The 57,184-nt window shown below is 73.3% G+C and carries 45 protein-coding genes and 2 pseudogenes (2 of these 47 cut by a window edge); 29 read left to right on the top strand and 18 right to left on the bottom strand.

Annotated features, from left to right (window positions below):
- A protein-coding gene (locus ACGFMK_RS20980; RefSeq protein ID WP_392765497.1) for a chitinase crosses the window boundary here: on the bottom strand, positions 1–481 show its 5' portion. 479 nt of this gene lie to the left of the window's left edge; the window shows 481 of its 960 coding nt (coding positions 1–481); its start codon is at positions 479–481; its stop codon lies beyond the left edge, outside the window.
- A gap of 238 nt (positions 482–719) precedes the next feature.
- Here ACGFMK_RS20980 and ACGFMK_RS20975 point away from each other — a divergent pair, with 238 nt between their 5' ends.
- Positions 720–1,994: a diguanylate cyclase gene (locus ACGFMK_RS20975; RefSeq protein ID WP_392765495.1), complete on the top strand. Its 1,275-nt coding sequence runs from the start codon at positions 720–722 to the stop codon at positions 1,992–1,994.
- Positions 1,995–2,207: 213 nt separating this feature from the next.
- On the opposite strand, the gene ACGFMK_RS20970 is transcribed toward ACGFMK_RS20975, so the two are convergent.
- On the bottom strand, positions 2,208–3,170 hold the full coding sequence (locus ACGFMK_RS20970; protein WP_392765493.1) for an isopenicillin N synthase family dioxygenase: 963 nt from the start codon (positions 3,168–3,170) through the stop codon (positions 2,208–2,210).
- A gap of 41 nt (positions 3,171–3,211) precedes the next feature.
- Positions 3,212–3,670: a nucleoside deaminase gene (locus tag ACGFMK_RS20965; RefSeq protein WP_392765490.1), complete on the bottom strand. Its 459-nt coding sequence runs from the start codon at positions 3,668–3,670 to the stop codon at positions 3,212–3,214.
- Positions 3,671–3,781: 111 nt separating this feature from the next.
- Here ACGFMK_RS20965 and ACGFMK_RS20960 point away from each other — a divergent pair, with 111 nt between their 5' ends.
- Positions 3,782–4,738, top strand: coding sequence for a helix-turn-helix transcriptional regulator (locus ACGFMK_RS20960; protein ID WP_392765489.1), 957 nt, complete (start codon positions 3,782–3,784; stop codon positions 4,736–4,738).
- A gap of 68 nt (positions 4,739–4,806) precedes the next feature.
- Complete coding sequence (locus ACGFMK_RS20955) at positions 4,807–5,148, top strand: UBP-type zinc finger domain-containing protein (RefSeq protein WP_392765485.1); 342 nt, start codon at positions 4,807–4,809, stop codon at positions 5,146–5,148.
- 43 nt (positions 5,149–5,191) lie between these two features.
- Here ACGFMK_RS20955 and ACGFMK_RS20950 read toward each other — a convergent pair whose 3' ends face one another.
- Both ACGFMK_RS20950 and ACGFMK_RS20945 read right to left on the bottom strand, forming a co-directional pair.
- Positions 5,192–5,806 (bottom strand): TetR/AcrR family transcriptional regulator, encoded by a 615-nt coding sequence (locus ACGFMK_RS20950; protein WP_392765482.1) that lies wholly within the window; start codon positions 5,804–5,806, stop codon positions 5,192–5,194.
- A 157-nt stretch (positions 5,807–5,963) separates the two neighbouring features.
- Positions 5,964–7,964: an APC family permease gene (locus ACGFMK_RS20945; protein ID WP_392765480.1), complete on the bottom strand. Its 2,001-nt coding sequence runs from the start codon at positions 7,962–7,964 to the stop codon at positions 5,964–5,966.
- A 176-nt stretch (positions 7,965–8,140) separates the two neighbouring features.
- Between ACGFMK_RS20945 and ACGFMK_RS20940 the strand changes: the two genes are divergently transcribed.
- The 3 genes and pseudogenes from ACGFMK_RS20940 (at position 8,141) to ACGFMK_RS20930 (ending at position 9,864) form a co-directional block, all read left to right on the top strand.
- Complete coding sequence (locus tag ACGFMK_RS20940; protein WP_392765478.1) at positions 8,141–8,446, top strand: hypothetical protein; 306 nt, start codon at positions 8,141–8,143, stop codon at positions 8,444–8,446.
- A gap of 24 nt (positions 8,447–8,470) precedes the next feature.
- Positions 8,471–9,235 (top strand): annotated as a pseudogene (locus ACGFMK_RS20935) (sensor histidine kinase); the annotation flags it as partial.
- Positions 9,232–9,864 carry a winged helix-turn-helix domain-containing protein gene (locus ACGFMK_RS20930; protein WP_392765475.1) on the top strand — a complete coding sequence of 211 codons (633 nt, stop codon included), beginning with the start codon at positions 9,232–9,234 and terminating at the stop codon, positions 9,862–9,864. The pseudogene ACGFMK_RS20935 and the gene ACGFMK_RS20930, both read left to right, overlap by 4 nt.
- A gap of 10 nt (positions 9,865–9,874) precedes the next feature.
- Here ACGFMK_RS20930 and ACGFMK_RS20925 read toward each other — a convergent pair whose 3' ends face one another.
- Positions 9,875–10,006: a hypothetical protein gene (locus ACGFMK_RS20925; protein WP_392765471.1), complete on the bottom strand. Its 132-nt coding sequence runs from the start codon at positions 10,004–10,006 to the stop codon at positions 9,875–9,877.
- Positions 10,007–10,179: 173 nt separating this feature from the next.
- On the opposite strand from ACGFMK_RS20925, the gene ACGFMK_RS20920 reads away from it, so the two are divergent.
- Both ACGFMK_RS20920 and ACGFMK_RS20915 read left to right on the top strand, forming a co-directional pair.
- Positions 10,180–10,506, top strand: coding sequence for a hypothetical protein (locus tag ACGFMK_RS20920; RefSeq protein WP_392765469.1), 327 nt, complete (start codon positions 10,180–10,182; stop codon positions 10,504–10,506).
- A 53-nt stretch (positions 10,507–10,559) separates the two neighbouring features.
- Positions 10,560–10,712, top strand: a complete 153-nt coding sequence (locus ACGFMK_RS20915; RefSeq protein WP_392765467.1) for a hypothetical protein — start codon at positions 10,560–10,562, stop codon at positions 10,710–10,712.
- Between the two features lie 244 nt (positions 10,713–10,956).
- On the opposite strand, the gene ACGFMK_RS20910 is transcribed toward ACGFMK_RS20915, so the two are convergent.
- Both ACGFMK_RS20910 and ACGFMK_RS20905 read right to left on the bottom strand, forming a co-directional pair.
- Positions 10,957–11,586: a response regulator gene (locus ACGFMK_RS20910; RefSeq protein WP_392765464.1), complete on the bottom strand. Its 630-nt coding sequence runs from the start codon at positions 11,584–11,586 to the stop codon at positions 10,957–10,959.
- Positions 11,583–12,764: a sensor histidine kinase gene (locus ACGFMK_RS20905; RefSeq protein ID WP_392765461.1), complete on the bottom strand. Its 1,182-nt coding sequence runs from the start codon at positions 12,762–12,764 to the stop codon at positions 11,583–11,585. Before ACGFMK_RS20905 ends, ACGFMK_RS20910 begins: the two co-directional genes overlap by 4 nt.
- Before the next feature lie 210 nt (positions 12,765–12,974).
- Between ACGFMK_RS20905 and ACGFMK_RS20900 the strand changes: the two genes are divergently transcribed.
- The 3 genes from ACGFMK_RS20900 (at position 12,975) to ACGFMK_RS20890 (ending at position 17,785) form a co-directional block, all read left to right on the top strand.
- Positions 12,975–16,313 (top strand): hypothetical protein, encoded by a 3,339-nt coding sequence (locus ACGFMK_RS20900; protein ID WP_392765459.1) that lies wholly within the window; start codon positions 12,975–12,977, stop codon positions 16,311–16,313.
- A gap of 126 nt (positions 16,314–16,439) precedes the next feature.
- Positions 16,440–16,916, top strand: coding sequence for a hypothetical protein (locus ACGFMK_RS20895; protein WP_392765456.1), 477 nt, complete (start codon positions 16,440–16,442; stop codon positions 16,914–16,916).
- Between the two features lie 119 nt (positions 16,917–17,035).
- Positions 17,036–17,785 (top strand): hypothetical protein, encoded by a 750-nt coding sequence (locus ACGFMK_RS20890; protein WP_392765453.1) that lies wholly within the window; start codon positions 17,036–17,038, stop codon positions 17,783–17,785.
- On the opposite strand, the gene ACGFMK_RS20885 is transcribed toward ACGFMK_RS20890, so the two are convergent.
- Positions 17,706–19,421, bottom strand: a complete 1,716-nt coding sequence (locus ACGFMK_RS20885; protein ID WP_392765551.1) for a GNAT family N-acetyltransferase — start codon at positions 19,419–19,421, stop codon at positions 17,706–17,708. The two genes, ACGFMK_RS20890 and ACGFMK_RS20885, sit on opposite strands and share 80 nt — an antisense overlap.
- 270 nt (positions 19,422–19,691) lie before the next feature.
- Here ACGFMK_RS20885 and ACGFMK_RS20880 point away from each other — a divergent pair, with 270 nt between their 5' ends.
- From ACGFMK_RS20880 to ACGFMK_RS20870, 3 genes are read left to right on the top strand one after another with little or no spacing between them, the layout of a single operon-like run.
- A complete protein-coding gene (locus ACGFMK_RS20880) occupies positions 19,692–22,787 on the top strand; it encodes an amino acid adenylation domain-containing protein (protein ID WP_392765451.1) in 3,096 nt (1,031 codons plus the stop codon).
- Positions 22,784–25,912 (top strand): amino acid adenylation domain-containing protein, encoded by a 3,129-nt coding sequence (locus ACGFMK_RS20875; RefSeq protein ID WP_392765450.1) that lies wholly within the window; start codon positions 22,784–22,786, stop codon positions 25,910–25,912. Before ACGFMK_RS20880 ends, ACGFMK_RS20875 begins: the two co-directional genes overlap by 4 nt.
- Entirely contained in the window at positions 25,909–26,091 is a 183-nt protein-coding gene (locus ACGFMK_RS20870; protein WP_392765447.1) for an MbtH family protein, read from the top strand. The genes ACGFMK_RS20875 and ACGFMK_RS20870 overlap by 4 nt, the downstream gene beginning before the upstream one ends.
- A gap of 33 nt (positions 26,092–26,124) precedes the next feature.
- Here ACGFMK_RS20870 and ACGFMK_RS20865 read toward each other — a convergent pair whose 3' ends face one another.
- Together ACGFMK_RS20865 and ACGFMK_RS20860 are read right to left on the bottom strand one after the other, a co-directional pair.
- Positions 26,125–27,642 (bottom strand): BTAD domain-containing putative transcriptional regulator, encoded by a 1,518-nt coding sequence (locus tag ACGFMK_RS20865; RefSeq protein ID WP_392765444.1) that lies wholly within the window; start codon positions 27,640–27,642, stop codon positions 26,125–26,127.
- A 122-nt stretch (positions 27,643–27,764) separates the two neighbouring features.
- Positions 27,765–27,977 carry a hypothetical protein gene (locus tag ACGFMK_RS20860; RefSeq protein WP_392765442.1) on the bottom strand — a complete coding sequence of 71 codons (213 nt, stop codon included), beginning with the start codon at positions 27,975–27,977 and terminating at the stop codon, positions 27,765–27,767.
- Between the two features lie 129 nt (positions 27,978–28,106).
- Between ACGFMK_RS20860 and ACGFMK_RS20855 the strand changes: the two genes are divergently transcribed.
- The 12 genes and pseudogenes from ACGFMK_RS20855 (at position 28,107) to ACGFMK_RS20800 (ending at position 46,979) form a co-directional block, all read left to right on the top strand.
- Positions 28,107–29,948 carry an amino acid adenylation domain-containing protein gene (locus ACGFMK_RS20855; protein ID WP_392765439.1) on the top strand — a complete coding sequence of 614 codons (1,842 nt, stop codon included), beginning with the start codon at positions 28,107–28,109 and terminating at the stop codon, positions 29,946–29,948.
- A complete protein-coding gene (locus ACGFMK_RS20850; protein WP_392765436.1) occupies positions 29,945–32,962 on the top strand; it encodes a type I polyketide synthase in 3,018 nt (1,005 codons plus the stop codon). The genes ACGFMK_RS20855 and ACGFMK_RS20850 overlap by 4 nt, the downstream gene beginning before the upstream one ends.
- 100 nt (positions 32,963–33,062) lie before the next feature.
- A complete protein-coding gene (locus tag ACGFMK_RS20845; protein ID WP_392765433.1) occupies positions 33,063–34,955 on the top strand; it encodes a BTAD domain-containing putative transcriptional regulator in 1,893 nt (630 codons plus the stop codon).
- Between the two features lie 96 nt (positions 34,956–35,051).
- Positions 35,052–36,254 (top strand): AMP-binding protein, encoded by a 1,203-nt coding sequence (locus tag ACGFMK_RS20840; RefSeq protein ID WP_392765430.1) that lies wholly within the window; start codon positions 35,052–35,054, stop codon positions 36,252–36,254.
- A gap of 34 nt (positions 36,255–36,288) precedes the next feature.
- Positions 36,289–40,620: a condensation domain-containing protein gene (locus ACGFMK_RS20835; protein WP_392765427.1), complete on the top strand. Its 4,332-nt coding sequence runs from the start codon at positions 36,289–36,291 to the stop codon at positions 40,618–40,620.
- Positions 40,617–41,981 carry an MFS transporter gene (locus ACGFMK_RS20830; protein WP_392765424.1) on the top strand — a complete coding sequence of 455 codons (1,365 nt, stop codon included), beginning with the start codon at positions 40,617–40,619 and terminating at the stop codon, positions 41,979–41,981. The genes ACGFMK_RS20835 and ACGFMK_RS20830 overlap by 4 nt, the downstream gene beginning before the upstream one ends.
- A 23-nt stretch (positions 41,982–42,004) precedes the next feature.
- Positions 42,005–42,196, top strand: a pseudogene (locus ACGFMK_RS20825) (MbtH family protein); the annotation flags it as partial.
- The gene (locus ACGFMK_RS20820; protein WP_392765548.1) at positions 42,176–42,436 is read left to right on the top strand and encodes an acyl carrier protein; all 261 of its coding nucleotides are present in this window, start codon (positions 42,176–42,178) and stop codon (positions 42,434–42,436) included. The pseudogene ACGFMK_RS20825 and the gene ACGFMK_RS20820, both read left to right, overlap by 21 nt.
- Entirely contained in the window at positions 42,433–43,362 is a 930-nt protein-coding gene (locus ACGFMK_RS20815) for a thiamine pyrophosphate-dependent dehydrogenase E1 component subunit alpha (RefSeq protein WP_392765422.1), read from the top strand. Before ACGFMK_RS20820 ends, ACGFMK_RS20815 begins: the two co-directional genes overlap by 4 nt.
- Positions 43,359–44,396 carry an alpha-ketoacid dehydrogenase subunit beta gene (locus tag ACGFMK_RS20810; protein ID WP_392765419.1) on the top strand — a complete coding sequence of 346 codons (1,038 nt, stop codon included), beginning with the start codon at positions 43,359–43,361 and terminating at the stop codon, positions 44,394–44,396. The genes ACGFMK_RS20815 and ACGFMK_RS20810 overlap by 4 nt, the downstream gene beginning before the upstream one ends.
- Positions 44,393–45,511: a 2-oxo acid dehydrogenase subunit E2 gene (locus ACGFMK_RS20805; protein ID WP_392765416.1), complete on the top strand. Its 1,119-nt coding sequence runs from the start codon at positions 44,393–44,395 to the stop codon at positions 45,509–45,511. Before ACGFMK_RS20810 ends, ACGFMK_RS20805 begins: the two co-directional genes overlap by 4 nt.
- Complete coding sequence (locus tag ACGFMK_RS20800) at positions 45,495–46,979, top strand: hypothetical protein (RefSeq protein ID WP_392765415.1); 1,485 nt, start codon at positions 45,495–45,497, stop codon at positions 46,977–46,979. Before ACGFMK_RS20805 ends, ACGFMK_RS20800 begins: the two co-directional genes overlap by 17 nt.
- 724 nt (positions 46,980–47,703) lie before the next feature.
- Here ACGFMK_RS20800 and ACGFMK_RS20795 read toward each other — a convergent pair.
- Positions 47,704–48,534, bottom strand: coding sequence for a class I SAM-dependent methyltransferase (locus tag ACGFMK_RS20795; protein WP_392765412.1), 831 nt, complete (start codon positions 48,532–48,534; stop codon positions 47,704–47,706).
- A 174-nt stretch (positions 48,535–48,708) separates the two neighbouring features.
- On the opposite strand from ACGFMK_RS20795, the gene ACGFMK_RS20790 reads away from it, so the two are divergent.
- Positions 48,709–49,188 carry a hemerythrin domain-containing protein gene (locus tag ACGFMK_RS20790; protein WP_392765409.1) on the top strand — a complete coding sequence of 160 codons (480 nt, stop codon included), beginning with the start codon at positions 48,709–48,711 and terminating at the stop codon, positions 49,186–49,188.
- Between the two features lie 26 nt (positions 49,189–49,214).
- On the opposite strand, the gene ACGFMK_RS20785 is transcribed toward ACGFMK_RS20790, so the two are convergent.
- A complete protein-coding gene (locus ACGFMK_RS20785; protein WP_392765406.1) occupies positions 49,215–50,210 on the bottom strand; it encodes a LacI family DNA-binding transcriptional regulator in 996 nt (331 codons plus the stop codon).
- A 72-nt stretch (positions 50,211–50,282) separates the two neighbouring features.
- On the opposite strand from ACGFMK_RS20785, the gene ACGFMK_RS20780 reads away from it, so the two are divergent.
- Entirely contained in the window at positions 50,283–51,128 is an 846-nt protein-coding gene (locus ACGFMK_RS20780; RefSeq protein WP_392765404.1) for a phytanoyl-CoA dioxygenase family protein, read from the top strand.
- Between the two features lie 26 nt (positions 51,129–51,154).
- On the opposite strand, the gene ACGFMK_RS20775 is transcribed toward ACGFMK_RS20780, so the two are convergent.
- The 3 genes from ACGFMK_RS20775 to ACGFMK_RS20765 form a co-directional block, all read right to left on the bottom strand.
- Entirely contained in the window at positions 51,155–52,192 is a 1,038-nt protein-coding gene (locus ACGFMK_RS20775) for an ice-binding family protein (RefSeq protein ID WP_392765547.1), read from the bottom strand.
- A 317-nt stretch (positions 52,193–52,509) separates the two neighbouring features.
- Complete coding sequence (locus tag ACGFMK_RS20770) at positions 52,510–53,382, bottom strand: alpha/beta fold hydrolase (RefSeq protein WP_392765401.1); 873 nt, start codon at positions 53,380–53,382, stop codon at positions 52,510–52,512.
- Between the two features lie 59 nt (positions 53,383–53,441).
- Positions 53,442–54,377: an amidohydrolase family protein gene (locus tag ACGFMK_RS20765; protein ID WP_392765399.1), complete on the bottom strand. Its 936-nt coding sequence runs from the start codon at positions 54,375–54,377 to the stop codon at positions 53,442–53,444.
- Between the two features lie 57 nt (positions 54,378–54,434).
- Between ACGFMK_RS20765 and ACGFMK_RS20760 the strand changes: the two genes are divergently transcribed.
- The gene (locus ACGFMK_RS20760; RefSeq protein ID WP_392765397.1) at positions 54,435–54,893 is read left to right on the top strand and encodes a MarR family winged helix-turn-helix transcriptional regulator; all 459 of its coding nucleotides are present in this window, start codon (positions 54,435–54,437) and stop codon (positions 54,891–54,893) included.
- Positions 54,894–54,900: 7 nt separating this feature from the next.
- On the opposite strand, the gene ACGFMK_RS20755 is transcribed toward ACGFMK_RS20760, so the two are convergent.
- The gene (locus ACGFMK_RS20755; RefSeq protein WP_392765395.1) at positions 54,901–56,928 is read right to left on the bottom strand and encodes a glycosyltransferase; all 2,028 of its coding nucleotides are present in this window, start codon (positions 56,926–56,928) and stop codon (positions 54,901–54,903) included.
- A gap of 94 nt (positions 56,929–57,022) precedes the next feature.
- Positions 57,023–57,184 carry the 3' end of a DUF998 domain-containing protein gene (locus tag ACGFMK_RS20750; protein ID WP_392765392.1) on the bottom strand. It continues 462 nt past the right edge of the window, so only the last 162 of its 624 coding nucleotides appear in the window; the start codon falls outside the window, past its right edge; the stop codon is at positions 57,023–57,025.

Here is a 57,184-nt window from a genome sequence, read left to right as displayed (position 1 = left end):
CGTTGAGGATGCGGTCCTGCACCGTGTTGTTCTGGAACTCGTCGGTGTTCTCGATGTCCAGGTCGATCGCCTTGAGCCCGTAGGCGTCGATGACCTTCTGGTACGCGCCCGCCAGCGCCGAAGCCGACGTGCACTTCGAACCGAGCTTCGTGCCGGACCAGCCGCCGAAGGAGGGGATCACGTCCCCGCCCGCGTTGCGGATGTTCGTGATGAGCGTCTTGTCCGAGCCGGTCAGCGAGCGGCTGCCGTCCCACTTGGGGTTGCACGTGCCGTCGGACAGCACGAACGCGAGGGTAAACGCTTTCACCCCGGTCGCGGACATCGCCGCGGTCGGGCTGGTCTGGCCGCCCCACTGGTACAGGTACGGGGAAGCGAGCACCGGGTCCGCCGCGGCCATGGCCTGCGGGGCGAGACCGACCGCCGTCGCCATCGCGGCTCCGGCCGCGACCGCGAGGGTCACCAGACGGCGTAGGGAATTCATGGGGTCCTCCAAACATGTGGTTGGAGCACCTCCGGTTTGAGGCGGCGGGATCATCCCGGGAGGAGCGCTGTGTGCCACCACACAGTGGACTAGACCAATGTGGCGTGTCAACCCTTCTTCGGTCGGAAATATGACACACCGTGCGCGCGCGGCTCCTGAGCGTCCTGCCTTGGGCGGCCGTGTGAGATTCCCCTGAAGGCGGAGTGACAGCGCGCGGCAGACCGGCTAGTTTGCCGAAATGGTGGGGGATTCCACGGTCGCAGCCGGCGGGGGACGTCGCCCCGGCCGGTTCCTGCTCGCCGTGCCCCTGCAGCGCTGGGCGGTGTGGCGCCTGCCCCGCCGCGGCCAGGTCCTGTTCGTCTTCGTGGTGGACGTGCTCGCCGTCGCCGCCGTGGCCCTCGCCGCCGTCCGGTTCCCGCCGCTCGCCTCGATGCTGCCGCCGTTCGCGCTGCTCACGGGCGGGATGCTGGTCACCGCGGAACTGTCCCGGCCGGTGGAACGCCACCGCGAGGACACGCTGCTCGGACCCGGCGTCGACACCCCGTGGGTCTTCGCCGGGGTCGTCGTGCTGCGGCCGGGGCTCGCCGTCGCGCTGGTCGTGCTCTCCGCGCTGCACCAGTGGTTCCGGGTCCGCAGAAGACCCGTGTACCGCCAGGCGTTCGGCGCCGCGTCGACCGCGCTGGCGGGCCTCGTCGCCGGGGCGTTCCTCACCGCGACCCGCGTCGAACCGCTCGCCGCGGCCCTCGACGCCCGCACGGTCGCCCTGCTCGTCCTCGCCGGGCTGGTGTTCCTGGCCGTGAACGCCGCGCTCGTGACCGCCGCCGACGGCCCCCGCCCGCCCCGCGAAGCCGCCCCGGGCCACGCCTTCGACGCCGCGATGACCGCGTTCGGCATCCTGTTCGGCTGGGCCGCGCTCGCCGCACCCCTGTTCGTGCCGTTCCTGGCCGGCGCGACGGTCGTGCTGCACCGCGGCGGCCTGGGCCGCGGCCGCCGCGAACACGTCACCCTCGATCCCGGCACCGGGGTGCTGACCGCCGCGTCGTGGCGCGGCGCCGCCGAAGCGGAGGTGACCCGGCTCGGCCGGCACGGCCCCGGCCAGGCCGTGCTGCTGCTCGACCTCGACCACTTCCGCCAGCTCAACGACCGCTACGGCGCCCGGATCGGCGACGCGGTGCTGCGCGCGGTCGCCGACACCCTGCGCGACGAGGTCCGCGCCGCGGACCTCGTGGGCCGCTCCGGCGGCGAGGAGTTCGCGGTCCTGCTGCCCGGCACCGGCCGCTTCGACGCGATGGCGATCGCGGAACGGATCCGGCTGCGGGTGGCCTCGACGCTGGTGGCGCTGAAGGCCTCGGGCGACGGCCCGCAGTTCGTCGGCGTGACGGTCTCGATCGGCGTCGCGGCCTGCGGCCCCGACGAGCTGCTGGCGGACGCCCTCCTGGCCGCGGAGGCGGCGGTGCTGCGCGCGAAGGCCGCGGGCCGCAACCGCACGATCTGCGCGGAGCCGGGGTCGTGAGGGGTAATGAGTCGCTGGAACGGCGCCTTCAGGTGCGCGCCACGGCAGGAGGCTCCGCGTTCGTCGATGGTGGTTTCTGGACGCTCAGCGACCCAAATCCTCCATCGACACCTCGCAGCATGTCGCTGCCGGAAGGTCCCGCCGGTGCGTAGGTGACCAAATGCAGGTCCGCCCTGACCCACAGCACCACTCACGACGTGTGCGGCGGGGTCCTCAGCTCATCGTGATGGCGTCCAGCTTGTCCTTCAGGTAGTCCGACGCGATGACCTCCGGGTAGATCCGCTTGCCCAGCGGCGGGGCCAGCGACGTGATGCGCGCGTCGTGGTCGGTCTCGTAGAAGAAGACCAGGGACATCAGGTCCTCGTCCGGGGCCGTGGGCGCCGGGGGCAGGACGCGGTGGCGGGTCGAGCGCCAGCGGTCGCCCGTCCAGCGGGCCATCAGGTCGCCGATGTTCACCGTGAACGCCTCCGGGTGGTGCGGGGCGTCCTCCCACTCGCCGCCGGCCGTGTAGACCTGCAGGCCGCCGACGCCCGCCTGGCGGTCGAGGACCGTCACCGTGCCGAAGTCGGTGTGCGGGCCGATCCGGAACTGGTCGGGCTCGGGCGCGCCGACGTGGGTCATCGGCGGGTACCAGTTGATGTTGAACGTGTACGTCGGGTGCGCGGTGTGCCGGGTGAAGTGGCTCTCCGCCAGGCCGAGCGCCGCGGCGAAGATCTCCAGCAGGTGGTCCGACAGCGCCCGCATCCGGCGCATGTATTCGGTGGCCGTCTCGGCGAGCCCCGGCACCTCGTCCGGCCAGACGTTGGGCTGGAACCAGAACCCGTCGATCTCGGCGACGCCGACCCCGAAGTCCGCACCCGCCGAGTACGACTCCTTGAGGTCGGGCGGGGTTTCGGTGCCCTCGGCGTAGCCGTTGGCCTCCACCCCCGGCGGCAGCCAGCCGCGGCCGCCGACGGTGACCGCGTAACGCTGCTTGACGTCCTCGGGCAGCGCGAAGAACCGGTGCGCCAGCTCCCGGGTCCGGTGGCGCAGCTCGTCCGGGACGCCGTGCCCGGTGACCAGCAGGAACCCGGACTCGCGCAGCGCCCGGTCGACCTGCTCGGACACCTCGGCCCGGCCCTCGGAGGTGCCCGTGAACCACGGCGAAAGGTCCACGAGCGGTACGGATGACGGCATACGAGCTCCTCGCACGGAAAGCTGTCCTGAGTGAAGCTGTCCTAGGTGGACTGTTCGACCCCGATGTCCTCGAACCACAGGTCCGGGCGCGCGGCGATGAACTCCGTCATCAGCGCGGTGCACGCGGGGTCGTCGAGCAGGGTGATCTCCACACCGAGCCCGGCGAGCCAGTCGTGCCCGCCGTGGAACGTCTCGGCCTCGCCGATGACCACGCGTCCGATACCGAACTGACGGACGAGCCCGGAGCAGTACCAGCAGGGGGAGAGCGTGGTGACCATGATCGTGTCGCGGTAGTGGGGGCGGCGGCCCGCGTTGCGGAACGCCGCGGTCTCGGCGTGCATCGACGGGTCGCCGTCCTGCACGCGCCGGTTGTGCCCGCGGCCCAGCAGGGCACCGGCGGAGTCGAACAACGCGGCCCCGATCGGGACGCCGCCCTCGTCGCGGCCCAGTTCGGCTTCTTCCCGGGCGACGGCGAGCATGGCGGAAGGGTCGATCGGCATGCGCCACTCTCACCGCCCGGAGCCGTGCCTGGCAAGTGTTTGACACTTCAACGGCACCATCCGGCCGATCGAGGACCGGAACTGTCCTCGATGTCTGGCACACTGCGTGTCATGTACGGCACTTCGGAGCGACTGCTGAGGCTGCTCTCGCTGCTGCAGACCCGGCGGGACTGGCCGGGTTCGGACCTCGCGTCGCGCCTGGAGGTGGACGTCCGGACGATCCGCCGGGACGTCGAACGGCTGCGTTCGCTGGGGTACCCGGTGCACGCGACGCCGGGCGTCGCCGGTGGCTACCGGCTGGGCGCCGGGGCCGCGCTGCCGCCGCTGCTGCTGGACGACGACGAGGCCGTCGCGGTCGCGGTCGGCCTGCGCACGGCCGCGAGCGGCACGGTCAGCGGCATCGAGGAGACGTCCGTGCGCGCCCTGGCGAAGCTCGAACAGGTGCTGCCCGCCCGGCTGCGCCCGCGGGTCGGCGCGCTGCAGGCCGCGACGGTCTCGCTGCCCGGCGGCGGCCCGACGGTCGACGCCGGGGTGCTCACCGTGATCGCCGCCGCCTGCCGGGACCACGAGCGGCTGCGCTTCGGTTACGGCGACCGCTCCGGCGCGGCGACCGAGCGGTCGGCCGAGCCGCTGCGGCTGGTGCACACCGGACGCCGCTGGTACCTGGTCGCCTTCGACCTCGGCAAGCAGGACTGGCGCACCTTCCGCGTCGACCGGATCACCGGCGTGCCGGTGGCGGGCTTCCGGTTCACCCCGCGCGAGCCGCCGGCCGAGGACCTCGCGGCGTACGTTTCCCGGCAGATCTCGAGCGCGCCGTACCCGCACCAGCTCGTCGTGCGGGTGGCGGCGTCGGCCGACGTGGTGGCCGCCCGGATCCCGCCGACGAGCGGCACGGTGGAGCCGATCGACGAGCACAGCTGCCGCGTGCGGACCGGGACGGCCAACCTGGACGCGGTGCCGTACTACCTGGCGCAGTGGGGCCACGACTTCGTCATCGAAGAGGCGCCGCCGGGCCTCGTGGAACTGCTTCGGGTGATCGCGGAACGCTTCGCGCGCGCCGTCGGCTGACGGCCGCCGTGCCGGGTAGGCTCGGTGGCCGGTAGCTGTGAGAAACCCGGAGGGTGACTGTGAGCTCGGTGCCTGGAATCGATCCGTCGGTCGCGCCCAGCGGTGCGGGCTGCGTCGAGTGCGACGCGGCCGGTGGCTGGTGGGTGCACCTGCGCCGGTGCGCGCAGTGCGGGCACGTCGGCTGCTGCGACACGTCGCCGTCGCAGCACGCGACCGCGCACTTCAAGGCCACCGGGCACCCGTACATCCAGAGCTTCGAGCCGGGGGAGTCCTGGTTCTGGAACTTCGAGACCGAGACGGCCAGCGAGGGACCGGCGCTGAGGGAGCCGGACTCGCACCCGGACGGCCAGCCCGTGCCGGGCCCGGTCGAGCGCCTGCCGGCGGACTGGCAGCAGCACCTCAACGGTTAGCGACCGCTTAGTCTGTGGCGGGCGTCTCAGTCCCTGCCGCCCTTCAGGACTCCTGGACGCCGAGCATGCGCAGCACCAGGCCGCCGTACTCCTTGCCGAGCGCGGTCGGCGTCTGCCGGGCGCGCTCGCTGTACCAGCGGGCGACGTCCACCCCGAGCGAGAGCACCGCGCGGGCCGCGACGTGCGGGTCGGACACGGTGAAGGCGCCCGCCCCGGCCCCTTCGGCGATCACCTCGCGCACGATCCGCTCGATCCGGCGCCGCAGCTCGGCGACCACCTCGAACTCCTCGTCGGGCAGCGCCTGCAGCTCGTACTGCACGACCCGGGCCACGGTGTGGCGCCGCGCGTGCCAGGCGACGAAGTCCTCGACGATCAGCCGGATCCGCTCGACCGGGTCGGACACCTTGGCGACGACGTTCTCGACCAGGGCGAGGGTCTGCTCGTGGCCGTACCGGCTGATCGCGAACAGCAGCGCGGCCTTGGACGGGAAGTGCACGTAGAGCGCGGCCGGGCTCATCCCGGCGGCGCCGGCGATGTCCCGGGTCGTCGTGGCGTGGTACCCGCGCTTGGCGAACGCCTCGACCCCGGCCAGCATCAGCCGGCGCGCGGTCTCGGGCTGCACGTCGGGCCACAGTTCGGCCGACAGGGACATCGTCATCGGGAGATCCTCTCAGACGCGGCACCCACGGGCGACGGGCTCGGCAGCCCACCTCGATCGTTCCCAGTGTAAGTGAGCGCTTCGTCAGCGGATCCGGGCCGCGCTTCTGGCGTTCGGACCAGGCTGATCGTGGCGAGGTCCTCCTCGGCCGCGGCGGCTAGCGGCGCTGGGTGGTGACACCGCGGCGGATGTCGCCGGGGAGCGGGCGGACGCGCTGGAGGTCGCGGCGGCTGGTCGAGTGCAGCTGCCAGGGAACGCTCGTGACCATGACGCCGGGTTCGAACAGGAGACGCCCCTTCAGCCGCAGCGAGCTCTGGTTGTGGAGCACGTTCTCCCACCAGCGGCCGACGACGTATTCGGGGATGTAGATGCAGACGACGTCCCGTGGGCTGTTGCGCCGCAGGTTCTTGACGTACTGCACGACCGGGCGGGTGATCTCGCGGTACGGGGATTCGATGACCTTGAGCGGGATCTTCATCCCCCGTCGTTCCCACGCGCGCCGCAATTCCCGGGTGTCGGTGTCGTCGACGTTGACCGTGATGGCCGTCAGGGAGTCGGGGCGGGTCGCGCGGGCGAACGCGATCGCGCGCTGGCTCGGTTTGTGCAAAGTGGACACGAGCACGATCGCGTGGACCCGGCTGGGCAGCAACTCGCTCTCGTCGTCGGGTTCGAGTTCCTCCCGGACGTGGGTGTAGTGCCGGTGGATCGAGCGCATGAAGACGTACAGCAGCGGGATGGCGATGACGACGAGGTAGGCGCCGTGGGTGAACTTCGTGACCAGCACGACGACGAGCACGACCGCGGTCAGGACCGCGCCGAGGGCGTTGATCAGCCGGGAACGGTGGGCCGACCGTCGTTCCCTGGCGTCGGCGGTGTCGGCGAGGATCCGGTTCCAGTGCCGGACCATCCCGGCCTGGCACAGCGTGAACGAGGTGAACACGCCGAGGATGTAGAGCTGGATGAGCCGGGTCGTGGAGCCGTCGAAGGCGAAGATCAGGATCGCGGCGACGACCGAGAGCGCGATGATCCCGTTGGAGAACGCCAGCCGGTCGCCGCGGGTGTGCAGCTGCCGGGGCAGGAACCGGTCCTGCGCCAGGATCGAGGCCAGCAGGGGGAAGCCGTTGAACGCGGTGTTCGCCGCGAGGATCAGGATGAGGGCCGTGGCGGCCTGCAGGACGTAGAACAGCACGGCGTGGTCGCCGCCGAACACGGCCGCGCCGATCTGGCTGATGACCGTGCGCTGGGGATCGGTCGCGCAGTTGCCGGCGAACCCGGCGAGGTCGCACGTGTTCTCGGCGATGTGCACCCGGGTGATCAGCGCGAGGGCGGTGATGCCGCCGAACATGACCACGGCCACGGCGCCCATGGCGGTCATCGTGCGGGCGGCGTTGAGGGCCTTGGGTTTCCGGAACGCCGGGACACCGTTCGAGATGGCTTCGACGCCGGTGAGGGCCGTGCACCCGGAGGAGAACGACCGCAGCAGCAGGAACACCAGCGCGAGGCCGGTCAGCCCGACCTGCTCGGGGTGCACCGCGTAGCCGGCGCTTTCGGAGACCGGCGGGTGCCCGGCGACGACACGCGCGAACCCGACCACGATCATCAGCACGACGGTGGCGATGAACAGGTAGGTCGGCGCCGCGAAGGTGCGCCCCGACTCCCGGATGCCGCGCAGGTTCATCGCCATGAGCACGACGATGAAGCCGACGTCCAGCAGGATCCGCTCGTCGTTGAGCTGCGGGACCGCGGAGATGATGTTGTCCACGCCGGAGGAGACGGACACGGCGACGGTCATGATGTAGTCGACCATCAGCGCGCCGGCGACCACCAGGCCCGCGCGGCTCCCGAGGTTGCGGGAGGCGACCTCGTACGAGCCGCCGCCGCTGGGGTAGGCGCGCACCACCTGGCGGTAGGAGATCACCACGACGGTGAGCAGCACGGCGACCGCCAAGCCGATCCACGGCGCCAGGCTGAAGTAGGCGAGCCCGCCGATCGACAGGATCAGCAGGATCTCCTGGGTCGCGTAGGCGACCGACGACAGCGGGTCGCTCGCGAAGATCGGGAGGGCGAGCCACTTGGGCAGCAGCGTTTCGCCGAGGGTGTCGCTGCGGAACGGCCGGCCGACGACCAGCCGTTTGAGCGATGACGTGGGTGCCGGCACGTAGGGAGCGTGCCTCCCGCGCCGGGCGGGCGGCGTAGGGAAAGCATCAAGATTCGACGGCCGGCGTAGAGATCGCGTAAACGTCCTCCGGCTGACCGTCAGAGTCTCGTCAACGGTGCCGCCCGGCTTCGGCCGGGTGCCTACGGTGCCCGGGCACGTCGTTCCGGGGAGCTGCCATGACCGAAGCCGTTCTGACGCGCGTGATCTGCTGCCCCGGTGCGGCGGAACTGCTCGACGCACTCGCCCCCGGCGGCCGGTCGTACGCCGAACTCCGCCACACCTTCCCGCGCCGCGTCCTGGATCCCGCGGTGCGGGTGCTGGCGGCCGAGGGAGCCGTCCGGCGGTCGGAACCGGGTACGTGGGACGGGAAATCCGGCCGCGGGGTGGTGCTGTCCCTCACCGCCACCGGACAGCGACTCGTCGCGGAATTGTCCGATTTGGACGTTTGGGTCGCGGTGTACGAGCGCTACCTCAACGGGTAGCCGGCCCCCGGTCGAACGGGGCACGACCAGCGGGTCCTCGAAGCCACGGCAGGGCAGGCCCTGCTGGCCCTGCGGCAGCAGCGGATGACCGTCAGACGCAGGAAGCGCAACGCCGTGCGGAGACCACCGAGCTGCGCACGGCCTTGCTCTCGGCCGTCGGGCACGACCTGCGCACGCCACTGACCTCGATCAAAGCCGTCTACGGCGGACTGCGCGCCCACGACATCGACCTGTCGGACGAAGACGTCGAAGAGCTGCTCGCCGCCGGCGAAGAGTCGGCCGACCGGCTCGCCGGTCTCGTCGACAACCTGCTCGACTCCTCCCGGCCGGCCACCGGCGCGGTGCGGCCGATCCTGCGCCCGGCCGGCTACGACGAAGTCGTCTCGACCGCGCTCGCCGCGGTGGACGGCGGCGGGAAGGTCGTGGCCGACGTCGACGCCCGGTTGTCCGCGGTCACGGCCGACGCCGGGCTGCTGGAACGCGCCATCGCCACCGTGATCGACAACGCGGTGCGCCACGGCGGCGGCGAGGTCGCCGTGCGCGCCAGCGCCTACGGGGGCCGGGTCGAACTGCGCGTCGTCGACCGCGGCCGCGGACTGCCGAAGGGGAGCGCCGAATCGGCGTTCGCGCCGTTCCAGCGGCTCGGCGACCGCAACACACCACCGGCGCCGGCCTGGGCCAGTCGGTCGCGAAGGGATTCGTCGAGGCGATGGACGGGACCGTCCGCGCCGAGGACACCCGGGTGGCGGGCCGACCGTCGTCGTGTCCCTGCCGGCGGTGGCGCGATGACGTCCGCGCTCGTGCGCGCCCTGCGGATCAACCTCACCGCCCGCGGCTACGACGTCATCCCGGCCGCGTCCGCGCGGCCGGACCTGGTCCTGCTCGACCTCGGGCTGCCCGACATCGACGGCATCGAGGTGATCCGCGAACCGGGGAGCCGGAGCGCGATGCCGATCATCGTGCTGTCCGCCCGGCACGAGTCCGCCGACAAGATCCAGGCCCTCGACACCGGCGCCGACAACTACGTCACGAAGCCCTTCGGCATGGACGAACTGTTCGCGGGCCTGCGCGCCGCCGAGCGCAGGCTGGCGCTCGCCGCACCACGAGAGCAGAACGTCGTCGTCGAGACCGCCGCGTTCACCGCGGACGTCGCGGCCAAGATCGTCCGCCGGGGCGACGCCACGGTGCACCTGACCCGGACCGAATGGGCCGTTCTCGAGCAGCTGGTCCGCAACCCCGAGTCGCTGATCAGTTCCAGGCACCTGCTGACCACCGTGTGGGGCCCGGAGCGCGCGCACTACCTGCGGGTCTGCATGGCACAGTTGCGGCGGAAGCTCGAGCCCGACCCGTCGCACCCGCGGTACCTGCTCACCGAAACGGGCATCGGGTACCGCTTCGTCCCGGAGGAGACGCCGTGACCGACCCGGCTCAAGCCATCGGGCCGGCCGGCGGAGTTCGCGAGCCTGGTTTCCGCTCGCTGCGGCTTTCCACGACGCGCAGTGTGAAAGCCAGCGCGAGGAAGCTGCCGATGAGCAGCAGCGCGTGGACGAGGTCGCTCATCGAATTCCTTGGGCTCGGGGAACCATGTCACCGAACACTGCCGGGGCCGGGGGAGTGCGCGCGTCCCGTGGCACGGTTTCCTCACGCCGCGGCGGCTGACTCTGACGGCATCTTGACCCGTTCGCCGTCCGCGTCGAGTTCCCGTCGAAGTGCTCATGTCCGATATTCGCAGAATGGTATCTTCGATCGTGCGCGCAATTGCGTTGTGGTGTGGTCTGGCCACGCTGGGTTGCCTGGCCGGAGTCTTCCCCGTGGTGATGCTGGTGTTCCGGCACAGCGGCGAGTCGCGTATGCGGGCGCTGACTGCCGTCATCACGTCGATTCCGCCACGGGTGCGCTGGAGTGCCGTGCTGAAGGTCCTTGCCGGGGCGGTGTCTTGGCGGGTGCTTGCGCGGTGGGAGCCGCGCGCGACCGCTGACTGCGTGGCTCCGCGTCGTGGAGCCACGATCACGATCAGCAGGACCAGCGCGGCCGCCGTTGGCGAGTTCCTCTTCGAGTGACGCGGTCGCCCCGCCGAGGACGGCGGCCCGGTGGACGGCGCGACGGTGCCGACGTGGCCGTTGCCCGTCAGCTTCGCGACGCCGCCGAGTTGTTCGAAGGGCCGGGCGGGCTGGCCGCCCTCGCGTCGTACTTCGCGGGCGTGCCGGTCAACCTGACGTTGGAGGTCATCCTCTCCTGCGACAGGTTGGGTGGCAGCGGGGAGTAGCCGATCCGTGCCGTGTCGACCCGGCCGTCGCACGCGACGTGCTCGAGGAAACGGGTGATGGTGTCGCGGCCGGTGACACCCCCCCAAAGATGACGAAACCGATGACGCGGGTGCCGGAGCGGCGCGGCGACGTCGTGCAGGTGCCGCAAGTCGTGAACGGCCGTCCGGTTGGCGGCAGAAGGCTTTGTGGTGCTCGGTTCGGCTGAAGGAGCGTACTGGCGGGCCGACTCGGCCGGCCGGGAACTCAAGCCTGCCACAGGGACTTGCCGTCGGGGTGGGGGTACTCGTGGACGAGGCTGCGGATGTCCTCCACCGGCTCGTCGGTCGCCGCCCACTTGGCGCGGATGCGGTCGAGGTAGGAGCGGACCGTGGGAATGGCGATGCCGAGGCGGCGGGCGGTGGCGGCGAGGGTGCTGCCGGTGCCGTAGAGGTAGAGGACCTGGAGCTCCTGCGGGGACAGCTCGGGCGGGTCGTCGTTGATGAGGGTCATGAGCTCGGCGGTGAGCGCCAGCTGTCCGGTGTGGACGGTGCGGATGGCCTCGGCTAGTTTGTCGGCGTCGTCGTTCTTCACGAGGTAACCGGAAGCGCCGGCGCGGATGGTGGCGCGGACGTGGCGGCGGTCGCCGTGCACGGAGATCACCAGCACGGCGGCACCGGTGGCGTGCAGGACGGCGACGTTGGCGGCGGCGTCGCTGCCGTCCTCCAACCTCAGGTCCAGGAGCACCACATCGGTGGTGGTCCCGGGCCGCGCGGCCAGGTGGCCGGCGACCGTGGTGGCGGTGTGGACGATGACGATGTCGGTGGTGCCGGCGAGCAGGGCCCGCAGGCCCGCGGGGACGAGCTTGTCGTTGTCGATGACGGCGATGCGGATCATGCGGGCCACCGCAGGTCGATCCGGGTGCCTTCACCGACGTGACTGTCCACTGTGGCCTTCCCGTCGACCTCGGCCATGCGCTCGACGATCGAATGGCGGATGCCGTACCCGAATTCGGTGGCGTCCGGGTCGAATCCTGCGCCCTGGTCGACCACGGCCACGGTCACCGCCTCTCCGACGGCCAGCGCGGTGAGGCGGGCGCGGGTGGTTCCCGCGTGCGCGGCGACGTTGCTGAGTGCCTCCGCGCTGGCCCGGGACAGTGCGTCGACCACGTCGTTGGGGAGCGAGTCGGGCAAGTTGGCGAAGTGGTACTCCACGCGCAACCCGAGTGCGGCACTGGCACCGCCCGCCTCCAGCAGGGCCAGGGACAGGTCGGTGAGGTTGCCCGCGGGGTCGTCGGGCGCCGCACCGCGCAGGACGTCGACGTTGACCGCGCACTGCCTGCGCACGACGGGGTCGGGATGGGCGGCGGGGCCGGGGCCCGCGATCGCGGTCAAGATCCGCAGCGGGCCGTCGTGCAGGGCGCGGTACCGGCGGATCTGCTCGCGGAAATGCCGGGTGCGTTCCTCGGTGTGCGCGCGCTGGGCGGCGAGCCGTTCCCGCGCGGAGATCACCTGCTGGGTCGCGACGGTCAGGTGGTGGACCACCTGCCGCAACTGCCGGATGAACAGCAGGCAGCAGACGGCGGCACCGACCTGCCAGCCGATCGTGTTGACCAGCGAGGCGAAGTCCGCGCCACGGTCCAGCAGCGGCAGCTGCCCGATCACGTTCGCCGCGGCGAGCACCGCGCAGCCGGCCACCGTGGCCCAAGGGGAACCGCTGACCAGCGCGACGGCCACCGCGACGCTGACCGTGACCGGCTCCAGGTACGGGTTGGCCAGCGTGTCGAAAAGCTGGTTGGACACCGCCAGCGGCAGCACGACCACGCCGGTGGCGGTGACCGCGACGTCGACGCCCAGCACCCAGCCGGGAAGGGCGTCGCGGCGCAGCACCAGCGTGATCAGCACCGCGCTCCACCCGGCCAGCGCCGCGTACACGGACGCCGCCAGCGGAACTCTGGTGTAGGCGTGGATCTGCACGGCTCCGACCACGCTCAGGGCGACCATGGCCAGGGTGGCCAACCGGAAGAACACCACCGACGCCGCCACGATCCCGCGCACCTGGCGATGCAGACCCATCACTGCCGCCACCTCGGTCTTCCCGTCTGGGTGTGCACCCGGTCCCAAGCCTGGCACCGAATCCCGCCCGGGTCCACGCCGCACCTGTGCGGCATGGACCGCACGAACGGCCCGCGCCACGATCGAGGGGAACCCGACCTCCCCCCGCGACCGCTCGAAGAGCCGGCCGGTCGTGACCGAGAACGAGCCTGGCACACAGGAGGAATAGCGATGTTCATCCCGGCACGCAAGGTGCGTGGTGCCGTCCCGGCGTGCACACGGCTGCCGCGGCTGCTGTCGGTGGCCACCACCGGCGCCGTCTTCCTCGGCGCCGGTCTCGTGGTGCCGCCCGCGTACGCGGACGCCCAGCCCGCCCACGAGCAGTCCGTGACCGTGGACGTCGTCGGCGACTCGTACATGGCGGGCGACGGCCTCTCGGGCACCTACGCCGATCCCGCGGACCCGAGGCACCGATCCGCGACCGCGCCGGCCCTGCAGGCGCTGGCCCGCGTCCGGAGCGACGACCCGGGGCTGCGGGTGGACGCGAACCTCGTCGCCGCGGCCGGTGCGCGGACGGCGGACTTCTTCGCCGCCCAGACCGGGCCGGGCAACAGTGTCGTCAACCCGCCGCAGCGTGACCAGGTCCGCCCGGGCGCCCAGCTGGTCATCGTCGGCTTCGGCGGTGACGACGCCCGGCTGGCAACGGTGCTCGCCGAAGCCAAACGGACCACCGGCGGACCGAACACGGCCCTGGACAAGGAGATCAGGGCACTCGGCCCGCTGCTGGACTGGACCGCGTCGGACGAGGAGTACCTCGACCAGGCCAAGTCGTCGCCTCCCGGCCAGGCACCCACGCTGGTCGCGCGGATGCTCCAGGTACTGGCCGGGATCGCCACCCGCGCACCGCACGCCGAGATCGTGGTCACCACCTACCCGCTGGCCGCCGACCCGAAGAACGCGCACGCCGTGAGCCTGGTCGGCGAGGACGATCTGACCAGCGTGCGGAAGTTCGGCTACGACCTGAACAAGGCGATCGACCGCGCGGTGACGCTCTGCGGGTGCGGCTCTCTCGCCGACCTCGCCGATGCGATCGCGGGCCACGAGATCTACACGCCCGACCCGGCGTTCACCGCGCAGGGCGACCGGCAAGAGCCGTTCCGGCCCGACGACAAGGGCGCGTCGCTGATCGCCAACCCGATCGCCGACAGCATCGCGAAGGTGCTCCGGATCCCCCCGCCCCGGCACAGCGACGGACAGGTCACCACCGCGGAGAACATCCACGTCCGTTACGGCGTGTCGGACCGCGACGGTGACACGGTCGCCGACTCCCAGGACTTCGCGCCCGACGACCCGGCCCGCTCGGCCGAGGTCGTCCGCCCCGGCAGCGACGCCGGGAACCGGGGCTCGCGGTCGAAGCGGCCGGACGAGACCCGCGCGCCGTCGAGCCTCCGCCCGGTCATCCAGGTGGCCGACGGCCTGGCCCCGGGCGTGAGCCCGATCGGCCCGCCCGCGCAACCGCCGGGCGAGCAGCACGAGGTGACGGCCGGGAGCCGACCTCCCGCACGCGAGCAGGCCGTCCCGGTGGAACACGCGGCCCGGGCGTCCGAACCCGCAGCGGCGCCGCCGGTGCCCGGCACGGACGCCCCTCCGTTGTCGCAGGCGCAGATCGACGCGATGCGCGACGTGGTCTCCAAGGCGCAGCCCGCGGGCTACGTCAGCCGGTACTCGGCGCGGGCCCTGCGCGCCTCGACCGCACCCGCGGACGTGCGCGCCTCGCTGGACATGCAGGCGGTCGACCGGCAGATGAGCGGGTCGTTGCTGAGCGCCCTGCCCGACCCGGACGTCAAGAACGGCTTCCGCGGCCGGTTCGGCGAAGACATCGGCGCCATCCACAACGCGACCACGGTCGCCGAACAGGACGCCGCCATCGCGCGGTTCAACGAGACCGCCACGCAGTACAACGCCACCGAGCTGGCCGCACGGGACGCCTACGACGCCCACCCCGTCGACGCGCTGGGTGACACCGTCCGGGCGACGCCGACCTCCTTGGCGGAGGTGACCTCGGAGACTGCGGCCTACGGCCAGGTCGACGTGGGCACCCTGACGACCGTCGGCGACCAGCGGACCGCCGAGCCGGCGCAGGTGCAGGCCGGCACCACGGATTACGGCTCGAACCTGCCCACCGTGGCCACCGGCGTCAAGGTGGGCCCCGCGGCCGAGGTGGGCGTGGAACGGGGGACCGAGATCGGCGGTGTCGCGGTCTCCGGTGCGGCCGGCGCCAAGGCCCTGGGGGGAGAGGCCAACGCGAGCGCGGGCGCCTCGAAGGACGGCGTCAACGCGAAGATCGGCGCGAGTGGCTACCTCGGCGAGGCGACCGCCGAGGGCTCGGCGAGTTACGGCCCCGCCGAGGTGGGTGTCAAGGGCAAGGCCGGCCTCGGCGCCGAAGCCGGGGCGAACGCCACCCTCGGGCCCGAAGGCGTCGACGTCGGCGCGAAGGGGTTCGCCGGTGCGAAGGCGGGCGTCGACGGACACGCCGACGTGGCGGGGCTGCGGGTCGGTGGCACGGCCGAGGGCTGGTACGGCCTCGGCGCGGAAGGAAGGGCGCGGCTCGGCTGGGGCCCGGACGGCTCGTTCACCATCGGCGCCGACGCCGGTGTGGCCGTAGGCATCGGCGGCAAGGTCGGGTTCAGCCTCACGGTGAACCCGGGCAAGACCCAGAAGGCGGTGCCGGACACCATCGACACCCCGACGCCGGGGGAGCCCGCGGCGGACACCCAGCAGCCGACGAGCCCGGCCGGCGAGCTGGAGCCGTCCCCACCCGACCCGGCGGCCGCGCAGCCGAATCAGGCGCCGCCGTCGGAGTCCGACGCGGAGCACACCGGCCCCGCCCTCGATCCTGGTCGGGCTCCGGGCGAGGCGCCTGCGGACGACGGCTCCCAGCACGCCGGGCCGGCTCCCGCGACGACCGGCGAGAGCGGCGACGGTCCTGCTCCGGCGGCCGGCGAGGTCGCCGCTCCCGCGGACAACGACGCGAACTCCTCCGGGGTCGCTCCGGGAAGCACGGGCGAACCCGGCTCCGCCGGACCGGCGACCGGCTCCCCGGTGAACTCGGACTCCGCAACCGGCAGCAACGCGAGCGAAACTCCTGGCGACGCCGGTGACGCTTCAGGCACCGACTCCGCGGGCGGTCTCGGCGACGGCGGCTCCGAAGGGGGAATCGGCAGCGGCGATGCGGGCGGAACAAGCGACTCCGGGACGGGGGATTCCGGCAGTGTGGGCGGCGACACCTCGGCCAGTGACTCCGGCAGCGGGGACTCCTCCGGCGGTGGCTCCGGCACGGGTGACTCCGGCGGTGTCGGCGGCGACTCCTCGTCCGGTGACTCCGGCGGTGGCTCCGGCACGAGTGGGTCCGGCGGTGTCGGCGGCGACTCCTCGTCCGGTGACTCCGGCAGCGGGGACTCCTCCGGCGGTGGCTCCGGCGCGGGTGACTCCGGCGGGGGAACGGGTGGTGGAGACTCCAGTGGTGGCATGGGCGGTGCGTCCGGTGGCGGCGACAGTGGCGGCTTCTGACCGCGGCCGTTCCGGCGGCCTCCGTTGAGCACCGGCGCGAACACTCGGACCGGCACCAGGCGCCGCATGGGGGTGGCCTGCGTGCTGGTCCGGTCAACCGAGGACTGCCGACAGGAGCAGGGTTCGATGGTCACAGAGCTGCCCGTACGCATCGAATTCGCGCTGCCGGCCGGCTGGCAGGCGGCTCCGCCGGACGAGGTCGGCGCACCCGGGGTCGCGTTCGTCGCGGTGCGGCCGGTCCCTCCCGGCGGATTCGTCACCAACCTGACGATCGCGGGAGAGATCCGCGACCCGGCGGTGCGGATGGCGACGATCGCCGACGAGTCGGTGAGCCGCGTCGAGAGCGTCGCGGAGTCGGTGCGCGTTCGGGAACGTGCGGATTTCAGCCAGGGCGCCGCGCCGGGCCTGACCCAGTTGCTGGACATCAAACAGGAGGGCGAGCGGCTCGTGCAATGCCAGGTCTACCTGCCCGTCGACGACGTCCACGGCCGGCGCACGGTGCTCGAACTGGTCCTCACCTGCACAGCCGGACGGTTCGATGAGGTCGCGTCCGACTTCCGGCGGTTCGTCGGAACGGTGCGTCCCGTACCGGCGCGCTCGTAACCGACCGCCGAAGCCGAACTCGCGATACCTGCGGCGCTTGCCATTTTTGTGCGGTGGCGGAGCGATGCCCCGTAACATCCAGTGGGTTGACGCCTTTCCGTCGCTTGGAGAGATCCGGTATGAGCTATGACGATGTCGAGGCGGAACTTCGGAGACATCCGAAGGTGCGGGAGTGCGTGGTCACCACGATCCACACCGGGTCACGGAACACGCTCGTGGCGTACGTGGTCACCAGCGGCCAGACCGATCCCGCGGAGATCCGGGCCTTCCTGTCGTCGTCCGGGCTGCGGTCCAACCGGATCCCCCAGGCCGTGATACCGGTGGACTCCCTGCCCCGCACCGGTTCCGGTGAGGTGGACCGCGCCGGCCTTCCCCTCCCGGTGCGGCCGGGACAGGCGGTGGGCGGCAAGCGGCCGCTGTCCGATTTCGGCGGCGGGGCGCCGGGGGTGGTCATGCTGGTCCTGGCGGTGGTCGTCGCTGTGGTGGCGTTCCTGATGACCGACGTTTTCTGGCCTGGCTCCACGGATCTGTCGGTGGTGCCCCAGCCGTGGGCCGGGCTGTTCACCGGGCTCTACGTGGCCGAATGTCTGTCCTTCGGCTTGGGTATCGGTTTCCTGTTCGCCGGCCGCGGGCGGTTGACCCGTCTGGGGCGTCCGCCGTGGCTGACCGCGCTCGCCCACCTGTCGGTGGTGTGGCTGCTGATCGCCTGGTGGCCGCAGGACAACCTCTACCGGCTCACCGCGAAGACCGACTGGGGCCGTCAAGCCGCTCTTGTTTACGGGTTCAACGTCACCTTGATGATCGCCGCGGCCGTGCTCGTCGCCTTCGCGGTCCGCGAGAATCGCGCAGGCCGGCCCGCAGATCGCTGAACATTTCGGCCAGGGCCGCGTTCGCACCGCGGACGGTGGTCTCCGCTTCCTCGAGAATCCGCTTGCTACGGGCCGCGATCGCCACGCCCAGGTAAGGCACGGGATCGAATGCCGCGGTCGGGATGGTGACCAGCAGGGTCGCGCCGAGTACCCGGCACTTCCGGGTTGTGCGGGCGACGTGGTCACGCAGTGGCCCCGCGGGCAGCCGTGCACCCAGCGGTAGCTGGTCGAGCGTACGAACGAAGTGGTGGCCTCCTCGCAGGCGATCGAGGGCGGCCTGGATGTGGAACGCGACGGCCGGTCCGGTGAGCCGCAGGTTGATCTCGACCGGGGCGAGGCGGCCTGACCGGTCGGTGACGAAATCGACGTCGTACCAACCCCGGTAGCGCTCCTGGGCCAACGCCCGGCCCACCGCGACCCCGAACGCGACGGCCGTGTCGGTGAGCGCCTCGGGCAGGACATCGCGACCGACGGTGACTCCGCGGTAGGCGGTTCCGTCGACGTCCATCAGCCCGACGCCGACCGGGTGCACTTCGCCATCGGAATCGATGACGGCGTCGAAGGTGGGATCGCGGTACGAGTCCGATCCCGCCACGTACTCTTCCACCAGTACGCCGTCGGCCCAGCGCCGGGCCAGGGCCCGGAGTCCTGCCGTCTCGGGGGACACGATCAGCGTCCCGGACCCGCCGACGCCGTACTCCCTCTTCAGCACCACCCGTGCCCCCGGCCCCAGTTCGCGGGCGAGCGCGCGCCGCGAACCGACCTGCCGTTGTGCGGGGACGACGATTCCCGGGTGCTCGGAAGCCAGCGCGCGGAACAGCGCGTGCGCATGCCTTTTGGACTCGTACCGGCCGATGGCTTCCACCACACCCTCGGGTGACGGGGCGATCGGTTCGAACGCCGCCGTCCGGCCCCACGGTACGGGTGATCCCCGGGAGATGAGCTGTCCCACCAGATCCGGCCGATCGAGGATCGCCTCGGACACCCGGCCGTCGCCGGCGATCCCGCTGTGTACCGCCACCTCGCCCCAGCCGAGCGCGGCGCCGAGGTCCCGGACCCACCAGTCATCGACGGGCTGGGGAAGGACGAGCATCGCGGGCCGTGGACCGCAGAACGCGGCCAGGCAGGAGTAGTGGTCGGGACCCCGCACATCGCCGGCGAACTGGCCGTTGAATTCGGCGACGTTGCCGACGTGGACCGTAGGTCCTCCGGCGCTCCACGCCACCGACCAGGACGGTTCCGGACGCACCGGCCACGCCACAAGCACCGGCAGGGCACGGCTCGCCCCCTGCTGGGCGACGCTGTGCCGTCGTGCCCCCATCGCCAGGTAGAAGCCCTCGGCGTGGGGGTCGGATTCGATCGTCACCTGCGTGAACCCCAGCCGCCCCGCCTCCCGCATCACATGCCGGTACAGCACGCGCCCCACGCCGCGGCCGATGGCGTCCGGCTCCACGAACAGGAGGCCGAGCCGACCATCCGGTGGATCACCGTCCAAAGTGGTCACACCCAGCACCGCTCCATCCCGTTCGGCGACCACCGTGCGCCGTTCGGCGACCTCGTCACGCCGAAGCCGAAGCTCATCCCGGCAGCCGGCCAGGAACTCCTCGTCGTAGCCCCAATACGCCTTGGAACGCATCGTCAGCCCGCTGAGCGCCTCGGCTTCGTCCGGCCGCGCCGCCCTCAGCTTCACAGCTTCGGTCAGGTCACTCATGCCAGGATGCTCTCACGGGGGCAGCAACAGAGCCCCCGTTCCACCACTGTCACTCCCGCGCCTGGTCGCCTGCTCACTCGATGGCGGCCGGCGGTCCGCCGCTGCCGGGCTCGGCGGTGTCGTTCAGCGTGGTGTTCAGGGATCCGCTGCTCCTCGTCTCGATACTTCGAGGCGTTGCTGGAGTGAGGGGGGTCCGTGGGTTCGCTTCGTCTCGACGAATGCTTTCTCGACCAGGTCCGCCGGCGGCCCGACGCCGTCGCGGTCTGTGGTGACACCACGCTGACCTACCGCCGGCTGGCCACCAGGGCTTCGGCGGTGGCCGCCGGGCTCAGGCGGCTGGGCGTGGAGCGGGAGACGCTGGTCGGCATGGCCTTCGCCCGTGGGGTGGACGCCGTCGTCGCCGCGGTCGGCATCGTTCTCGCCGGGGGTGCCTACGTACCCGTCAGCCCGGCCACGCCCGGGCGCCGGATCGGTGAGCTGCTGGCGGACAACGAAATCGGGATCGTCGTGGCCGAGGCCGGGGCCGTGGCGGTCGTCTCCGAAGCGGCGCCGGCGGGGGTCGAGGTCGTCGGCCTCGCCCAGGCCGAGGCGTGGGGGAGTGGTACCGGCACCGTCCCCGCGCCGCCTCCGCTGGACGAACGCTCGCCGCTCGCGTACGTGCTCTTCACCTCGGGGAGCACCGGGAAACCCAAGGGCGTGCTCATCGAACACGCCGGGATCTTCCGGATCACCCACGAGCCGCGGTTCCTCGCCTTCTCCGCCGGCGACCACGTCCTGCACGCCAGCCCGCTCGAGTTCGACGCCGCAACCATGGAGATCTGGGGCGCGCTGCTCAACGGCGCCCGGTTGTGCGTCGTCGACCCCGCGACCGTCGTCGTCCCGACCAGGTTCGCCGCCGCGCTGCGGGAGCACCGCGTCACCCTCGCGTTCGTGACCTCGGCGCTGTTCAACCAGCTCGTCGACGACGAACCGGGGATCTTCGCGCCGCTCGAGAAGGTGTTCACCGGCGGGGACGTCGTGTCGCCGCGGCACGTCAACCTCGTGCGCGAGCACTGCCCGGACCTGGCCCTGCACAGCGCCTACGGGCCGACCGAGAACACCGTCTTCACCACCCTCCACCCGATCGACACCGACTACGACCGGCCGATCCCCATCGGCAGGCCGATCGACGGCACCACCGTCCTCGTGCTCGACGAGGATCGCGCGCCGGTGCCGCCGGGGGTGGTCGGCGAGCTCTGCACCGGCGGGACCGGGATCGCGCGCGGTTACCTCAACCGGCCCGAGCTGACCGCGGAACGCTTCGTCGACGTCGACGGCGAGCGGTACTACCGCACCGGCGATCACGTGCACCAGGACGCCGACGGCCTGCTGCACTTCCACGGCCGGGTCGACGGGCAGGTGAAGATCCGCGGCCACCGCATCGAAACCGCCGAGGTGACCACGGCGCTGCTGACGCTGCCGGGGGTCCGCGACGCGCACGTCCGCCCGGTCGGTGACACCGTGCACGACAAGCGCCTCGTCGCCTACCTCGTCGCGCCGGACACCGGCGAGGCGGCCGTCCGGTCGGCGCTCGCGGCGGCCCTGCCGAGCTACCTGCTGCCCGACCAGTACGTGTGGCTGGACCGCTTCCCGTTGAACGCCAACGGGAAGATCGACGCCGCCGAGCTGCCCGAGCCAGCCTCGGCCCGGGCCGAGGCGCGGCACACCGAGGCGGAGGGACGGCTCGCCGAGCTGTGGGGCGAGGTGCTCGGCCTGCCACCGGAGACGATCGGCCCGGCCGAGGACTTCCTGGCGATCGGCGGCACCTCCCTCAAGCTCGGCGCGCTGCTGGGCAAGCTGGACCGGCGGCTCGGCGTCCGGCTCGGCTTCGCCGAGGCGATGCGGGCCCGCACGCTCGCGGAGATGACCGCGGCCCTGGCCGGCGCGGCCACCGGGGCCACCCCGCCGATTCCCGAGCCGGCGCCCGGTACCCGCGTGCCCCTGCACCCGCACCAGCTCGGCCTCTACGCGCATTGGGCGGCCGATCCGGACTCCGTCGCCTACAACGTGCCGGTGCGGCTGCGGGTGCGCGGGCCCCTCGAACCGGCGCGGCTGCGGCAGGCGCTGCGGGCGCTCGCCGGACGGCACGACGCGCTGCGGATGAGGTTCGTGCTCGCCGACGGCGGGGTGCGCCAGGTCGCGACGGCGGACACCGAAGTCGCCTTCGAGGTGCTCGACGGGCCGGTACCGGACGTGCTCGGCCGGTTCGTGTGCCCGTTCCGGCTCGACCGGCCCCCGTTGCTGCGTGCGCTCCTGATCCCGGCCGGGCCCGGCCGGCACGACCTCTACCTGGACGTCCACCACATCGTGCTCGACGGCCTTTCGCTGCGGGTCCTGGTCGCCGACCTGCTCGAGCTCTACCAGGGCGGCGAACCGCCCGCGCCGGCGCCGAGCTTCGCCGGTGCCGCGCAGTGGTGCCACGACCTCGGCGACGACCCGGCGGCCGAAGCGTTCTGGCTCGCCGAGCTGGCCGGGGCGCCGGGCCCGGACCTGGTCCTCGACCGCCCGCGGGGGACGCGGCGGGCGACGCGTGGCGCGGTGGCCCGCCGGGAGCTGTCCGAAGGCGACCTCGCCGGCATCGAGCAGGCCGCCCGGCAGGCCGGCACGACACCGTTCACCGCCGTGCTCACCGCCTACGCCGCGGCGCTCGCCCGGCGGTCCGGGCATTCCGGCTTCCTGATCGGCACCCCGACGAGCGGGCGCACCGCCCACCCCGACCTGGACGGGGTGGTCGGCATGTTCGCCAACGTGGTGGGGCTGCGGGCGGAACCGGCCCCCGGCGCGAGCCTGGCCGACCTGCTCCGGCAGCTCGAGGCCCGCCGGTCCGCCGCACTGTCCTATCCGGACTATCCGGCGGACCGGCTGGCCAAGCGGCTGGGCCGCCCGCGCGACCCCGCCCGCAACCCGCTCTTCGACGCGGTGTTCGCCTACCAGGACCTGGAGTTCTACGAGTTCGCCGAAGGCGGGCTGGCGGTCTCCGTCGAGCTGGTCAACCCGGGCACCACCCGGTACGACCTCAACCTGCAGGCCTACCGGCGGCCGGACCGGCTCGTGCTGGATCTCGAGTACGCGACCGAGCTCTTCGACGGCGCCAGCGCGGAAAGCCTTCTGGACGAGGTCCTGCGGGCACTGGCCGAACTGGTCGCGGCCCCGCGGACGCCGGTGTTCAGCACACCGTTCAGGGAGCTGCCGGAGGCTGGGACGGCACCGCGGCAGAACGCGGATTCGGCAGGAAGGGCGCCGGTCAGATGACAACCAGCACCGATCGCACGGCCGCGGCCGCGCTCCCCGAACCCGGCGGGCCCCGGCCGGCGGGCTGCCTGCACGAGCTGTTCGCCGCCCAGGCGCGGCGGACCCCGGACCGCGTCGCCGTCACCGACGGGCAGCGGGAACTGACCTACCGCGAGCTCGACGAGGCGGCCGACCGGCTCGCGATCCGGTTGCGGGCCGCCGGCGTGCGGCCCGAGGTGCTCGTCGGCCTGTGCGCCGACCGCGACGCCGACCTCGTCGTCGCCGTGCTCGGGGTGCTCAAGGCCGGTGGGGGCTACGTCCCGCTCGACCCGCGGTACCCGGCGGGCCGGCTCGAGTTCGTGCTCGCCGACTGCCGCTGCCCGGTCGTCGTCGGCCAGCGCCGGTTCGCCGGCCGGGTACCCGGCGTGCCGTTCGTCGCGCTCGACGAAGACCCGGGCGCGGCGGAACCGGAGCCGGCGGCCGCGACGGTGACGGCCCGGCCGGGCAACACCGCCTACGTCATCCACACCTCCGGCTCCACCGGGAAACCCAAGGGCGTGATCGTCAGCCACGCCAACGTGACCCGGCTGTTCGCGGTGACCCACGCGGAGTTCGGCGTCACCGCGGACGACACCTGGACGCTGTTCCACTCCTACGCGTTCGACTTCTCGGTGTGGGAGCTGTGGGGCGCGCTGCTGCACGGCGGCCGCGTCGTCGTGGTGCCCTACGAGGTCAGCCGCGACCCCGAGGCGTTCTGGCGGCTGCTGACCGGGCAGCGGGTCACCGTGCTGAGCCAGACCCCGTCGGCCTTCCGCCAGCTGATCCGGGCCGCCGGGGCGGCCGGCTGGCCGGACACCGCGCTGCGGCTGGTCGTGTTCGGGGGCGAGGCGCTGGAACCGGCCGCGCTGCTGCCGTGGTTCGACCGCTACGGTGACCGCACGCCGCAGCTGGTCAACATGTACGGCATCACCGAGACCACGGTGCACGTCACCGCGCGGCGGCTCGCCCACCGGGACGCCACCGGTGAGGGCAGTCCGATCGGGGCGCCGCTCGAAGACCTCCGGGTCAGCCTGCTCGACGCCGCCCTCGGCCCGGTCCCGCCCGGTCAGGCCGGTGAGGTGTACGTCGGCGGGGCCGGCGTCGCGGGCGGCTACCTCGGCCGTCCCGGCCTGACCGCCCGGCGTTTCGTGCCCGATCCGGACGGCCCGCCGGGCGCGCGTCGCTACCGCACCGGCGACCTCGCCGCCGTGCGGGACGGTGAGCTGGTGTTCCTCGGCCGGGTGGACGACCAGGTCCAGTTCCGCGGGTTCCGGGTGGAGCCCGCGGAAATCGAGGCCGCGCTCACCGCGCTGCCCGGCGTGGACGCCGCCGCCGTCGTCCTCCGCCACGACCGGGACGGCGTGGCGCACCTGGCCGGTTTCGTGGTGGCCGCCGCCGGTGCCGCGCTCGACCGGCGCGAGCTCCGGGGCGCGCTGGCGGAGAAGCTGCCCGCGCACCTCATCCCGTCGACCCTCGCCGAACTCGACGCGCTTCCGTTGACCGCCAACGGAAAGCTCGACCGGGCGGCGCTGCGGGACCGGCAGCCGGAACAGCACGCCGAACCTTCCACAGTGGACTCGAGCGGAGATCCGGCCGACGTGCTCGCCGGCATCGTCGCCGAGGTGCTCGGGGTCGGCCGGGTCGGCCCGGACGACGACTTCTTCGCGCTCGGCGGGGATTCCATGTCCGCGATCCGCGTCGTGTCCCAGGCGCGCGAGGCGGGTCTCGGGCTCAGCGTGCACGGCCTGTTCGAGCACCCCACGATCGCCGAGCTGGTCGCGGCCGGCCCGGACGGCGACGCCGGCGACGACTCCCCGGAACCCGGCACCGCCGACGAGCACGCGTACCCGGCCGCGCTCCTGCAGGCCGGGGTCATCTACGAGTGCGAGATCACCGAAGATCCCACGCTCTACCACGACGTCAGTGCCGTGCGGCTGTCCGGGCCGCTCGACGAGGACGCGCTGCGCCGCGCCTTGGACGCCGTTTCGGCCCGTCACGAACTGCTGCGCACGTCCTTCGACCTGGTCGGCCACCCGGAGCCGACGCAGCTGGTGCACGCGGCCGCGCCGATCCCGCTGACCCTGCTCGACGCGCCCGCCGCCGATCCCGGTGAAGCGCTGGAGCGGTGGTGGACGGGCCAGTGGCGGAAACCGTTCGACCTCGCCGCGGCGCCGCTCGCCCGGTGCCACGTCCTGCGCCACCCGGACGGCACCTGGCACCTCGCGGTGTCCGTGCACCACTCGGTGGTCGACGGGTGGAGCTTCGCCGTGGTCATGGCGGACCTGCTGCAGGCCTACGACCGGGAACTCGGCGGGGGTGGCGCACCGGCCGCGGCGCCCGGCGTGCGATACCGCGATTTCGTCGCGCTGGAACGGAAGGCCGCCGCCGATCCGGACACGGCCGCCTACTGGAAGGCCCTGCTCGACGGCTACCAGGCTGGTCCACTGTGGACCGGCGCCGGCTCGGAAGAGGAAATGCTGCTGACCGTGCCGCTGGAGGCGTCGCTGACCGCGCGAGTCCGCCGGTTCGCGGTCAGGTCCGGCGTGCCGCCGAAGTCCGTCTACCTCGCCGCCCACCTGTGGATGCTCGGCGAGCTCACCGGGACCGCCGACGTGCTCACCGGGCTCGTGACGAACGGCCGTCCGGAGCGCAGCGGCGCCGACGCCGTGGTCGGCATGTTCGTCAACACCCTCCCGCTGAGACTGGAGCTCCCGGACGGATCGTGGCGCTCGCTGGTCCGCGCCGCGTTCGAGGCCGAGCGAGCCCACCTGCGGCACCGGCTTTTCCCGCCGGCCGAGCTGCGGGCGGTGACCGGGTTCGGGCCACCCGACGTGCTGTTCAACTTCGCCGACTTCCGGGCCTACGACGGAGTCGGGGCACTGCGGGCGATCCGCGCGCACGAGTGGTGGTTCGGCGACCGCAACGGGTTCCCGCTCTCGGTGACGGTGGCCCGCCGGCCGGCGGCCCCGGAGTGGGACCTGTCCGTCCGGGTCGGCGCGGGCCGCGGCGGGCGCGCACTGGCCGGGGCGGCGTCCGGGCTGCTGCTGGACGCGCTCCGGCACATCGTGACCGACCCCGACGAGCAACCCGCAGGAGGGGCGAAGTGACCCACGTGGTCGTCGTCAACGACGAGGAGCAGTACTCGATCCGGCCGAGCGGCAAGGAGCTCCCACCCGGCTGGCGCGAGGCCGGGCGGACCGGCACCGAGGACGACTGCGCCGCCCACATCGAACAGGTGTGGCGGGACGTCCGGCCCCGCAGCGTCCGCGAAGGCCTGGTGGGCTGAAGGCGCTTTCAGCCCACCAGGACGATCGCCGGGTCAGGGACAGCCCGAAGCGGCGAGGATTTCCTTGAGATAGCCGTCGATGCGCAACTCGGGCCGCTCGGCGAGCTGGCGGGCGACCCCGCGCAACGCCGTCGGCCGGTATTCGCACGCCTCGGCGAGCTGGGCGATGCTGCCCGTCGGCTCGTCGTGCAGCCGGCGGTGGCCGGCGATCGCGGCGAGCAGATCACCCGCCTCCGCGGCCGACAGCGCGTCGAGCCGGATCGGTTCGACCCCGTCGCGCACGGTCAGGTCGTCGAGCCGGTGGCGGCTGGTCACGAGGACCCGGCAGGACGGCGTGCCCGGCAGCAGCGGCCGCACCTGCGCGGCCGACAGCGCGTCGTCCAGCAGGACCAGGGAACGGGTCGACGCGACCAGCGAGCGGTAGTCGGCCGCGGCTTCGTTGGGGTCGGCCGGAATCCGGTCCGCCGGGGTGCCGAGCGCGCGGAGGAACCGGCCGAGCGCCTCGGCGGGCCCGACCGGTGACGGGCCGGACCCGCGCAGGTCGAGGTACAGCGTGCCGTCGGGGAACTCGGCCGCGTTGCCGTGCGCCCACCGGGTGCACACCGCCGTCTTCCCGATCCCGCTGGGCCCGGTGACCAGCACCGGGCTGCGGCGCCGGACGAGCAGGTCGTCGAGCCGCCCGAGCACCTGGGTGCGTCCCACGAAGTGGTTGGCCTGTGCGGGAAGCTGCCGCGGCCGGGGTCGCGGGCTCCAGTCGGCGGGGCCGTCCCGGTGGGCGGCCGGCAGCAGCTCGCCCACCAGCTGTTCGACCGGCGTGCCCCGCAGGATCGCCACCTCGGTGGCCTGCAACTCCTTGGTCGGCTCGATGCCGAGTTCGTCGCCGAGCACGCGCCGGCCGTCCCGGAAGACCGCCAAGGCGTCGGCGCACCGGCCCGCGCCGTAGAGGGCGAGCATGTAACGGCGGCGGAAGCCTTCGTGCAGGGGATCGGTCGTGAGCAGCCCGGCCAGCTCGGGCACGAGGTCGGCGTACCGGCCCAGGGCCAGCCCGACGTCCAGCTGGTGGGCCAGCACGCGCAGCCGTCTTTCCGTGAGCCGGGCGGCTTCGGCGTGGGCGAAGAGGTCGTCGAGCCCGTCGAGCGGAGTGCCCCGCCAGGTCGTCAGCGCGGCGTGGAACAGGCGGCCCGCCTCGGTCAGGCGGCCGGCGGCGAGCGCGCTTTCCCCGGCGGCCACGGCGGTGTCGAACCGCACGAGATCCACGTCGGCCGGTGGCGCGTGCAGGATGTAGCCGGTGGGACAGGTTTCCACCGCCGCCGGGTCACCCTCGCTCGCGGCGAGCGCGCGCCGCACGGCCGCGACGTGGACGTGCACCTGGTTGCGCGCCGCTTTCGGGATGTCGTGCTCCCACAGCACCTCGATGATCCGCGACAGCGGGACGAGCTGGTTGGCCTTGGTGGCGAGGAGCGCGATGAGCAGGCGTTGTTTCCGCCGTCTGACCGGAACTGGTGCACCATGCTTGGTTATTTCGACGGGTCCCAGGACGTGAACGGTCATCAGACTCCTTGGTGTGGCCGGCACGAACCCGGATTTCGGTATCGTGCGAGGCGGTATTGCGCCATCGAGCTCGATCCGGACTTTCGGGTGGACTTCGTCGTCACCGCGGTTTTTGCCGCCGGTCAAACACGGAGTCTTTTCCCGGATCCCGATTGGGCGCTCGGAAAGCCCATGATGGTCATCATCCCCCAGAATTCCTGTGCTGCACCGGCCCCCAGGTCGGTGCTCGGCGTGCCCTCGAGCACGCTCCAGCCACTGTAGCGGAACGTTTCGATCTCGTCACGGAGATCGTTCTCGGGGTACGGCGCGGAAATCGATCGCGTGATCTGTTTCATATTCCGGACTGTTGTCACGCGAAAACGATCTTCACTCGAATGAACGTATCGGGCGCCCGATCGTCGCAATGGCGGGCGGGTTACCGCCGGTTCAGCGCTGAGTCAGTGTGGGACACGACCATTGCGTTCATGGGAGCCACCGAAGGAACGACGCTGCACGAACTGATCGCCGCGCAGACGCGGGCGGCCCCGTCGAAGATCGCGGTCACCGGGCCCGACGGCGACCTCACCTACGGCGAACTGGAAAGCCGGGCGGAGCGGGTGGCCGCGCGGCTTGCGTCGTTCGGCGCAGGGCCGGATCGCCCGGTGGGTCTCCTGGTCCCCCGTTCGGCGGCGATGATCACGGGCATGCTGGGCATCCTGCGGGCCGGCGGCGCCTACCTGCCCCTCGATCCCGAGTACCCCGAAACCCGGGTCGACGCCCTGCTTTCCGCGGCGGGCGCGGTGGCCGTGGTGACGACCCCGGAGCTGGCGGCGAGGGTCGCCGGGCGGCCCGTCGTCGTGCTGGGGGAGGACCACGGCGAGGTGGGGCCGGCCCGGCCGCCCACGCCCGCCTCGGCGTTGTGCTACGTGCTGTTCACCTCGGGTTCGACCGGCGAGCCCAAGGCTGTCGCGGTCGAGCACCGGCAGTACGCCCACTACCTGGACGGCCTGTCCGAGCGGATCGAACCGGGGTGGTCGTGGGCCCTGCTGTCCACGTTCTCCGCGGACCTCGGCAGCACCAACGTGTTCGCGGCGCTGACCACCGGCGGCCGGCTGCACGTGCTGTCCCGGGAACAGGCCGTCGACGCCGAAGCGCTGGCGGACTACTTCGCCCGGCACCGGATCGACGCGATGAAGCTGGTCCCGAGCCACCTCGCCGCCCTGGCGGGCGGGGACGGCACCGCCGTCGCCGGGGTGCTGCCGCGGCGGCTGCTGATCTGCGCGGGTGAGCCGTTGCCGCCGAACCTGGTCCGGCGGGTCCGCGCCGCCCGGCCGGAGCTGGCCGTCGAAAACCACTACGGGCCGACCGAAACCACGGTGTCGATGCTCGCCTACCCGGTGCCTCCCAACCTGCCCGAGACGGCGACGGTCCCGCTCGGCCGCCCGTTCCGGGGGGTGCGCGTGCACGTCCTCGGCCCGGACCACGAGCCGGTGCCCGACGGCGACACGGGGATCCTGGGCATCACGGGGGAGAACCTGGCCCGCGGCTACCTCGGTGCCCCCGCGTCGACCGCCGCCGTCTTCACGCCGTGTCCCGACGAGCCCGGTGCGCGGATGTACGTGACCGGTGACCTGGTCCGGCGGCTGCCGACCGGGGACCTGGAGTTCGTCGGGCGCGGTGACGACCAGGTCAAGATCATGGGCTACCGCGTCGAGCCCGGCGAGGTCGCCGCCGTCCTGGCCCGCCACCCGGGCGTGGGGCAGGCCGTCGTCGTGCCGCACGGCACCGGCGGCGAGCGGCGGCTGGCCGGCTACGTGACCGGGGCCGGCCTCACCGGCGCGGACGTGCGGGCCTTCGCGGCGGACCGGCTGCCGGAGCACATGGTGCCGTCGACGGTCGTGGTGCTCGACGCCCTGCCGCTGAACCCGAACGGCAAGATCGACCGCGCCGCCCTGCCCGACCCCTTCGGCGCGCCGGCCGGTGACCGGATCACGCCCGGTGCCGGGACGGCGGAGCAGGTCGCCGCCGCCTGGGCCGCGGTCCTCGGGCACGAGAACGTCGGCATGCACGACAACTTCTTCGACATCGGCGGGACTTCACTGCTGCTGATGCGGCTGCGGGCCCGGCTGGTCCGGTCGCTGGAACGGGAGATCTCGATGGTCACGCTCTTCCGCAACCCGACGGTGCACCTGCTGGTGCGCCACCTCGAAGCCGCCGGCGAGGCGGGCGCGCCGGCCGCCGAAGCGGACCCCGGCCGCGGCCGCAGCAGGCTGACCGCGGCCGCCCGCGATCGCCGCCGGGCGGCCATGAGCGGGGGCGAGCGATGACCGCGGAGCAGGCGACCGGACTCGAGATCGCCGTCGTGGGCATGGCCGGCCGGTTCCCCGGTGCCGGCTCGGTCGGCCGGTTCTGGGACAACGTGCTCGGCGGCGCCGAGCAGGTCACGTCGTTCACCGCGGACGACGCGATCGCCGCCGGAGTGGCGCCGGAACTGGCCGGACGGCCCGAGTACCGGCACGTCCACGGCGTGCTCGACGGCGTCGAGTACTTCGACAACCTGCTGTTCGGGTACTCGCCCCGGGACGCGGCCCTGCTCGACCCGCAGCAGCGCGTCTTCCTCGAATGCGCCTGGGCCGCCATGGAAGACGCGGGGTACGCCCCGCGCACCGGCGGCGCGCCGGTGGGGGTGTACGCCGGCGTCAGCCAGAACGCCTACCTGCTTTCGCACCTGCTGAAGACGCCCGGGGCCCTGGACCACACGAGCCCGCAGGAGTTCCTGCTGGCCACCGAAAAGGACATGCTGGCGGCGCGGGTCTCCTACCACCTCGACCTGCGCGGGCCGAGCCTGAGCGTCCAGGCGTCCTGCTCGTCGTCGCTGGTTTCCGTGCACATGGCCTGCCAGGCGCTGATCGCCGGTGAGTGCGAGATGGCGCTGGCCGGCGGGGTCACCGTCCACGTGCCGCAGCACGAGGGGTACCTGTACACCCCCGGTTCGGTGTTCTCCTCGACCGGGCACTGCCTGCCGTTCGACGCCGGCGCCGACGGGACGGTCTTCGGCAACGGCGTCGGCGTGGTCGTGCTCAAGCCGCTGGCCGACGCGGTCTCCGACCGCGACACGATCCACGCCGTCATCCTGGGTTCGGCGGTGAACAACGACGGCGCCCGGCGGATGAGCTTCACCGCGCCCGGGGTGGACGGGCAGGTCACCGTCATCCGCGCCGCGCACCGCGTCGCGGGCGTGGACCCGAGCACGATCACCTACGTGGAGACGCACGGCACGGGCACGTCCCTCGGCGACCCGATCGAGTTCGAGGCGCTGACCGAGGCGTTCGGCGGTGACGGCCCGCCGTGCACGCTCGGCACCCTGAAGGCGCAGGTCGGCCACCTCTCCGGGGCCGCGGGCGTCGCGGGGCTCATCAAAACGGTGCTGGCGCTGGAAAACGGCGTGCTGCCGCCCAGCCCGCACTTCACCCGGCCCAACCCCGACATCGACCTCGACGGTGGCCGGTTCCGCCTGTCCACCCGCGCGGCTCCGTGGCCGGACCACGGCGGACGGCGGCGGGCGGCGATCAGCTCCTTCGGCATCGGCGGGACGAACGCGCACATGGTCCTGGAGGAGCCGCCGGCCCCGGCCCCGGCTCCGGCCGAGCCGGCCGGGCGCGAGTACGAGGTGCTGCCGCTGTCCGCCCGCGAGGACGAGCCGCTGGCCGAGCTGGCGGACCGGCTCCGGGAGCACCTGAAGGCCCGCCCGGACGCCGGGCTGGCGGACGTCGCCGCCACCCTGCAGAGCGGCCGCACCCCGCAGCGCCGCCGGGTGGCCCTCGCCTGCGCGGACCTCGGCTCGGCGGTCGACGCGCTGGCCGCCCTGCGCCCGCCGGCGCTGGACGCCCGCGAGCGCGGGGTGGTCTTCATGTTCCCCGGCCAGGGCGCGCAGCGGACCGGCATGGGGCGCGCGCTGTACGAGACGGAGGAGACCTTCCGCGGCTGGATCGACGCCGCCGACGAGCGGCTGGACTTCGATCTCCCCGGCCTGCTGTACGCGGGGGATCCCGCCGAGAACGCACGGCTGCTGGCTCGCACCGCCTACACCCAGCCCGCCCTCTTCGCCGTCGAACACGCCCTCGCCCGCCTCTGGATGGAGCTCGGGCTCGGGCCGGCGGCGATGATCGGGCACAGCGTCGGCGAGTACGTGGCCGCCACCGTCGCGGGGTGCTTCGACTTCGGCACCGCGCTCGACCTGGTCGCCGAGCGGGCCCGGCTCATGCAGGAGCAGCCGCCCGGCGCCATGCTCACCGTCAACCTGCCGGTGGAGGAGGTGCTCCCGGTGCTCGGGGCCGACGTCGCGGTCGCGGCCGTGAACGGGCCCGCCCTCTGCGCGGTGTCCGGGCCGGTGCCCGCCGTGGCGGCGCTGGAGGACCGCCTGCGGGCGAAGGGCGTCACGTGCCGCCGGCTGCGGACGTCCCACGCCTTCCACTCGCCGATGATGGCGGGGGTGGCCGCGCGGTTCCGGCCCCGGCTGCGCGCCGCCGCGCCCCGGCCGCCGGAAATCCCGTTCGTCTCCAACCTGACCGGTGACTGGATCAGCCCGGACGAGGCCGTGGACCCGGAGTACTGGATCCGGCACCTGCTCGCCCCGGTCCGCTTCCACGAAGGGCTGGAACGGCTGCTGAGCGGGCCGCCTTCGGTGCTCCTCGAGGTCGGTCCGGGCGCCACCCTCCGCTCGCTCGCCGGCCGGACCGGCGACGACCGGGTCGCGCTCGGCGGCCTGCCCGGCCCGGAACGCGAGGCCGACGACCGGGCTTACCTGGCCCGGACGATCGGGCGCCTGTGGGAGGTGGGCGCCCCGGTGGACTGGTCCTTGTGGCGCCGGGGGACGTGGTCGCGCGTCCCGCTGCCGACCTATCCCTTCCAGCGACGGCGGCACTGGGTGGATCCGGTGCCCGGAACCGGGGTGGCACCCGCGCCCGCGGTGCCGGAGGCGGCGCACCGGCCCGTCGAGGCGACGCCGGTGGGGCTGCCGGAGACCGTCCTGCGCGTCTGGCGGGAGCTGCTCGGCATGGACGAGGTCGGGCTCCACGACAACTTCTTCGAGCTCGGCGGTCATTCGCTGCTGGCCGCCCGCATCGTCGCCAGGCTGGCCGACGAGACCGGCGTCCGCCTGCCCGGCGACGCGCTGTACGTGGCGCAGACCCCGGGGGAGCTCGTCGCCCTCACCGAGCAGCACGGCTTCGTGCCCGCCGGGGACGAGCCGCGGGATCCGGAGCTGGTGGCCCGGCTGATCGCGGAGATCGCGGAGATGTCGCCGGAAGAGGTCGAAGACCGCCTCCGCGAGGAAGCCTGACGGAACTCGGCTCGTTCAGCGAGGCGTTCAGCCCCCGCCGCGATGATGGTCTTGGCTGTGACCGGGAACCGCTGGGGGTATCCATGGATCGTGCGCGCCGTTGTCCTGTCCACCCGTCCGCCGGTGCACCACCGGCACCGCGAGCATGATGGAGTTCCGGATCCTCGGCTGCCTCCAGGTGCGCGACGGCGACGGGGTGATCGAGATCGCCGCCGACAAACAGCGGACCGTGCTGGCGGTCCTGCTGCTGCGGGCCGGGCAGACCGTGCCCGTGCACGAGCTGGAGGACCAGCTGTGGGGCGACGCTCCGCCGGGCAAGGCCAAGAACACGTTGCAGGCCTACGTCTACCGGCTCCGCCAGGCCCTGAGGTTCGACTCGGACACCGCGCTGGTGACCGAGCCGGGCGGCTACCGGATCGTGCTGCCCGACGGCGCGCTCGACCTGCACCGCTTCGAGCGGCTGGCGGCCCACGGACGCGCGGCGGTCAACGCCGGGCGCCCGGACGAGGGGTACGCCGCCCTGCAGACGGCCCTGGACCTGTGGCGGGGGCCCGCTTTCGCCGACGTGTCGGCCACGGCCCTGCAGGGTGACGCCCAGCGCCTGGAGGATCTGCGCATCGCCGTCGCGGAGGACGCCGCGGAGGCGGCGCTGGCGCTGGGACGGCAGGCGGAGCTGGTGCCCCGCCTGGAAACCCTGGTGGCCGCGCACCCCTACCGCGAGCGGCTGTGGGCGCTGCTGATGGTCGCGCTGCTGGGCATCGGCTGCCCGGCCGACGCGCTCGCGGCCTACGCCAGGGCCCGGGCCCGGCTGCGCGAGGACCTCGGGATCGAGCCGGGGCCCCAGCTGCGGCAGCTGCACCGGGACATCCTGTCCGGGCGGGCCGCCGGTTCCTGGTCCGTGGGGACCGCGCCCGGGCCGCCACGGCAGCGGGTCGCGGTCCGCGAACCGGTCCGGCGGGCGGCCGAGCTGCCCCGGGACACCTCGACGTTCGTGGGCCGCCGGGCCGACCTGGCCGCGGTCCGCGACTGGTTCGACGGGTCGGGATCGGGCCGGGTCGGGATGCTCAGCGGCCCGGCGGGAGTCGGGAAGAGCACGCTCGCCGTCCACGCGGCACACCGGCTCGCCGCGCACTTCCCCGACGGCCAGCTCTACGCCAACCTGCACACCGACCCCGGCAGCACGCCCGAACCGGCGGAGATCCTCCGCCGCTGGCTCCCCGAGCTGGGCGTCACCGCGTTGCCGTCCCGCGAAGAGGAGCTGGCCGCGGTGTTCCGGTCGGCGCTCGCGACCCGGCGGGTGCTCGTCGTCGTGGACGGTGCGGGCTGCCTCACCCACGTCAGCCCGCTCCTGCCCGGGGCGGGCACCTCCGCCGCGCTGGTGACCGGGAAGCGCGCGCTCACCGTGATCGACGGTTCCGTGCACCGCACCCTGGACGTCCCGGACGACGAGGAGGCCCTCGAACTGCTGCGCCGCACGGCCGGACCGGACCGGGTCGAGGCGGAGCCCGCGGCCGCGCGGACGATCGTCCGCCTCTGCGAGAACCTGCCGCTGGCGATCCGGATCGTGGCCGCGCGCCTGGCGGCCCGGCCGGAGCTGCCGCTGACCGGAATGGCCGACCAGCTCGGCGACGAGCGGCGGCGGCTCGACGAGCTCGCCTTCGGCGGGCTGACCCTGCGGGCCCAGATCCGGGCGGGGTACGACCGGCTGTCGTCGGCGGACGCGAGGCACGTCTTCCGGTTGCTGGGCGGCCGGCCGGACGCCGGCTCCGCAGGCGTCGACGCACCGGCGGTCGCCGCCCGCAGCGGGCTCGAGCCGGCCCGCGTCCGCGGTGCGCTGAACACCCTCGCGGACGTCCACCTGCTCCGTGCGCCGCGGGACGGGCGGTACCGGATGTCCACGCTGGTCCGGCTGGTCGCGGCCGAGCTGGGGCCCGAGCCGGGGGAGGCCAGGTCGCTGCAGGCGGCGGGCACGGGCCCGGCCGGCAGCGCGTGACCGCCGTCCCGCGTGCCGTCAGCGGCGCGTCAGAGCTCCGGACGAAGGTGGGGTGCGGGTCCACGGCCGCGCCGCAGGAAGGTGAACCAGCCAGCCATGATCAGTGCCTACGACCACCCGCCCGGCTGGGACACCATCCACGGCCTGTTCGAACGCCAGACCGCGGCGACCCCCGGAGCCGCCGCGGTCTGCCACGGGAGCACGGTGCGGACCTACGCCGAACTCGACGAGGCCGCGTGCCGTCTCGCGCAGCGGCTTCGTGACCGCGGCGCCCGCCGGGGCGGGTACGTCGGGGTGCTGCTCGACCGCTCTCCCGAACTCGTCGTGGCGCTGCTGGCCGTGCTGAAGTCCGGTGCGGCCTACATCGGGCTGGAGCCGGCCCACCCACCCCGGCGGCTCGGTGCCGTGCTCGCCGACGCGGGCGCGGCGCTGGTGGTCACCCGGACGGAGCTCGCGGGCCGGCTGCCCGCCGAGGCCGGCCCGGCGGTGCTGGTCGACGAGCCGTTCGCCGCGCGGCCCGGGACCGGCGTCCCGGCCGCGGGCGCGCGTCCCGGGGACCTGGCCTACGTCGGGTACGCCGCCGCCTCGGCCGGGAAGCCCGGCGTCATGGTCGAGCACCGGTGCGTGGCCGCCTTCCTCGCCGCGCTCGGCAGCCGCGTCGGCTTCGGGCCCGGTACCTGGACCCTGCAGTTCGCCGGGATCTCGTTCGACGCGCTCGTCGGTGAGATCTTCGGCCCGCTGACCAGCGGCGGTGCGGTGGTGCTGCCACCGCCGGGTGCCGACCTGCTCGGCGCGGGCCTGCTGCGGCTGCTCGAACGGGAGCGCGTCACGACGGCGTTCCTGCCGCCGTCGGTGCTCTCGGCGCTGCCGGCCGGGGAGCTGCCCCGGCTGCGCGTCCTCGTGGTCGGCGGCGAGGGGGTCCCGCGGGAGGTCGCCGAGCGCTGGGAACGCGGCCGGGACTGCCACAGCGCTTACGGCGCCGGCGAAACGACGTCGATCGCCGCGATGACCGGCCGCCGGCTGCCGGCGGTGGAGGCCTACGTCCTCGACGCCGATCTGTGGCCGGTCGCCTGCGGCACGGTGGGGGAGCTCTACCTCGGCGGCCCGACGGTGTGCCGCGGCTACCTGGGCCGGCCGGCCCTGACCGCCGAGCTGTTCGGGCCGGATCCGTTCGCGCGTGAGCCGGGGGCCCGGCTCTACCGCACGGGCGAGCTCGCGCGCGTCCTGCCCGACGGCCGGTTCGAGGTCGTCGGCCGGACCGGCGACCACGGCCGGCCCCCTGCCCGCGCCGCCCGGTGACGCGGCTGCCCACCCGGAGGAGCGGACGACTGCGATGACCAAGAACCTCGGTGACCTGCTCGACGGGCTCACGCCACAGCAGCAGGAACTGCTCAAGGCCCGGCTGGCCCAGCGCGCCGCGACCCCGGCGACCGGGACCCGCGACGCCGCGGCGTTCCCCCTGTCGCCCGCGCAGGAGCGCCTGTGGCTGGCCGACCGGCTCTCCCCCGGCCGTTCGGTGCCGGTCACCCTGGCGATCCGGCTGACGGGGCCCCTGGACCGGGACGCGCTGCGCGCCGCGGCCGGCGACGTCGTCGCCCGCCAGTCGGCGCTGCGCACGGTGTTCCGCGAGACGCCCGAGGGCCCCCGCCAGATCGTCCTCGAGACGTTCGAGCCGCCCCTGCCGGTGGTGGCCGCGGAGCCGGCCGGGCTGGCGCGGCTGGTCGCCGAGCGGATCCGGCCGGCGTTCGACCTGACGGCCGCGCCACCGCTCGCGATGACGCTCTTCGCGCTCGGCCCGCACGAGCACCTGCTCCTGATCTGCGTCCACCACATCGTCATCGACGGCTGGTCGACCGAGGTCCTCCTCGGCGACCTGATCGCCTGCTACGCACGCCGAACCGGCGGGGACGCCGAGCTGCCCGAGCTGCGCCTGCGGTTCGCCGACCACGCCGCCGCGGAACGGGAGGCGGTCGCCGGCGGGCGGCTCGCGCCGCAGGTGGCCTACTGGCGCGAACGGCTGGCCGGCGCACCGGCCCTTTCGACCGTTCCGCCGGACCGTCCCCGCCCGGCGGTGCCGAGCCGGCGGGGCGCGCACCTGGAGTTCACCGTCGACGGCGCCGTGACCGACCGGCTGGTGGCGGTGGCCCGGCGGCGGGGGGTCACCCTCAACACCGTGGTCACCGCGGCCTTCGCGACGCTGATCCGGCAGGCCACCGGGCAGGACGTCGTCCTGTTCGGCACCCCGGTCGCCCGACGGGGGCGGACCGAGCTCGAGCCGCTCGTCGGCAGCATCGCCGACACCGTCGTGACTCGCGTGGACCTGTCCGGGGAGCCGTCGGGCGACGAGCTGCTGCGCCGGGTCCAGCAGTCGGCCGCGGCCGCGGTGGCGCACCAGGACGTCCCGTTCTCCGAGCTGGTGCGGGAACTCGCGCCCGCCCGGCGGCTCGCGTACAACCCGCTGTTCCAGATCATGCTCAGCGTCAGCGAAATCGTGGTGGCGGCCCGGGACGCGGGCGGGGTCACCTTCACCCCGGAGCGCGTGGAAACGGGGACGACCGAGTTCGACCTGTTCCTGACGGTGCGGCGCGAGTCCGCGGGACTGACCGGCGTCCTCGGTTACAGCACCGACCTCTACCTGGCCGAGACCGCCGGGCACCTCGCCGACGGCCTGGTCACCGTGCTCACCGGGCTGGCCGAGGCGCCCGAACGGCCGGTCGGCGCCCTGGCGCCCCGCCGCGCGGTCGAGGTCGCCGCGTCCTTCACCGCCGACCCGATGGGCGAGGCGATGCGGTTCTGGTCCGGCTTCCACCGGGTTCCGCTCGACGCGCGGTTCGCGCCGTACGGCCAGGTCCTCCAGCAGCTGCTGGCCGGGGGCGGGAGCGACGCGCAGATCGTCCTCCTCCGCTGGAGCGACTGGTCCCGCCGCCGGGCGGACGGCGCTTCCGCCGGCTTCCTCGGCGAGGTCGTCGACGAGCTGCTCGCGGGCGTGGCCGCGTTCCGGTCCCGCACGGACACCCCCTTGCTGCTGATGGTCTGCCCGTCGGACGAGGGGACCGAAACCGCCGCGGCGGACGAAAAGCTGGCCCGGGGCCTGGCCGGCGTGCCCGGCGTCGAGGTGACGTGGCCCGCCGGGTTCGCCGCCGGGCTCGGCGTCACCGAGGTCGCCGACCCCACGGCCGACGCGCTCGGGCACGTTCCCTACACCGAGGAGTTCTTCGCGGCGCTCGGCACGCTCGCCGTGCGGCGGCTGCACGCGCTGTGGCGGACACCGCCGCCCGGCCCGGAACGGGCGGAGTACGCGGCCACGCACCTGGACACCGCCGCGCGGATCGCCGCGGCGGCCAGGCTCGCCGCGGACCCCGCGCCCGACCCGGACCCGCAGGAGTACGTGGCGCCGCGGACGGAGACGGAGAAACGGCTGGCGGCGCTCTGGGCCGACCAGCTCGGCACCGACGCGGTGGGCGTCCGGACGAGCTTCTTCGCGATGGGCGGGCATTCGCTGCTGGTCACCCGGATGCTTTCCCTGGCGCGCCGGGAGTTCGGGGTCTTCGTGCCGTTCCACGAGTTCTACGCCGACCCCGTGATCGAGGCCCTCGCCACCACGATCGACGTCGCGGACGAGACCGCGCCGGAGTCCGGCGGGCCCGCGGAGATCTTCCCGGCACCGCGCGACCGGCCGATCGAGCCGGCCGCCACCCAGAAACGGCTGTGGGCGCTCGCGCAGCTCGGTGTCCACGCGGGAGCGGTCACCTTCGCCGCCACCCTGACCGGCCCGCTCGACGAGGTGGCGCTGCACGCGGCGGTCGAGGACGTCGTGCGGCGCCACGAATCCCTCCGGACGACCATCGGCACCGAGCGGGGCCGCCCCGTGCTGATCGTCCACAAGGGACTCGACTGCTGGTGGCCCGGCACGGGGACCGAGGACGTCGCCACCGCGATCCGGGAGCTCGCGACGCACCCGTACGACCTGGAAACCGGGCCGCTGCTGCGGATCCGGCTGCTGCGCGACGGACCCGGACGGCACCACCTGCTGATCGGCCTGCACCAGGTGGTCTGCGACAACGAGTCCTGGCACCTGTTCCTCACGGACCTGGCCGCCGCTTACCGGGCCCGGCTGGGCCTGGGGGAGCCGCTGCCGCCGGTGCCCGTCCGGATGACGGACTACGCCGCGTGGGAACGGGATCGGCTGGCCGGCCCGGCGGCCGAGGCCGACGCCGCGTACTGGGCCGAGTGCCTGCGGGACGCGCCGCCGAGACTGGAGCTGGCGCGCGCCCGCGCGCAGCCGACCGGGGAAGCCGGGCTGCGGCACCAGCGACTCGGCGAAGGCCTCGGTCCCCGGGTCGGGGAACTGGCCAGGGTGACCGGCGTCAGCACGTTCGTCGTGCTGCTCACCGCGTACGCGCTGGCACTGGGCGAAGAATCGGGGCGGGGCGACGTCGTGCTCGGCGTGCCGTCCGCGGGCCGGGACCGCCCGGAACTGCAGGGCGTCGTCGGCCGCTTCGCCCACCTGATGCCGCTGCGCCTGAACCTGGCGGGGGCGACGACGTCGCGCGCGCTGCTGCACCGCGTGCACGAGGCGGTGCTGGACGCGCAGCGCCACCGCGGCGTGCCGTTCGCCCGGATCGTCGAAGTCGTCCGGCCGCCCCGCGAACGGGCCCACCACCCGGTCTTCCAGCACGCGCTCAACGTCGTCGGCGAGCGGGCGGCCGGGCTCGACCTGCCGGAGGTGTCCGTACGGGCGCTCGACACGCCGGTCGCGGCCACCCAGTACGAGCTGTTCCTCCACCTGCACTGGGAAAACGGCGAGCTGGGTGCCACCGTCGAGTACGACACCGGCCGGCTCGGCGACGACGTCGTGGCCGATCTGGTCGCCCGGTTCGAGTCGGCCGTGGCGGGCATGGCCGAGCGGCCCGACGACGCCGTTCCAGGGCCGCCGCTGAGCGAACCCGGTCCCCGAGCCGCCAGGCCGGAGCTGACCATCGCCACGACGGGCCCCGACGCCGGACGACTGCTGACCACCTTCGCCGGGACGCCCGGCCTCTCCGTCACCTCGCGGGTGTTCGGTACCCTGCTCGATCCCGCCGAGACCGACGGACTCACCGCGGTGGTGCTGCGCTGGGCCGACCTGATCGGGACACCGGTTCCCACCCGGCGCGGCACGCTCGTCCGCCGCGTGGACGACGCGGTCACCGACGTCGTCACGGCGGTCAAGGCCCACCGGTCCCGGACCGACCGGCCGCTGGTGCTGCTGACCGAGACTTCCGGCGGGGCGATCCCGCCCCGGCTGGAGGCCCGCCTCGACGCCCGGCTGCACGTCGAGCTGCCCGGCGTCGAAGTCCTCACCGGCCCGACGGCGGGCGAGATCGCCGTCGAGCGGCTCCGCCAGGCCTTCCCGCTTCCCGAACGGAAAACCGGCGAAGGGCCGCGCGACGACCGGGAACGGGCGCTCGCGCGGATCTGGGCCGAGCTGCTGGACCTGGACGTCGCCGGGATCGGCGTGCACAGCGACTTCTTCACCCTCGGCGGTGATTCCTTCCTCGCCATCCAAGCCGCCCACCGGGCGGGCGAGTCGGGGATCGCCGTCACCCCGGCGCAGTTCTCGGCCCACCCCACCATCGCCGAACTGGCCGCCCTACGCAGCGAAAAGGACGTGACTCGCCCATGAAACGCGCTTCGGGTTTCGCCGGATTCACCGTGATGTGGTCCGGGCAGATGCTGTCGACGGTCGGCACCCGGATGACGAACTTCGCCATCGGCATCAGCGTCTTCAAGGAGACGCACTCGGCGTTGAGCGTGACCCTGCTGACGTTCGTCGCCTTCGGGGCGACCGTCGCCTTCTCGCCGATCGCGGGGGTGCTGATCGACCGGTGGAGCCGCCGCACCACCATCATCGCCGCGGACGTCGGCTCGGCCGCGGTGACCCTGGCGCTGCTCGGCGTCTACGTCTTCGGCGATCCCCAGCTCTGGCAGCTGTACGTGGTGAACTTCCTGACCGGCGCGTTCCTCGCCTTCCAGGTGCCCGCGTACGGCGCCGCCATCACGCTGATGATCGAGAAGGGCGGTTACACCCGGGCCAACGCGATGATGGGCCTGCTGCGGGCGGCGCCGTACGTGGCCGCGCCCGCCATCGCCGCACCCCTGGTGTCGGCGTTCGGCCTCGCCCCGGTGCTCGCCGTCGACGTGGTCTCGGCGTTGGCGGCGATCGCCGCGGTCTACGCGATCACGCTGCCGCCCGACCCGGTCCGCGAGCCCGTCACGGCGGCGGACGGGTCCGCGCTGACCCGGTTCCGGCGGGACTTCACCGTGGGCTTCAGCTACATCGCGCGCCGTCCGCCGCTGGTCGGGCTGCTGTCCATCATGATCGCGATCAGCTTCCTGTCCGCGCTCGGCTGGGTGCTGTTCCCGCCCCTGATCCTCGCCCGCACCGGCGACTCGGCCAACGCGGTCGGCATCGTCCAGGTCGTCGGGGCGATCGGCGGCACCGGGGCGGGCGTCCTGCTGGCCATGCTCAAACCCACGGACAAGAAGATCGTCCGGATGCTCGTCGCGATCCTCGTCCTCGGCGTGCTCGGCCGGATCCTCTTCGGTTTCGACAGCATCTGGGTCTGGTCGATCGCGCTGTTCTTCGGCTGGGGCGCCCTGCCGTTCATCGACGGCTACAACCAGACCATCTGGCAGGAAAAGACGCCGCCGCGCCTGCAGGGCCGCATCTTCGCGGTGGTCCAGATGGTCGAGAACATCGCCAGCCCGCTCGCCTACCTCGCCGCCGGGCTGCTGGCCGACGACCTCCTCGAGCCCGCCATGCGCTCGGGCGGGTGGCTCGCCTCGGTCTTCGGCCCCCTCACCGGCACCGGCCCGGGGGCCGGGATCGCCGTCCTGTTCATCGTGTCCGGTGCCGGCGCGGCCGTGGTGGCCCTCGTCGGCTTCCTCACGCCCGCCATCCGGAACGCGGAATCCCTGCTGCCGGACGGGGGCGGCGAGGTCGAGCCCGCCCCGGCCGCGCCCGGCAACGCACCCGCCCGCTGAGCCCACGCGAAGGAGCCATTCCCATGACCGACACCGCTGCACCGGCCGGCCCGGCCTACCGGGTGGTCGTGAACGACGAGGAACAGTTCTCGATCTGGCCCGCCCACAAGGAGAACCCGGCTGGCTGGCACGACGCCGGGAAGACGGCCGGGAAGGAGGAGTGCCTGGCCTACATCGAGCAGGTGTGGACGGACATGCGCCCCCGATCCGCCCGGGACGCCGACGCCTCCCCGCTCGTCCGGCTCATCGCCGAGGTACTGGAGACCGACCCGGGGGAACTCGGCGACGACGCCGGCCCCGGCCGGGCCGCGGGGTGGACGAGCCTCAAGCACATCCAGCTCGTCACGACCCTGGAGCACACCTTCGGCGTCAAGCTGTCCGCCGCCGACATCCGGGGCCTGACCTCCGTCGCGGCCATCCGGGAAACGTTGCGGGCGAAGGGAACCGGCGAGTGACCGACCAGCTGACGACGACCATCGAGAAGGCGCCGGACGCGCCACCGGCGGACGCCGACCTCGCGACGATGCTGCTGATCCGCCACTTCGAGCTCGCCCTGCTCGACCTGTTCGCGCGGGGTGAGCTGCACGGCACCACGCACACCTGCCTCGGGCAGGAGTACGTGCCGGTCGCGCTGGCCCCGCTGCTGACCGGGCGTGACTACGTCTTCAGCAACCACCGCGGCCACGGCCACTACATCGCCCGCTTCGGCGACCCGGCCGGCCTGCTCGCGGAGATCATGGGCCGCGAGGGCGGGGTCTGCCACGGCGTCGGCGGCAGCCAGCACGTCTTCCGCGACCGCTACCTGTCCACCGGGGTGCAGGGGGAGAGCCTGCCGGTCGCCACCGGGGTCGCCCTGCACCTCAAGCAGCACGAACCGGGCGCCCTCGCGCTCACCTACGTCGGTGACGGCACCTGGGGGGAGGGCGCGGTCTACGAAGCACTCAACATGGCGTCGCTGTGGCGGCTGCCGCTGCTCGTCGTCGTCGAAAACAACGGCATCGCCCAGTCGACGCCGACCAGCGCGCAGCTCGCGGGCACCATCCGGGACCGCGCCGCCGCGTTCGGCTGCGCCCACCTGCGCGTCGGGAGCACCGACCCGGCCGAGATCCGGGCCGTCGCGGGGCCGTTCGTCGAGGGGGTGCGGGAGGGCGCTCCGCTGGTCCTCGAGTTCGTCACGAACCGGCTCGGGCCGCACAGCAAGGGTGACGACACGCGGCCGGACGCGGAGCTGCGCCGGGTGCGCGCGGCCGACTGGCACGCGCGGTGCGCCGAAGCGCTGGGCGAGCCGTTCGCGGTGGCCGACGCGGCCGCGGCCGACCGGGTCGCCCGGCTGGTCGGCGAGGTGGCCGCGCGGCCACCGGCGGTCTGGGGCCGGGGGTGAGCGCGCGGCCGGTGCGCGTGGTGGAGAACCTCAACCACGCGGTGCACGAGCGCATGCGGGCCGATCCGCGGCTGTACGTCCTCGGCGAGGACGTCGCCGACCCCTACGGCGGGGCGTTCAAGGTGACCCGCGGGCTGTCGGACGCCCATCCGGGCCGGATGATCTCCACACCGATCAGCGAGAACGGCATCACCGGCGTCGCCGCCGGGCTCGCCATGGCGGGCGACGCGGCGATCGTCGAGATCATGTTCGGCGACTTCGCCGGCCTCGCGTTCGACCAGGTGCTCAACTTCGCCAGCAAGTCCGTGTCCATGTACGGGCGGCGGCACCCCATGCGCGTGGTGGTGCGCCTGCCCTCCGGCGGCGGCCGCGGCTACGGCCCGACGCACAGCCAGACCCTGCTCAAGCACTTCATCGGGATCCCCGGCCTGTCGCTGTTCGAGCTGTCCCCGTTCCACGACAACCGGGCGGTGCTGGCCCGCATGCTCGACCTCGGCGAGCCGTGCGTGTTCGCCGAGGACAAGGTGCTCTACACCCGCCGGATGGCCGCGGACGGCCGGGTGGACGACCTGTTCGACTACGGCTTCGCCGGTGCCGACGGCACCGCCCCGGCGCACGTGTCCGTCGACGCCGACGGCGACGTGGACTGCCTGCTCGTCGCGCCCGGCGGGGTGGCGGACCGGGCCATCGCCGCCATGCGCGAACTGCTGCTGCGGCACGAGATCAGCTGCCGGCTGGTGGTTCCCTCGCGGCTGTACCCGGTGGAGACCGAGGCACTGGTGAGCGCGGCGCGGCGGGCGGCGCACGTCTGCGTCGTCGAGGAGAGCACGGCGGGCGGGACCTGGGGCGCGGAGGTCGCGCACGTCCTGCACGAGCGGCTCTGGGGCCGGCTGCGGCACCCCGTCCGGCTCGTCCACTCGGCCGACAGCGTCATCCCGGCGGCCGTCCACCTGGAACGCGAGGTCCTGGTCCAGGCCGGGACGATCCGGGACGCCGTGCTCGCGGACCTGCGTGCGGAAAGGAGCCCGGTGTGAACCACATCGAGGTGCCGAAGCTCAACACCAACGACACCGCCTACGTCCTCGTCGACTGGCTCGCCGAGGACGGGCAGCCGCTGAAGGAGGGCGATCCGGTCGCCGTCGTCGAGACGTCGAAGGCCACCGAGGAGCTGTACTGCGAGCGCGACGGCGTCCTGCACCGGCTGCTCCCGGCCCCGGCCGACTGCGGGCCCGGCGACGTCATCGGCCGTCTCTTCGACGCCGAGGCGGACCGGCTGGAGTTCCTGGCCGCCGCACCCGCGCCGCCGGGGGAACCGCTTCCCGAAGGGCGCTTCACGCTCACCGAACCCGCGCGGCTCCTGGCCGACCGGCACGGGCTGACGGCGGCTTCCCTGGCCGGGCTGGGGTTGCGCGTCGTCCGCGAGTCCGACGTCCGGCGGCTGCTGAGCGAAGCCGGGCAGAAGACCTACACCCCGAACCGGGCCCAGCGCGCGGTGGCCGCCGCGGTTTCCCGGTCGCACCAGGAGATCCCCGCCGCGTTCACCGCCGTCGTCGTCGCGGTGGACCCGGCCCTCGCCACCGCGAAGGAGCTGTCGGAGCGGACGGGCGCGCTCGTCGGGCTGCCCGAGCTGCTCGTGTCCGTCCTCGGCGGCCTGACCGGACAGTTTCCGCTCTGCTACGGCGAACCCGCCCCCGACGGCGCGCTGGTGCTGCCCGAAGCGGCGCACGTCGGCGTCACCGTCGACGTCGGGAAAGGGCTCTTCGCGCCGGTGGTGAAGGACGCGGGCACGCGGTCGCTGGACGAGATCTCCGGGCTGCTGATGGACTTCCGCATCAAGGCCATGCGCGAGGACTTCCGGACCGAGGACCTCGGCGGCGCGAACATCCTGCTGTCGCTGAACAACGAGGACGACGTCCTGTTCGCCCAGCCGATCGTCTTCCCGGGCCAGACGTGCGCCGTGGCACTGGGCGGGGTCCGCCGGGAGGCGGTGTTCGCCGCCGACGGCGCGCTCACCCCGCGCTCGGTGGCCGTCGTCGGGCTCGCCTACGACCACCGGTTCGTCAACGGCAGCACCGCGGTGGGGTTCCTCAAGGCGATCAAGGCGGCACTCGAGTCACCGGAGGTGATCGCCGATGCCCGCGACCGCTGAGCGCGACGCGCTGGCCGCCGCGGCCGCCGCCGTGCGGACCCGCCGCCGTGGCCTTCCCACCGCCCTGCCCGCGTTGTCCGTCGGCCTGCTGGCCACTTACACGATCGACCCGATCGAGCCGTACCTGCGGGTGGCCCTCGCGGACGCGGGCCTGGTGCCCGAGATCGTCGTGGGGCCGTTCGACCAGATCCTGCCGGAGTGCCTCGGCGACCACGGGCGGCTGGCCCGGCTCGCCCCCGACGTGCTCGTCGTCGCCCCGCGCTGGGAGGACATGCCGGACGGCGACGAGGAGGGCGAGCTGCTGCGCCTGGCGGACGCGGCGCCGGCGGCGGCCGACCGCTGGGAGAGCTGCCTGGTCTTCGTGCTGCCCGCGCTCCCGCCGGACGGGGCAGGCGTGGCCGACGCCGGGCACGCCGACGGGCTCACCGCCGCCGTCACGGCGGCCAGGCAGCGGCTGCGCGACCGGCTCGCCGGCCGCCCCCACGTGCTGGTCGCCGACGCGGAGGCGGCCGTCCGCGAGGTCGGGGCGCTGCGTGCCCACCACCCGGCGCTGAACGCGGTCGCCCGCATCCCCTACACCGAAGAGGTGTTCTGGCGGCTGGGGCTCGGCGTCGCCCGGCTGCTGCGGGCCCACTTCGGCGGCGTTCCCCGTGCCGTCGTCCTCGGCGGCGACCTCCTGACGCCGGAGTACGCGGAGGTCCTGCGCGACCCGCTGCGGCGGCTGGGGGCGGCCGGGGTGCGGCTCGCCGCCGCCGCGGCGGTGCCGGACGGCTGGGCGCCGGACCTGGCGCTCGACGAAGCGGCGCCCGACCCGAGCCTGCTGCTGACCACGGACCCCGCCCTGGCGGCCGCCGGCGGGCGGGACGCCGTGCTCCTCGGTCCGGCCACCGAAAGCTGGGCGTCGGAGCTGCAGGAGGCGGGGGTCTTCGACCGGCCGCTGCCCCGGCGGCCCGGGACGGCTCGTCCGGTACCGGTGCGGGAATCCGCGCGGGCGTTGTCGCTGGAGGAGTTCCTGGACGGCTTGGACCTCTCGGTCACGTTCGACGAGCCGGGCGAGGCCGGGTTCCCGAAGGTGACGGAGCTGCTCGCGCGGGCCAAGGACTTCGTGCTCGGCCCGGTGCCCGGCGGGTTCGACCCCGCGGCCTTCGCGGACGGCGAGGACCGGCTGCTGCTGACGGCCGCCGTCCGCGACCGGTTCGGCGACTACGGCATGGGCGCGGTGGCCGCACTGGCGTTCGGCTCGGGCGTCTGCCGCGTCGAGGTGTTCTCGGTGTCGTGCCCGGTCATGGGCCGCGGCGTGGAACCGCTGGTGCTCCAGGAGATCGTGGCGGCGGCGCAGCGCCGCGGCTGCCGAGAGGTCGACCTGGTCCTGACGCCCACCGGGCGCAACGACGTAGCGCTGGAGTTCGCCGCGGCGGCCGAGCAGCAGGCGGGGCCGGTGGTGGTGCGGGCGGTGCGGTGCCGGTGATCCTGCCGGGTCGCTCGCGCTGCGTGATCAGCCCGGGCCGGACCCGCGCCGCCGTGCGGATCCGGCCCCGCCTCCGAACTGGAGGTGGGGCCGTGGTGGGGCGCCGGTGATCCTGCCGGGTCGCTCGCGTTGCGTGATCAGCCCGGGCCGGACCCGCGCCGCCGTACGGTTCCGGCCCCGCCTCCGAACTGGAGGTTGGGCCTGTGGTGGTGCGGGCGGTGGGGCGCCGGTGATCCTGCCGGGTCGCTCGCGCTGTGTGTGATGAGCCCGGGCCGGACCCGCGCCGCCGTACGGATCCAGCCCCGCCTCCGAAGCGGAGGTGGGGCCGTGGTGGTGCGGCGCCGGTGATTCCGCCGGGTTCGCTCGTGTTGTGTGTGATGAGTCCGGCTGGCGGCTGAGGGATGCCCGAGCCGCCATACGGTTCCGGCCCCGCCTTCGAACTGGAGGTGGGGCTGTGGTGGTGCGGGTGGTGCGGCGCCGGTGATCCTGCCGCGCTCGCGCGTGTTGTGTGTGATGAGTCCGGCTGGCGGCTGAGGGGCGACCGAGCCGCCATACGGTTCCGGCCCCGCCTTCGAACTGGAGGTGGGGCCTGTGGTGGTGCGGGCGGTGGGGCGCCGGTGATCCTGCCGGGTCGCTCGCGCTGTGTGTGATGAGCCCGGGCTGGACCCGCGCCGCCGTGCGGATCCGGCCCCGCCTCCGAAGCGGAGGTGGGGCCGGATGCGCGTCAGGCCGGCTTGCTCGCGGAGCAGGTCCACGTGAGGGGGAGCGGGTCACCGGGCAGCCGCCAGAACCCTTCGTCGTTCTCGTCGCGGACCATGGTGCTGTAGCGCTGCCGGCAGTCGACCGGCACCTCGGTGAACGTCCGGATCTGCAGGCCGGCACCGATCAGCGCGCCCATGATGTCGGGGATGGTCCACAGCCAGCTGTACTGCTTGTAGGACTCGATCTCCTGGACGTCGTCGTAGCCGTCCCCGTAGGTGGCGCTGATTTCGTCTTCCAGGGGACCGCTCGGGATCTTCTCCGGGCGGACCCGCAGCACCCCGTCCTCCTCCTCGACGGCGGCGATGATCGGGTGGATCTCCACGATGTGGAAGACCCCGCCGGGCTTGAGGAAGTGCGCCACGACCTTGGCCCAGGCGGCCAGGTCCGGCAGGAGGTGCAGCACCCCGTAGTCGGTGTAGACGATGTCGAAGGAGCCCTCGAGCACGTTGGGCAGGTCGAACACGTTGGCGTGCACGAAGTTGATGTCCGTGTTCAGCCCGTCGGCCAGCTCGCGGCCGATCTTGAGGGCCTCGTCGGCGAAGTCCACGGCCGTGACGTTGGCGCCCTGCCGGGCCCACGAGATCGCGTTCAGCCCGATGTGGCACTGCAGGTGCAGGAAGTCCTTGCCGGAGACGTCACCGAGCGCGGCCCGCTCCAGCGAGCGCAGGCTGCTCTTCCCGGCCCGGAACGTGTCGAGGTCGTAGTAGGACGAGTCGAGGTGGGCGAGCGCCCGCCGGTTCCAGCCCTGCTGGTTGCTCTTCATGCGGGTGCGGTCGTCGATGGCGGTGTCCAATGGAGGCCTCTCTTCGCTGTGATGGCCGGCGTCAGGGGATGCGCCCCTGACGCCGATCGTGTCGAGGCCCGCTGACTCGCCGCTGAAGTGCGGCGACCAGCGCGTCATCCGGGCTGCCGCGAGGTTGGCGCGACCGGTCCTGGGTACCCGGGGCTGGACGAACAGGAGGCCCCCGTGTCGACCGATGCGATCGTGCTGCTCAAGGAAGATCACCAGACCGTCGAGAAGCTGTTCAAGCAGTTCGAGAAGGCGGGTGACAACGCTTTCCAGGAAAAGCGGAAGCTCGTCGACGCGATGATCGAAGAGCTGACCACCCACACCTACATCGAGGAAGAGATCTTCTACCCGATGGCCCGGGAGGCCGTTCCGGAAACCCGCGACCACGTGCTGGAAAGCGTGGAAGAGCACCACGTGATGGTGTGGCTGATGGCGGAGCTGGTGGATCTGGACCCGGAGGACGAGACCTTCGACGCGAAGGTCACGGTGCTCACCGAGAACGTGCGTCACCACGTCGAGGAGGAAGAGGACGAGTGGTTCCCCGAAGTGCGCAAGGCACTGGGGCGCAAGCGGTTGCAGGAGGTGGGGCAGCGCATGCTCGACGCTCGCCCGGACGCCCCCAAGGATCCGTTGAAGATCGCCAGCGCACACGCCTGAGGCGCCGCGGCCGCGGGAGGGTCCGCTCAGCTCGTCTCGCGCACGACCAAGCGGTGCGGCGCGACGATCGACCGGGCCGGTCCCGGCGCGGTCGCCTGCAGGGCGAGGCGTTCCAGGGCCAGCTCGGCGACGCGGTCCTTGTCCGGTGACACCGTCGTCAGCGCCGGCACGCTGTAGCGGCCGTCTTCGATGTCGTCGAAACCCACCAGGGCCAGCGCTTCCGGCACCGCGACGCCGCGGTCGGCGGCGGCCCGCAGCGCGCCCAGCGCCAGCTCGTCGGTGAAGCAGAAGACCGCGTCCGGGGGCCGGGGCAGATCCAGCAGGCGCAGCATCGCGCGGTGGCCGTCGGCCCGGTGCAGGCGCGGCACGGCCACTTCGAGCTCCGGCTCGGCCGGCAGACCGGCCGCGGCCAGCGCGTCCCGGTATCCCGTCAGCCGCTGGCGGGCGGTCGCGTTCAGCGACCGCGGCTGGATGCCCATCGCGGCGACGCGCCGCCGGCCGGACGCCAGCAGGTGCCCGGTGGCCTCGCGAGCGGCCGCCACGTTGTCGATCGCGACGTGGTCGACGCCCGGCGCGCCGTCGTGCTCCCCGAGCAGCACCAGCGGGACCGTGTCGGTGCGGGCGGCCAGTTCCGCGGGCGCCACCGCCCACGGGCTGAACAGCACCCCGTCGACCAGCTGGCTGCGTTTGCCGTGCAGCAGCTGCTTTTCGCGTTCGGGGTCGCCGTCGGTCTGGTCGATGAGAACGGTCAGTCCCCGGGCTTCGGCGATGCGCACCGTCTTCGCGGCGAGCTCGGCGAAGTACGGCGAGTCGATCTCGGGGATCACCAGGGCCACCAGGCCGGTCCGGCCGCGGCGGAGCGTCCGGGCGGCCAGGTTGGGCAGGTAGCCGAGCGCGTCGATGCTCGCCTGCACCCGGTCCCGGGTCGCCGGGGCCACGTACCGGAACCCGTTGACGACGTTGGACACCGTCCGCACCGAGACGCCGGCGTGCTCGGCCACGTCACGCAACTTCGGGTTCATTCCCGCAGCCTAACCCTTGCAACGTGGCATGCCACGTTGCAAACTGAAGGTCACGCCGTCAGGAGGCCTGAGATGACCGCGAGTCACTGTGTCCCGTTCACCGCCGCCGAGGTCGGGTCGTTCACCGATCGCCTGGACCGGGACGGCATCATCGGCCTGCCGGGGGCCTTCACCCGCGACTGGGTGACGCGGCTCGGCGAGGACATCGACGCCGCCTTCGCCGAGGCCCGCGCGCGGCCGGACGGTGCCGTCGGCCGCGGTCCGTCCCGCTACTACGTCGAGATCCACCCGGAACAGCTGCGCGGGTTCGTCGAGCTCGCCACCCACCCGTGGATCACCGCCGTCGCCGAGGCGGTCCTGGGGCCGGCGTACCGGATCGTCGAGGTGGGCTTCGACGTCCCGCTGGCCGGCGCGGTCGACCAGCCGTGGCACCGGGACTTCCCGGCCCCCGAAGCGACCACGCGCCACCGCCGGCTGACGTCGCTCGCCGTCAACGTGACCGCCGTCGACACCGAGCCGGACATGGGACCGTTCGAGATCGCCCCCGGCACGCACTGGGACGACGGCAGCTCGTTCGACCACGGCATGTTCCCGCCGCGGGAGTCCTACCCGCGCTACCGCGAGCTCGCCACCCGCAAGTTCCCGCGGATGGGGGACATCTCGATCCGGTCGGCGCTGACCGTGCACCGCGGTACCGCGAACCGGTCCGGCAAGGCCCGCCCGGTTCTGGTCCTGGGCCTCGACGCGCCCGGAGCCGGCAACGACGCCCAGCACGACACCGCCGTGACCGGCGAGTTCTGGACGTCGTTGCCGGAGCCGCTGCGCGCCCACCTGGCCTGCCCGATCGTCGACGTCCTGACGCCGATCACCCAGAAGCACACGATCGAAGGCCTGGTGATGGGCGAATCCGGGACCTGAGGCCGGCGGGCCTTACCAGGAGCCGGTTACCGCCGTGCCCGGCGGAGGCGACGGGCGACCGCGAGCAGCAGCCCGCCGAGGATGAAGAGCAACGCTCCCAGCCCGACCAGCGGACCCAGCAGCGGGCTGGCTCCGGTCCCGGCGAGCTCGGACGGACCGGTGGGCGTGCCGGCGTGCTCCCCGCTCGTGCGGTCGGTGCCGGACCACGTCGTGCCCACGCCCCCTCCCGCCGGGCCGGTCGTGCTCTCGTTGCCGGTGGACGACGCCGTGTCCGTCGCGGTTCCCGTGCCGGTGGACGAGGCCGTGTCGGTCGCGGTTCCCGTGCTGGTGTTCGTGCCGGTGTCCGATGTGGCCGGCGTCGTGGTCGGTGTCGTCGTGGTCGGTGTTGTGGTGGGAGCCGTGTCGCAGGCGGGCGTGGTGAACGTGTTGTCGTCGAGGGAAACCTGGCCGTTGCGGGCCAGCGCGCGTCCGGCGACGACGGTTCCGGTGGTCGCCGTGATCGAGGTCAAGGCCATGATCGTGCCGACGAAGCGCGAGTGCGTCCCCAGCGTCGCCGAACTGCCGACCTGCCAGAACACGTGGCACGCCTGGGCCCCGTTGACCAGGTTCACGCTGCTCGCCGACGCCGTGATCAAGGTGGCGGCGACCTGGAAGATCCAGACGGTGCTGGAGTCGCCCCGGCCGTCCAGGGTCAGGGTCCCGCTGATCGCGAGCGGGCCGCTCGACTTGTAGACGCCACCGGTCAGGGTCCGGCCGACGAGATCACCCGCGACGTTCGCGGTCGGCGCGCGGCCGGCGGCGTCGTCGTAGGCGACGACGAGGTCGGACTGGGCCCGGCCGGCCGCGGCGTCACCCGCGTGCGTGGCTCCGGCCGCCGTACCTGGCGGAAAACCGGTGATCGCGGTACCGGGAAAGACGCCGAGGTCCTTGTCCAGCGTGCTGGGACCCGTATTGGTCACCGTCTGCCCGCCCAGCACCGAATAGGCCCCCGCGGTGCCGAGCCCGACGGGCGCTTCGGCGGCACCAGCCTGCGGCACCCCGGATACCAGGCCGGCACCGAGCATCGACACGGCTGCGCACAGGACCACGACCGCGCCTCTGCGGCGCCGGTTCCGCGTCGAACGCGTGCTACGGGATTCGCCGTTCATGGGGTTTTCCTCCACCGAGATTCCAGCCTGAGCCGGCGGGAGTCTGGGCCGGAAAACAACGATCAGGTGAACGGTAGACAGGGAAAGCGGCAAAAGGCGGAAACAGTAAAAGGTGTACCCGAAAGTGCGGGTCTTGTATCACCCACACGAGTGGTTGTGGTGCGCGTTCGCCCACGAAATCGCGTTGTTCCGGGGTCGCCGCGGCTGTGTCGCTGCCGGAGCCGAATTCCCGGTCACGTCGCGGGCAGGAATTCGCCGATGGCCCGGGCGACTTCGCCGGGAGCCTGCTCGGCCTGGTGGTGTCCGGAATGGACGTCTGCGCCACGCAGTTCCCCGGCGACCCAGGGCCGCCAGATGGCGAGCGGGTCGCCGTGGATGTCGATGTCGTCGTCGGTCGCGGCGAGCAGCAGTGTCGGGCACTGCACCTGACGGCCGGCCGCACGGTCGGCTTCCTCGTGGGCGCGGTCGATTCCCAGTCCGGCGCGGTAGTCCTCGCACATCCCGTGCACGACGGCGGGATCGTGCAGTGCCGCCCAGATGTCGGCGTGGTTGGCTTCGCCGATCTCCTGCGGTCCGGGGGTGCGGTACCAGGCGTCGGGGTCGGCGGTGATGACGCGTTCGGCGGGTTTGTCGGTCTGGGCGAGGAACCACCAGTGCCACCACGTGCGGACGAAGTCCTCGTTGAGCCGTTCGAGGTGTTCGGTGATGGGCAGTCCGTCCATCACCACGAGCCGGTCGACGACGCCGGGGTGGTCCATCGCGGCGCGGAAGGCGACGAGCGCGCCGCGGTCGTGGCCCACGATCGAGAACCGCTCGTGGCCGAGGTGCCGCATGAGGGCCACGATGTCGCCGGCCATCGCGCGCTTGGACGACTGTGCGTGCCCGGGTTCGTCCGGCGGCAGGGTGGAACATCCGTAGCCGCGCAGGTCGGGGCAGACGACGAAGTGGTCGTCCGCCAGTTGCGGCGCGACGCGGTGCCAAGTGGTGTGCGTCCGGGGATGGCCGTGGACCAGGACGACCGGGGTGCCTGATCCGCCGTGCCGTACCCGCAACCGCACCGGGCCGACGTCGACGGTTTCGTGCGTGAAGCCTTCGAACACGCTCATCTCCTTTCGTGCGAGGCCGGCGCGGCCGCGCACGACGGATACCCAGTTATCCCGGTGGCTCACCCGTGCCGGAGCCGGGGGAACAGCGCCTCCGCCGCCGTGCGGTCGACGTCGGGGAAGCGCTCGGCGCCGGGGCCGTCGTAGGTGGTGAGGCACCGGTCGAACTCCGCTCGCCAGTCCGCCGGCGCGAACGGGAAATCGCTGCCGTAGAGGACGTGGCCGGGTTCCGCGAAGGCGAACAGCGACGGGAGCGCGGTCGGTGTGGCGGACAGTGCCGTGTCGAAGTAGAACTTCCGCAGCCCGGCCAGGATGCCGTCCGGGGTGGTGCCGGGGTTGAACATCGCCGCGCCGGTGAAGCGATGTGCGGCGAAGGGCAGGAAACCGCCGGCGTGCGACAGGATGATCCGCAGCCGCGGATGCCGGTCGAACACGCCGTGGGCCACCAGGTCGAGCGCCGTGCGCGTGGTGTCGAACGGGAAGTCCAGCAGCGGGCTGGGCAGGCCGTCGAGGCGGGCGATCGGCGGTTCGGCCGGGTGCACGAACACCACGGCGTCGCGGGCGGCCAGCTCCGTCCACAGTGGCTCGTACGCCGGGTGACCCAGGTAGTGGCCGTGGGCGTTGGACAGCAGGACGACGCCGTCGGCGTGCAGTTCGTCCAGGGCGCGCACGGCCTCGGCGACCGCGCCGTCGAAGTCCGGCAGGGGAAGCACGGCGAAGTGCCCGAAGCGGCCGGGAGTGTCCTTGACGAGCTCCGCCTGGAAGTCGTTGACCTCGCGCGCCAGGTCCCGGGCCGCGGCGTCGTCGCCGAAGTGCACGCCCGGCGCGCTGATGGACAGCACCCCGGTGGTGATCCCCGCTTCGTCCATCATCGCGATCGCGGCCCCGGGGCGCCACGAGGGCATCGGCCACCCGCCCGCGGTCTGGCCGCTGTTCGCCAGCGCCTCCTGGTAGCGCGACGGGAGCAGGTGCTGGTGGACGTCGATGCGGTCGCTCATGATGTCTAGCCTCCTAATAGCTAGGTTGCTAACTATTGCTTTGCTAGGCTAGCTCGCATGACGACCGGGAACAAGTCACCGAACGCCGCCGAGGTCGACGAGCTGGTGCAGGCGGCCGACGCCGTGTTCTTCGCCATGCGCAAGGCCCGGTCGGCGGGCGCGGACCGGGACGCCGGCTTGTCGCTGCCGCAGGTCACGATGCTCGAGCCGCTGGCGAACGAGCCGGAGCTCCCGGTCGGCCGGCTCGCCGCGGCCGCCGACGTGTCCATCCCCACGGCCACCCGGATGCTTCAGCAGCTGGAAACCGCTGGCGTGGTGGCCCGCCGGCGGTCACCCGACGACGAGCGCAAGGTCCTCGTGACCCTGACCCCGGACGGACACGAGCGGCTGGCGCGGCTGCTGGCCGGCCGGCGTGCCCGGCAGGCGGAAGCGTTCAGCGCGTTTTCGCCCGCGGAACGCCGGCAGCTCGTCGCCCTGCTGCACCGGCTGGTGCCGGTGATCGACCGCATCAGCTGACCCGGCTTCAGGCGGTCTGCGCCACCGCCGGCTCGTTCACCTCGGACGTGGCAGCCGGCTCGGGCAGGCCGAGCAGGATCCGGTACTGGCTCTCGAAAGCGTCCAGGGCGCCGTCGAGGTCGTGGCCGGCGACGATGGCCCGGGACGCCTCGCCCATCCGCGTGCGGGCCGCGGGGTCGGCGGCCAGATCGGCGAGCCAGCGGGAGATCGTCGTGATCGCGCCGGGTTCGAACAGGTAGCCGTTCTCGCCGTGGTGGACCAGGTGCGGCAGGGCGAGCGCGTCGGCGGCGACGACGGGCAGCCCGGCGGCCATCGCCTCCATAGTGGCGAGGCTCTGCAGTTCGGCCGTGCCGGGCATGCAGAAGACGTCGGCCGCGGCGTACCGGCGGACGAGCTCGGCGTCGGAGACGAAGCCGTGGAACGTCACGCGGTCCGCGACGCCCAGCTCGGCGGCGAGGGTTTCGAGGTCCCGGCGGCGGGTGCCGTCGCCGACGAGGTCCGCGCGCACGTGCGGCAGCGGAGCGAGGGCGCGCAGCAGCTGGTCGACGTTCTTCTCCGCGTCCAGGCGCCCGACGAACAGCACCGACATCGGCCCGTCGGAGTGGCGGCCGCCCGCGGTGTAGTGGCCGAGGTCGATCCCGCAGGAGACAACCTGGACCGGCCGGTCCAGCCCGATGCCGGCGAGGACCTCGGCGGCGCGCGGGGTCGGTGTGGTCACCATCCGCGCGTCACGGTAGACGCGCACCAGGTCCCGCCACGCCCAGCGGGTGATCGCCTCCTTCACCCGGCGGGGGAACGGCGTGTAGCCGAGGAGGTTGTCCGGCATGAAGTGGTTGGTGGCCATCCCGGGGAGCCCGCGGCCGGCGGCCGCTTCGAGGAGGGCGCGGCCGACGCCGAAGTGGGCCTGGACGTGCACGACGTCGGGGCGCAGCCGGTCCAGGAGCGGGCCGACGGCCTGCCGGGCGCCGCCCGGGGTGCAGAACCGGTAGTCGCCGTGGAAGGGGATGGCCCGGGACCGGATCCGGTGGACGGTGTAGCCGTCGCGCTGCTCGGTGCGCGCGGGGCCGTCGGCGGACGGGCAGACGACGTGGACCTCGAGCCCCCGGCGCGCGAGCCCGCGGGCGAACCGTTCGGCGAAGAACGACGCGCCGTTGATGTTGGGCGGGAAGGTGTCGGCGCCGATCAGGACGCGCAGGCCGGACGAGGGCACGGGGATCTCCTTGGCTGGTGGCGGGTGGTGCGGAAGGGCACCGGCGAGCACGCGCACGCCGGCGAGAGCGAGGAGGGCCGCGACGGCCGCCGGGACCGCGACGGCGGCCGTCAGGCGCGGGGCCTCACCGAAGGCCAGCGCCGAGACGGCGACGGCGGTCAGCGGATCGAGCACGGTCGTGGTCCCGACGACGACGGCGGCGGGCCCGGCGGCGTAGGCACGGTGCAGGACCACGCCGCCGGCGGCCAGCACGAGCAGCGCCTGAGCGCCGAGCAGCACGGCAACGGCGGGCGGCTGGGCGACGGCGGCGTGCACGACGGCCGAGCCGAGTCCGAAAAGGACGGCCGCGGCGCCGGCCAGCACGGCGCAGCTCGCCCGCGCGAACCAGACGACCGTGGCCATCGCGAACCCGGCCACCGCGACCGACTCGGCCGTGGCCCAGCCGATCACCGTGCCCGTGGTGGCGGACGCCGCGAGCGCCACGAAACCGGCCACGCCGGCCAGGACGAGCACCACGGCGGCGAGCACCCGGCGATTGCGGGCGCGACGGCTGAAGACGACGGTGAGGACAAGACTGAAAACCCCGAGCGGCTGCACAACGGCCAGCGGAGCAAGCGAAAGCGCGACGACGTGCAGCAGACTCCCACCGGCGGCCAGCGCGGTGCCGGCCCACCAGCCGGGGGACCGCAGCAGCCGGGCCAGCGTACGCACTTTGGGCGCTCGGTCGTCGCCGGCCAAGCCACCGACCTCGTCGTGCTGCCGGGTGGCGGCGGCCGCGAACAGGATCGCGGCGAGGAGCGCGCAGACGACGGCGAGGGCGGTCATCGGGCGGTCCTGCGCAGCGCCGTGGCCGGGGTTGCCGCGATGGCGGACTCGGCCGGCAGGGTTGTTGCCGTCTGCTGCTGCGGGGCCGGAGTGGTCATCGGACGGCCCGCCGCAGGGCGGTCGCCACCGTCGCGACGATCACGAACTCCGCCAGCAGCGCGCACCGTTCCAGCAGCCCCGCCGGGAGCCAGCCGACCAGCTGGGCCGCGCCGAACGCCGCCGCCGTCACGACTCCCGCCGCCGCGCCACGCCGGAG

Source organism: Amycolatopsis sp. NPDC049252 (assembly GCF_043197175.1).
GTDB lineage: Bacteria > Actinomycetota > Actinomycetes > Mycobacteriales > Pseudonocardiaceae > Amycolatopsis.
This window is presented reverse-complemented; position numbering and strand designations above follow the sequence as displayed.

Coding starts and splice junctions, on each gene's coding strand:
- ACGFMK_RS20925 (WP_392765471.1), bottom strand. CDS start 10,006: ATGAGCGACCTCGTCCACGCGCTGCTGCTCATCGGCAGCTTCCTCGCG.
- ACGFMK_RS20760 (WP_392765397.1), top strand. CDS start 54,435: ATGACGACCGGGAACAAGTCACCGAACGCCGCCGAGGTCGACGAGCTG.
- ACGFMK_RS20975 (WP_392765495.1), top strand. CDS start 720: ATGGTGGGGGATTCCACGGTCGCAGCCGGCGGGGGACGTCGCCCCGGC.
- ACGFMK_RS20840 (WP_392765430.1), top strand. CDS start 35,052: ATGATCAGTGCCTACGACCACCCGCCCGGCTGGGACACCATCCACGGC.
- ACGFMK_RS20865 (WP_392765444.1), bottom strand. CDS start 27,642: ATGACCGTTCACGTCCTGGGACCCGTCGAAATAACCAAGCATGGTGCA.
- ACGFMK_RS20835 (WP_392765427.1), top strand. CDS start 36,289: ATGACCAAGAACCTCGGTGACCTGCTCGACGGGCTCACGCCACAGCAG.
- ACGFMK_RS20920 (WP_392765469.1), top strand. CDS start 10,180: ATGGTATCTTCGATCGTGCGCGCAATTGCGTTGTGGTGTGGTCTGGCC.
- ACGFMK_RS20940 (WP_392765478.1), top strand. CDS start 8,141: ATGACCGAAGCCGTTCTGACGCGCGTGATCTGCTGCCCCGGTGCGGCG.
- ACGFMK_RS20780 (WP_392765404.1), top strand. CDS start 50,283: ATGACCGCGAGTCACTGTGTCCCGTTCACCGCCGCCGAGGTCGGGTCG.
- ACGFMK_RS20855 (WP_392765439.1), top strand. CDS start 28,107: ATGGGAGCCACCGAAGGAACGACGCTGCACGAACTGATCGCCGCGCAG.
- ACGFMK_RS20850 (WP_392765436.1), top strand. CDS start 29,945: ATGACCGCGGAGCAGGCGACCGGACTCGAGATCGCCGTCGTGGGCATG.
- ACGFMK_RS20930 (WP_392765475.1), top strand. CDS start 9,232: ATGACGTCCGCGCTCGTGCGCGCCCTGCGGATCAACCTCACCGCCCGC.
- ACGFMK_RS20965 (WP_392765490.1), bottom strand. CDS start 3,670: ATGCCGATCGACCCTTCCGCCATGCTCGCCGTCGCCCGGGAAGAAGCC.
- ACGFMK_RS20830 (WP_392765424.1), top strand. CDS start 40,617: ATGAAACGCGCTTCGGGTTTCGCCGGATTCACCGTGATGTGGTCCGGG.
- ACGFMK_RS20905 (WP_392765461.1), bottom strand. CDS start 12,764: ATGGGTCTGCATCGCCAGGTGCGCGGGATCGTGGCGGCGTCGGTGGTG.
- ACGFMK_RS20875 (WP_392765450.1), top strand. CDS start 22,784: ATGACAACCAGCACCGATCGCACGGCCGCGGCCGCGCTCCCCGAACCC.
- ACGFMK_RS20895 (WP_392765456.1), top strand. CDS start 16,440: ATGGTCACAGAGCTGCCCGTACGCATCGAATTCGCGCTGCCGGCCGGC.
- ACGFMK_RS20765 (WP_392765399.1), bottom strand. CDS start 54,377: ATGAGCGACCGCATCGACGTCCACCAGCACCTGCTCCCGTCGCGCTAC.
- ACGFMK_RS20755 (WP_392765395.1), bottom strand. CDS start 56,928: ATGACCGCCCTCGCCGTCGTCTGCGCGCTCCTCGCCGCGATCCTGTTC.
- ACGFMK_RS20770 (WP_392765401.1), bottom strand. CDS start 53,382: ATGAGCGTGTTCGAAGGCTTCACGCACGAAACCGTCGACGTCGGCCCG.
- ACGFMK_RS20800 (WP_392765415.1), top strand. CDS start 45,495: ATGCCCGCGACCGCTGAGCGCGACGCGCTGGCCGCCGCGGCCGCCGCC.
- ACGFMK_RS20785 (WP_392765406.1), bottom strand. CDS start 50,210: ATGAACCCGAAGTTGCGTGACGTGGCCGAGCACGCCGGCGTCTCGGTG.
- ACGFMK_RS20970 (WP_392765493.1), bottom strand. CDS start 3,170: ATGCCGTCATCCGTACCGCTCGTGGACCTTTCGCCGTGGTTCACGGGC.
- ACGFMK_RS20890 (WP_392765453.1), top strand. CDS start 17,036: ATGAGCTATGACGATGTCGAGGCGGAACTTCGGAGACATCCGAAGGTG.
- ACGFMK_RS20885 (WP_392765551.1), bottom strand. CDS start 19,421: ATGCGTTCCAAGGCGTATTGGGGCTACGACGAGGAGTTCCTGGCCGGC.
- ACGFMK_RS20775 (WP_392765547.1), bottom strand. CDS start 52,192: ATGCTCGGTGCCGGCCTGGTATCCGGGGTGCCGCAGGCTGGTGCCGCC.
- ACGFMK_RS20960 (WP_392765489.1), top strand. CDS start 3,782: ATGTACGGCACTTCGGAGCGACTGCTGAGGCTGCTCTCGCTGCTGCAG.
- ACGFMK_RS20900 (WP_392765459.1), top strand. CDS start 12,975: ATGTTCATCCCGGCACGCAAGGTGCGTGGTGCCGTCCCGGCGTGCACA.
- ACGFMK_RS20910 (WP_392765464.1), bottom strand. CDS start 11,586: ATGATCCGCATCGCCGTCATCGACAACGACAAGCTCGTCCCCGCGGGC.
- ACGFMK_RS20950 (WP_392765482.1), bottom strand. CDS start 5,806: ATGACGATGTCCCTGTCGGCCGAACTGTGGCCCGACGTGCAGCCCGAG.
- ACGFMK_RS20820 (WP_392765548.1), top strand. CDS start 42,176: ATGCGCCCCCGATCCGCCCGGGACGCCGACGCCTCCCCGCTCGTCCGG.
- ACGFMK_RS20860 (WP_392765442.1), bottom strand. CDS start 27,977: ATGAAACAGATCACGCGATCGATTTCCGCGCCGTACCCCGAGAACGAT.